62 protein-coding genes are annotated in these 47451 nt (G+C 70.4%); 25 read left to right on the forward strand and 37 right to left on the reverse strand.

What is annotated here, in order from left to right:
- Window positions 1–2410 (forward strand): lamin tail domain-containing protein (locus HSO01S_RS18480; protein ID WP_084361802.1); only part of this gene is annotated, 2410 nt, incomplete at its 5' end.
- Window positions 2411–2617: 207 nt separating this feature from the next.
- Here the strand turns inward: HSO01S_RS18480 and HSO01S_RS17235 are convergent.
- The 5 genes from HSO01S_RS17235 to HSO01S_RS17255 all read right to left on the reverse strand — a co-directional run bounded on the left by HSO01S_RS17235 (window position 2618) and on the right by HSO01S_RS17255 (window position 10798).
- Window positions 2618–3097 carry a MarR family winged helix-turn-helix transcriptional regulator gene (locus HSO01S_RS17235; RefSeq protein ID WP_066043700.1) on the reverse strand — a complete coding sequence of 160 codons (480 nt, stop codon included), beginning with the start codon at window positions 3095–3097 and terminating at the stop codon, window positions 2618–2620.
- Window positions 3098–3286: 189 nt separating this feature from the next.
- On the reverse strand, window positions 3287–7975 hold the full coding sequence (locus tag HSO01S_RS17240) for a S8 family peptidase (RefSeq protein ID WP_066043703.1): 4689 nt from the start codon (window positions 7973–7975) through the stop codon (window positions 3287–3289).
- Window positions 7976–8221: 246 nt separating this feature from the next.
- Window positions 8222–9196: a ferredoxin family protein gene (locus tag HSO01S_RS17245; protein WP_084361804.1), complete on the reverse strand. Its 975-nt coding sequence runs from the start codon at window positions 9194–9196 to the stop codon at window positions 8222–8224.
- Window positions 9197–9239: 43 nt separating this feature from the next.
- Window positions 9240–10544, reverse strand: coding sequence for a cupin domain-containing protein (locus HSO01S_RS17250; RefSeq protein WP_245636053.1), 1305 nt, complete (start codon window positions 10542–10544; stop codon window positions 9240–9242).
- Window positions 10541–10798 carry a BatC protein gene (locus HSO01S_RS17255; RefSeq protein ID WP_066043706.1) on the reverse strand — a complete coding sequence of 86 codons (258 nt, stop codon included), beginning with the start codon at window positions 10796–10798 and terminating at the stop codon, window positions 10541–10543. Before HSO01S_RS17255 ends, HSO01S_RS17250 begins: the two co-directional genes overlap by 4 nt.
- A gap of 187 nt (window positions 10799–10985) precedes the next feature.
- On the opposite strand from HSO01S_RS17255, the gene HSO01S_RS17260 reads away from it, so the two are divergent.
- From HSO01S_RS17260 to HSO01S_RS17270, 3 genes are all read left to right on the forward strand, one after another.
- Window positions 10986–11480 carry a helix-turn-helix domain-containing protein gene (locus HSO01S_RS17260; RefSeq protein WP_066043711.1) on the forward strand — a complete coding sequence of 165 codons (495 nt, stop codon included), beginning with the start codon at window positions 10986–10988 and terminating at the stop codon, window positions 11478–11480.
- 125 nt (window positions 11481–11605) lie between these two features.
- Window positions 11606–12604 carry a hypothetical protein gene (locus HSO01S_RS17265; RefSeq protein WP_066043714.1) on the forward strand — a complete coding sequence of 333 codons (999 nt, stop codon included), beginning with the start codon at window positions 11606–11608 and terminating at the stop codon, window positions 12602–12604.
- A complete protein-coding gene (locus HSO01S_RS17270) occupies window positions 12597–13313 on the forward strand; it encodes a hypothetical protein (protein WP_157079141.1) in 717 nt (238 codons plus the stop codon). Before HSO01S_RS17265 ends, HSO01S_RS17270 begins: the two co-directional genes overlap by 8 nt.
- On the opposite strand, the gene HSO01S_RS17275 is transcribed toward HSO01S_RS17270, so the two are convergent.
- From HSO01S_RS17275 to HSO01S_RS17290, 4 genes are all read right to left on the reverse strand, one after another.
- Window positions 13303–14154 (reverse strand): class I SAM-dependent methyltransferase, encoded by an 852-nt coding sequence (locus HSO01S_RS17275; RefSeq protein ID WP_066043719.1) that lies wholly within the window; start codon window positions 14152–14154, stop codon window positions 13303–13305. The two genes, HSO01S_RS17270 and HSO01S_RS17275, sit on opposite strands and share 11 nt — an antisense overlap.
- Window positions 14151–14975: an ABC transporter ATP-binding protein gene (locus HSO01S_RS17280; RefSeq protein WP_066043722.1), complete on the reverse strand. Its 825-nt coding sequence runs from the start codon at window positions 14973–14975 to the stop codon at window positions 14151–14153. Before HSO01S_RS17280 ends, HSO01S_RS17275 begins: the two co-directional genes overlap by 4 nt.
- Window positions 14972–16009 (reverse strand): ABC transporter substrate-binding protein, encoded by a 1038-nt coding sequence (locus tag HSO01S_RS17285; RefSeq protein ID WP_066043725.1) that lies wholly within the window; start codon window positions 16007–16009, stop codon window positions 14972–14974. The genes HSO01S_RS17280 and HSO01S_RS17285 overlap by 4 nt, the downstream gene beginning before the upstream one ends.
- A gap of 127 nt (window positions 16010–16136) precedes the next feature.
- Complete coding sequence (locus HSO01S_RS17290) at window positions 16137–17201, reverse strand: FecCD family ABC transporter permease (RefSeq protein WP_066043728.1); 1065 nt, start codon at window positions 17199–17201, stop codon at window positions 16137–16139.
- 252 nt (window positions 17202–17453) lie between these two features.
- Between HSO01S_RS17290 and HSO01S_RS17295 the strand changes: the two genes are divergently transcribed.
- From HSO01S_RS17295 to HSO01S_RS19350, 7 genes are all read left to right on the forward strand, one after another.
- Window positions 17454–17909: an Asp23/Gls24 family envelope stress response protein gene (locus HSO01S_RS17295; RefSeq protein WP_066043731.1), complete on the forward strand. Its 456-nt coding sequence runs from the start codon at window positions 17454–17456 to the stop codon at window positions 17907–17909.
- Window positions 17906–18103 (forward strand): DUF2273 domain-containing protein, encoded by a 198-nt coding sequence (locus tag HSO01S_RS17300; RefSeq protein WP_066043734.1) that lies wholly within the window; start codon window positions 17906–17908, stop codon window positions 18101–18103. The genes HSO01S_RS17295 and HSO01S_RS17300 overlap by 4 nt, the downstream gene beginning before the upstream one ends.
- Complete coding sequence (locus HSO01S_RS17305) at window positions 18100–18531, forward strand: Asp23/Gls24 family envelope stress response protein (RefSeq protein ID WP_174523006.1); 432 nt, start codon at window positions 18100–18102, stop codon at window positions 18529–18531. The genes HSO01S_RS17300 and HSO01S_RS17305 overlap by 4 nt, the downstream gene beginning before the upstream one ends.
- On the forward strand, window positions 18528–19205 hold the full coding sequence (locus HSO01S_RS17310) for a DUF6286 domain-containing protein (RefSeq protein WP_066043737.1): 678 nt from the start codon (window positions 18528–18530) through the stop codon (window positions 19203–19205). Before HSO01S_RS17305 ends, HSO01S_RS17310 begins: the two co-directional genes overlap by 4 nt.
- The gene (locus HSO01S_RS18905) at window positions 19202–19807 is read left to right on the forward strand and encodes a hypothetical protein (protein ID WP_066043740.1); all 606 of its coding nucleotides are present in this window, start codon (window positions 19202–19204) and stop codon (window positions 19805–19807) included. Before HSO01S_RS17310 ends, HSO01S_RS18905 begins: the two co-directional genes overlap by 4 nt.
- Before the next feature lie 268 nt (window positions 19808–20075).
- Complete coding sequence (locus HSO01S_RS17320; protein WP_066043743.1) at window positions 20076–20249, forward strand: CsbD family protein; 174 nt, start codon at window positions 20076–20078, stop codon at window positions 20247–20249.
- A gap of 280 nt (window positions 20250–20529) precedes the next feature.
- Complete coding sequence (locus HSO01S_RS19350) at window positions 20530–21570, forward strand: DUF2510 domain-containing protein (RefSeq protein WP_169800005.1); 1041 nt, start codon at window positions 20530–20532, stop codon at window positions 21568–21570.
- A gap of 42 nt (window positions 21571–21612) precedes the next feature.
- On the opposite strand, the gene HSO01S_RS17330 is transcribed toward HSO01S_RS19350, so the two are convergent.
- Window positions 21613–22350, reverse strand: coding sequence for an SDR family NAD(P)-dependent oxidoreductase (locus HSO01S_RS17330; protein WP_066043748.1), 738 nt, complete (start codon window positions 22348–22350; stop codon window positions 21613–21615).
- A gap of 149 nt (window positions 22351–22499) precedes the next feature.
- Here HSO01S_RS17330 and HSO01S_RS17335 point away from each other — a divergent pair, with 149 nt between their 5' ends.
- Window positions 22500–22985 carry a pyridoxamine 5'-phosphate oxidase family protein gene (locus HSO01S_RS17335; RefSeq protein ID WP_066043751.1) on the forward strand — a complete coding sequence of 162 codons (486 nt, stop codon included), beginning with the start codon at window positions 22500–22502 and terminating at the stop codon, window positions 22983–22985.
- 47 nt (window positions 22986–23032) lie between these two features.
- Here HSO01S_RS17335 and HSO01S_RS17340 read toward each other — a convergent pair whose 3' ends face one another.
- From HSO01S_RS17340 to HSO01S_RS17350, 3 genes are all read right to left on the reverse strand, one after another.
- The gene (locus HSO01S_RS17340; RefSeq protein ID WP_084361811.1) at window positions 23033–23476 is read right to left on the reverse strand and encodes a DUF2256 and DUF3253 domain-containing protein; all 444 of its coding nucleotides are present in this window, start codon (window positions 23474–23476) and stop codon (window positions 23033–23035) included.
- 84 nt (window positions 23477–23560) lie between these two features.
- Complete coding sequence (locus HSO01S_RS17345; RefSeq protein WP_157079143.1) at window positions 23561–23944, reverse strand: hypothetical protein; 384 nt, start codon at window positions 23942–23944, stop codon at window positions 23561–23563.
- A complete protein-coding gene (locus HSO01S_RS17350) occupies window positions 23931–24578 on the reverse strand; it encodes a nucleotidyltransferase domain-containing protein (protein ID WP_066043756.1) in 648 nt (215 codons plus the stop codon). The genes HSO01S_RS17345 and HSO01S_RS17350 overlap by 14 nt, the downstream gene beginning before the upstream one ends.
- 87 nt (window positions 24579–24665) lie before the next feature.
- On the opposite strand from HSO01S_RS17350, the gene HSO01S_RS17355 reads away from it, so the two are divergent.
- Complete coding sequence (locus tag HSO01S_RS17355) at window positions 24666–25097, forward strand: magnetosome magnetite crystal formation protein family (protein ID WP_066043758.1); 432 nt, start codon at window positions 24666–24668, stop codon at window positions 25095–25097.
- A gap of 81 nt (window positions 25098–25178) precedes the next feature.
- On the opposite strand, the gene HSO01S_RS17360 is transcribed toward HSO01S_RS17355, so the two are convergent.
- Complete coding sequence (locus HSO01S_RS17360) at window positions 25179–25943, reverse strand: SDR family oxidoreductase (RefSeq protein WP_066043761.1); 765 nt, start codon at window positions 25941–25943, stop codon at window positions 25179–25181.
- A gap of 185 nt (window positions 25944–26128) precedes the next feature.
- On the opposite strand from HSO01S_RS17360, the gene HSO01S_RS17365 reads away from it, so the two are divergent.
- Genes HSO01S_RS17365 through HSO01S_RS17375 form a run of 3 tightly spaced genes read left to right on the forward strand, consistent with a single transcriptional unit; the run spans window position 26129 to window position 27573 of the window.
- Window positions 26129–27022 carry a helix-turn-helix domain-containing protein gene (locus HSO01S_RS17365; protein ID WP_066043763.1) on the forward strand — a complete coding sequence of 298 codons (894 nt, stop codon included), beginning with the start codon at window positions 26129–26131 and terminating at the stop codon, window positions 27020–27022.
- Window positions 27023–27058: 36 nt separating this feature from the next.
- Window positions 27059–27322: a hypothetical protein gene (locus HSO01S_RS17370; protein ID WP_066043766.1), complete on the forward strand. Its 264-nt coding sequence runs from the start codon at window positions 27059–27061 to the stop codon at window positions 27320–27322.
- Window positions 27319–27573, forward strand: a complete 255-nt coding sequence (locus HSO01S_RS17375) for a hypothetical protein (RefSeq protein ID WP_066043769.1) — start codon at window positions 27319–27321, stop codon at window positions 27571–27573. Before HSO01S_RS17370 ends, HSO01S_RS17375 begins: the two co-directional genes overlap by 4 nt.
- 24 nt (window positions 27574–27597) lie before the next feature.
- On the opposite strand, the gene HSO01S_RS17380 is transcribed toward HSO01S_RS17375, so the two are convergent.
- The 3 genes from HSO01S_RS17380 to HSO01S_RS17390 all read right to left on the reverse strand — a co-directional run bounded on the left by HSO01S_RS17380 (window position 27598) and on the right by HSO01S_RS17390 (window position 29008).
- Window positions 27598–27891, reverse strand: a complete 294-nt coding sequence (locus tag HSO01S_RS17380; protein WP_066043772.1) for a DUF4287 domain-containing protein — start codon at window positions 27889–27891, stop codon at window positions 27598–27600.
- A gap of 140 nt (window positions 27892–28031) precedes the next feature.
- The gene (locus HSO01S_RS17385) at window positions 28032–28433 is read right to left on the reverse strand and encodes a hypothetical protein (protein ID WP_066043775.1); all 402 of its coding nucleotides are present in this window, start codon (window positions 28431–28433) and stop codon (window positions 28032–28034) included.
- Window positions 28430–29008, reverse strand: coding sequence for a TetR/AcrR family transcriptional regulator (locus HSO01S_RS17390; RefSeq protein WP_066043778.1), 579 nt, complete (start codon window positions 29006–29008; stop codon window positions 28430–28432). The genes HSO01S_RS17385 and HSO01S_RS17390 overlap by 4 nt, the downstream gene beginning before the upstream one ends.
- 87 nt (window positions 29009–29095) lie before the next feature.
- Here HSO01S_RS17390 and HSO01S_RS17395 point away from each other — a divergent pair, with 87 nt between their 5' ends.
- Window positions 29096–30088, forward strand: coding sequence for a ketopantoate reductase family protein (locus HSO01S_RS17395; protein ID WP_066043780.1), 993 nt, complete (start codon window positions 29096–29098; stop codon window positions 30086–30088).
- Window positions 30089–30124: 36 nt separating this feature from the next.
- On the opposite strand, the gene HSO01S_RS17400 is transcribed toward HSO01S_RS17395, so the two are convergent.
- Window positions 30125–30337: a hypothetical protein gene (locus HSO01S_RS17400; protein WP_066043782.1), complete on the reverse strand. Its 213-nt coding sequence runs from the start codon at window positions 30335–30337 to the stop codon at window positions 30125–30127.
- 86 nt (window positions 30338–30423) lie between these two features.
- Here HSO01S_RS17400 and HSO01S_RS17405 point away from each other — a divergent pair, with 86 nt between their 5' ends.
- Window positions 30424–30906, forward strand: coding sequence for a GNAT family N-acetyltransferase (locus HSO01S_RS17405; protein ID WP_066043786.1), 483 nt, complete (start codon window positions 30424–30426; stop codon window positions 30904–30906).
- Window positions 30907–30925: 19 nt separating this feature from the next.
- Here the strand turns inward: HSO01S_RS17405 and HSO01S_RS17410 are convergent, their stop codons facing one another.
- The 7 genes from HSO01S_RS17410 to HSO01S_RS17440 all read right to left on the reverse strand — a co-directional run bounded on the left by HSO01S_RS17410 (window position 30926) and on the right by HSO01S_RS17440 (window position 35457).
- Window positions 30926–31411, reverse strand: a complete 486-nt coding sequence (locus tag HSO01S_RS17410; protein ID WP_218003834.1) for a bleomycin resistance protein — start codon at window positions 31409–31411, stop codon at window positions 30926–30928.
- Complete coding sequence (locus HSO01S_RS17415) at window positions 31404–31961, reverse strand: GNAT family N-acetyltransferase (RefSeq protein WP_066043790.1); 558 nt, start codon at window positions 31959–31961, stop codon at window positions 31404–31406. The genes HSO01S_RS17410 and HSO01S_RS17415 overlap by 8 nt, the downstream gene beginning before the upstream one ends.
- 66 nt (window positions 31962–32027) lie before the next feature.
- Complete coding sequence (locus tag HSO01S_RS17420; protein ID WP_066043792.1) at window positions 32028–32384, reverse strand: VOC family protein; 357 nt, start codon at window positions 32382–32384, stop codon at window positions 32028–32030.
- Between the two features lie 60 nt (window positions 32385–32444).
- Window positions 32445–33656: a Fic family protein gene (locus HSO01S_RS17425; RefSeq protein WP_066043795.1), complete on the reverse strand. Its 1212-nt coding sequence runs from the start codon at window positions 33654–33656 to the stop codon at window positions 32445–32447.
- Window positions 33657–33728: 72 nt separating this feature from the next.
- Window positions 33729–34250, reverse strand: coding sequence for a hypothetical protein (locus HSO01S_RS17430; RefSeq protein ID WP_066043798.1), 522 nt, complete (start codon window positions 34248–34250; stop codon window positions 33729–33731).
- 54 nt (window positions 34251–34304) lie between these two features.
- Window positions 34305–34682, reverse strand: coding sequence for a hypothetical protein (locus HSO01S_RS17435; RefSeq protein WP_066043800.1), 378 nt, complete (start codon window positions 34680–34682; stop codon window positions 34305–34307).
- A 580-nt stretch (window positions 34683–35262) separates the two neighbouring features.
- Window positions 35263–35457 (reverse strand): hypothetical protein, encoded by a 195-nt coding sequence (locus HSO01S_RS17440; RefSeq protein WP_157079144.1) that lies wholly within the window; start codon window positions 35455–35457, stop codon window positions 35263–35265.
- 146 nt (window positions 35458–35603) lie between these two features.
- On the opposite strand from HSO01S_RS17440, the gene HSO01S_RS17445 reads away from it, so the two are divergent.
- From HSO01S_RS17445 to HSO01S_RS17455, 3 genes are all read left to right on the forward strand, one after another.
- Window positions 35604–36356, forward strand: a complete 753-nt coding sequence (locus HSO01S_RS17445) for a hypothetical protein (RefSeq protein ID WP_157079145.1) — start codon at window positions 35604–35606, stop codon at window positions 36354–36356.
- Between the two features lie 25 nt (window positions 36357–36381).
- Window positions 36382–36645, forward strand: coding sequence for a hypothetical protein (locus HSO01S_RS17450; RefSeq protein ID WP_066043809.1), 264 nt, complete (start codon window positions 36382–36384; stop codon window positions 36643–36645).
- Window positions 36646–36740: 95 nt separating this feature from the next.
- The gene (locus HSO01S_RS17455; protein WP_218003835.1) at window positions 36741–38042 is read left to right on the forward strand and encodes a serine hydrolase domain-containing protein; all 1302 of its coding nucleotides are present in this window, start codon (window positions 36741–36743) and stop codon (window positions 38040–38042) included.
- 120 nt (window positions 38043–38162) lie between these two features.
- Here the strand turns inward: HSO01S_RS17455 and HSO01S_RS17460 are convergent, their stop codons facing one another.
- Genes HSO01S_RS17460 through HSO01S_RS17470 form a run of 3 tightly spaced genes read right to left on the reverse strand, consistent with a single transcriptional unit; the run spans window position 38163 to window position 40296 of the window.
- Window positions 38163–38702 (reverse strand): hypothetical protein, encoded by a 540-nt coding sequence (locus HSO01S_RS17460; protein ID WP_066043814.1) that lies wholly within the window; start codon window positions 38700–38702, stop codon window positions 38163–38165.
- Between the two features lie 49 nt (window positions 38703–38751).
- Window positions 38752–39954: a ribonuclease E inhibitor RraB gene (locus HSO01S_RS17465; RefSeq protein WP_066043817.1), complete on the reverse strand. Its 1203-nt coding sequence runs from the start codon at window positions 39952–39954 to the stop codon at window positions 38752–38754.
- Between the two features lie 39 nt (window positions 39955–39993).
- The gene (locus HSO01S_RS17470; protein WP_066043819.1) at window positions 39994–40296 is read right to left on the reverse strand and encodes a hypothetical protein; all 303 of its coding nucleotides are present in this window, start codon (window positions 40294–40296) and stop codon (window positions 39994–39996) included.
- 102 nt (window positions 40297–40398) lie between these two features.
- Between HSO01S_RS17470 and HSO01S_RS17475 the strand changes: the two genes are divergently transcribed.
- Window positions 40399–40788, forward strand: a complete 390-nt coding sequence (locus tag HSO01S_RS17475; RefSeq protein ID WP_066043821.1) for a hypothetical protein — start codon at window positions 40399–40401, stop codon at window positions 40786–40788.
- A gap of 36 nt (window positions 40789–40824) precedes the next feature.
- On the opposite strand, the gene HSO01S_RS18915 is transcribed toward HSO01S_RS17475, so the two are convergent.
- The 6 genes from HSO01S_RS18915 to HSO01S_RS17505 all read right to left on the reverse strand — a co-directional run bounded on the left by HSO01S_RS18915 (window position 40825) and on the right by HSO01S_RS17505 (window position 43627).
- Window positions 40825–41328, reverse strand: coding sequence for a DUF6882 domain-containing protein (locus HSO01S_RS18915; RefSeq protein ID WP_157079146.1), 504 nt, complete (start codon window positions 41326–41328; stop codon window positions 40825–40827).
- A 62-nt stretch (window positions 41329–41390) separates the two neighbouring features.
- Window positions 41391–41714 (reverse strand): hypothetical protein, encoded by a 324-nt coding sequence (locus HSO01S_RS17485; protein ID WP_174523007.1) that lies wholly within the window; start codon window positions 41712–41714, stop codon window positions 41391–41393.
- A 52-nt stretch (window positions 41715–41766) separates the two neighbouring features.
- On the reverse strand, window positions 41767–42093 hold the full coding sequence (locus HSO01S_RS17490) for a DUF4190 domain-containing protein (protein ID WP_157079147.1): 327 nt from the start codon (window positions 42091–42093) through the stop codon (window positions 41767–41769).
- Window positions 42094–42187: 94 nt separating this feature from the next.
- Window positions 42188–42424, reverse strand: a complete 237-nt coding sequence (locus tag HSO01S_RS17495; protein ID WP_066043832.1) for a hypothetical protein — start codon at window positions 42422–42424, stop codon at window positions 42188–42190.
- Window positions 42425–42731: 307 nt separating this feature from the next.
- Window positions 42732–43169: a barstar family protein gene (locus HSO01S_RS17500; protein WP_084361807.1), complete on the reverse strand. Its 438-nt coding sequence runs from the start codon at window positions 43167–43169 to the stop codon at window positions 42732–42734.
- Complete coding sequence (locus tag HSO01S_RS17505; RefSeq protein WP_066043834.1) at window positions 43169–43627, reverse strand: hypothetical protein; 459 nt, start codon at window positions 43625–43627, stop codon at window positions 43169–43171. Before HSO01S_RS17505 ends, HSO01S_RS17500 begins: the two co-directional genes overlap by 1 nt.
- A 192-nt stretch (window positions 43628–43819) precedes the next feature.
- Here HSO01S_RS17505 and HSO01S_RS18500 point away from each other — a divergent pair, with 192 nt between their 5' ends.
- On the forward strand, window positions 43820–44290 hold the full coding sequence (locus tag HSO01S_RS18500; RefSeq protein WP_084361808.1) for a hemerythrin domain-containing protein: 471 nt from the start codon (window positions 43820–43822) through the stop codon (window positions 44288–44290).
- Window positions 44291–44335: 45 nt separating this feature from the next.
- Here HSO01S_RS18500 and HSO01S_RS17520 read toward each other — a convergent pair whose 3' ends face one another.
- The 3 genes from HSO01S_RS17520 to HSO01S_RS17530 all read right to left on the reverse strand — a co-directional run bounded on the left by HSO01S_RS17520 (window position 44336) and on the right by HSO01S_RS17530 (window position 45674).
- Window positions 44336–44695, reverse strand: a complete 360-nt coding sequence (locus HSO01S_RS17520) for a nuclear transport factor 2 family protein (RefSeq protein ID WP_066043844.1) — start codon at window positions 44693–44695, stop codon at window positions 44336–44338.
- 75 nt (window positions 44696–44770) lie between these two features.
- Entirely contained in the window at window positions 44771–45229 is a 459-nt protein-coding gene (locus HSO01S_RS17525) for a nuclear transport factor 2 family protein (RefSeq protein WP_084361809.1), read from the reverse strand.
- 103 nt (window positions 45230–45332) lie between these two features.
- Window positions 45333–45674, reverse strand: coding sequence for an ArsR/SmtB family transcription factor (locus tag HSO01S_RS17530; protein WP_066043846.1), 342 nt, complete (start codon window positions 45672–45674; stop codon window positions 45333–45335).
- Between the two features lie 96 nt (window positions 45675–45770).
- On the opposite strand from HSO01S_RS17530, the gene HSO01S_RS17535 reads away from it, so the two are divergent.
- Window positions 45771–46415: a type 1 glutamine amidotransferase domain-containing protein gene (locus HSO01S_RS17535; protein ID WP_084361810.1), complete on the forward strand. Its 645-nt coding sequence runs from the start codon at window positions 45771–45773 to the stop codon at window positions 46413–46415.
- Entirely contained in the window at window positions 46408–47358 is a 951-nt protein-coding gene (locus HSO01S_RS17540; protein ID WP_066043849.1) for an SDR family NAD(P)-dependent oxidoreductase, read from the forward strand. Before HSO01S_RS17535 ends, HSO01S_RS17540 begins: the two co-directional genes overlap by 8 nt.
- The last annotated feature ends 93 nt before the right edge of the window (window positions 47359–47451 follow it).

Genomic DNA, 47451 nt, shown 5'->3' on the forward strand with positions numbered 1-47451 from the left:
CACCCCGCCGACCACGCCCCCCACCACCCCGCCGACCACCCCCGCCGCCGTGCGCATCAACGAGGTCGAGTCCTCCGGCGGCACCCCCGGCGACTGGGTCGAGCTCGTGAACCCGACCACCGCATCCGTCGACCTGACCGGCTACGTGCTGAAGGACAACGACGACTCCCACATCTTCACCCTGCCGTCCGGCAGCACGATCGCGGCCGGCGGATACCTCGTCGTCGGCGAGCCCGAGATGACCTTCGGCCTCGGCGGCGCCGACTCGGCCCGCCTCTTCGCGGCCGACGGAACCACCCTCGTCGACTCGTACAGCTGGACCGCCCACGCCAGCACGACCTACGGTCGCTGCCCCGACGCATCCGGAGCCTTCCAGACCACCACCCGGCCCACGAAGGGCACGGCGAACGACTGCAGCTCGCCGGTGCGGATCAACGAGGTCGAGTCCTCCGGCGGCACGCCGGGCGACTGGGTCGAGCTGGTCAACCCGGCGAACGCGATCGCGGATGTGAGCGGGTTCATCCTCAAGGACAACGACGACTCGCACGCCGTCACCCTCGCATCCGGAACCACCATCGCCGCGGGCGGCTACCTCGCTGTCGATGTCGACGTGACCGGCGGCTTCGGCCTCGGCGGCGCCGACAGTGCGCGCCTGTTCGCGGCCGACGGTACGACCCTCGTCGACTCCTACAGCTGGACCGCCCATGCCTGGACCACCTACGGCCGCTGCCCCGACGGCACTGGCGACTTCGTCGCGACGCTCGCGGCGACCAAGGGCGCGGCCAACGACTGCGAGGGCGGGAGCACCGGGCCCGTCGCATCCGTCTGGCCCGGCGGCGCTGCGGTGAGCACGGTGGATGTGGCCGGGTACTTCGGCACCAACATGAGTGGCCTGGTCTACGAGGGCAACGCCGCGGCGACCGGCACCGCAGCCGCTCCTGCTCCCGGAACCCTCTGGGCGGTCAAGAACGGCCCCGGCACCCTCTACGAGCTCGGCTTCGACGGCACGAACTGGGTGCCGTCCTCGGCGCCCGGCTGGTCGGCCGGCAAGATCCTGCACTACGCCGACGGCACGGGCAATGTGGATGCGGAGGGCGTGACGCTCACCGACGCAGGCTCCGCGGGCGGCGTCTTCGTCTCGACCGAGCGTGACAACGACGTGAGCGGCACGAGCCGCCCGTCGATCATCCGTTACGACGCCGCCGGGACCGGGACCGGCACGGCCGCGGGCTCGAGCCTCGACGCCTCGATGGAGTGGAACCTCAAGAACGACCTCCCCGCGGTCGGCGCGAACTCGGGCCTCGAGGGCATCACCTGGGTACCCGACGCCGCGCTGGTCGCGAAGGGCTTCATCGACGAGAGCACCAAGGCGGCGTACGACCCGGCCGTCTACGCGAACCACGGCGGCGGACTGTTCTTCGTCGGCCTCGAGGCGAACGGCACGATCTACGCCTACGCGCTCGACCAGGTCGGCGGTGGCTACCACCGCGTCGCCACGATCCTCAGCGGGTTCGAGAGCGTGATGGAGCTGCAGTACGACCCCGCCACCACCCTCCTCTGGGCCGTCTGCGACGACACCTGCCAGGGTCGAAGCGCGCTGCTCGACGTGGCTCCGGCCGGCAGCACCACCGCCACCCCGGGCCACTTCGCCGTCACCGCGGTGCAGGAGCGCCCGGCCGGGATGCCGAACATCAACAACGAGGGCTTCGCGATCGCGCCGAACGAGTATTGCGTGAACGGTTCGAAGCCCGTCTTCTGGTCGGATGACAACGGCACCGACGGCCACGCCTTCCGCGCCGGCACGCTGGACTGCACCGCGACGCCGACCGACCCGGGCACCCCGCCGACGGATCCCGGAACGCCCCCGACCGACCCCGGTACCCCGACCGCGCCGGGTGGCCCGCCGCCCGCTCTGCCGTCCACGGGGTCGGGCTCGGTCGCGATCGACGAGTCGCTGCTGACGGATGCGACCCGCGGCTCGGTCGCCGCCCCCGGTTCCGCGGTCGTCGGCTCGGCGATCACGGTCACCGTTGGCGCCGGGCACGCGGGTGAGCAGGTCGACGTCTGGCTGCACTCGACGCCCGTGCACCTCGCCCGGACCGTCGTGTCGGCGGCAGGCACGGTCTCGGTCACGATCCCGGCCGACACGGCGCCGGGCGCGCACCGCCTCGTGGTGCTCGCGGCCGACGGCACCCCGCTCGGCTGGACCGACCTCACCGTGACCGCGTCGGCGGCCGCGGGTGCAGCTGGGGCTGGCACGGGGTCTGGCGAGGCCACTGGCTCTGGCGCGGGTGCGGGGGCCGGCGCCCTGGCGTCCACCGGCGCCGAGACCATCGCGCCCCTCTCCCTGGCCCTGCTCCTCCTGGCGGCGGGCGCGACCTTCGTAGCCCTCCGCCGCCGTCGCGCCTGACCCCCGCGTAACCCTGGCCTGACCCCGAAACCCTCGCCCGCCTCGCGCGAGCCGTCACAAACCGCCCTATCCCGCCCCGGGTAGGGCGTTTTCTGACGTCTCGGCGGGGGTGCGGGTGGTGGCGCAAGGGCTCTCGCGTCCTTGGCGGCTCGCCGGGGCGGGGCGGGGTGGGGCGGTTTGTGACGGCTCGCGCGAAGGGGCGCGGGGTTACGGGAGGCGGCGGAGGGAGTTCTCGGGGTCGAGCTTCTGGATGAGGACCGCCATGATGTCGTCGAGTTGGCCGACCTGCTCGTCGGTCAGGAGGTCGATCACGTGCTCGCGCACGGTGCGCAGGTGGCCCGGAGCGCTCTCGACGACCTTCGCCCATCCCGATTCCGTCAGGTGGGCGTTGGTGGCGCGGCGATCGCTCGGGCACGGGACCCGTTCGACGTAGCCACGGGCCTCGAGGCGCGAGACCACGTGCGAGAGCCGGGGGAGGGTGGAGTTCGTCGTGGCAGCCAGGGCCGTCATCCGCAGCACGTGGTCGGGGCTCTCGGAGAGCTTCGCCATCACGAGGTACTCGAAGTGGGTGAGCTGTGCGTCGCGGTGCAACTGGGAGTCGAGCACGGCGGGCAGGAGCTCGACCACCGACTCGAACCGGATCCACGCCCGCAGCTGCTCAGGCGTCAGCCACTCCACCCGATCCATGCCCCAATCCTAAGTCCTTGTCCCGACAACCATTCTGCGCGCCCCGCCCTCGGCTCGACCTCGATTCGCTCTCGGTTCGCACGATCTCGCGGCCGCGCCAAAGGTCCTCGACCCGTCAGTTGTTGCCGCCATCCCACCCGGATAGCGGCAACAACTGACGGATCGAGGACCTTGAGCGGGCGGGAAGGGTCAGCTCTGGCGAATGCGAATGCGAATGCGAATGCGACGGCGGCGGAGGAGGGCGAACCCGAGCCCCAGCGCGATCAGCGCCGCCGCAGCGCCGACCCAGACGACCGCCTGCGAACCGGTCGACGCGAGGTCGCCGTGCGAGCCGGAGCCGGCCGCATCCGAACCCGGAGCGCCCGGCTGCCCCGCCCCGGGGTCACCCGGCGTCCCGGTCCCCGGCTGGCCCGTCCCGGGCGTACCCGGTTCGCCCGTGCCCGGCTCGCCGGTGCCGGGCGTACCCGGCCCCGCGTCGGCCACCGGCTGCAGCATGTCGAGCGTGACCGGCAGCGCCTTCACCCAGCGGATGCCGAGGGCGATCGCGGTGCCGTCGAACGACTCGTAGGTGGCTCGGTTCCAGATCCGCTGCCCCTCAGGTACCCGCAGCGGCACCTCCACGACCGGCCCGACCTCCGTCACGACCTCGTGGCCGAACTTGGCGGTGTAGAAGAACGGGCCCTCGATGTCCGAACCGAAGCCGGCGCGGAAGTCGAAGCCGCCGCTGTACGCCGGGTACCGGTTGCTGAACACGAGCGACAGAGCCTCGTCAGCACTGGGATCGGCGGCTGCGGTAGGACCGGCGGCTGCGGTAGGACCGGCAGCAGCAGAACCGGCCCCTCCCGAAGACGGATCGCTGAAGGTCATCCAGTAGTCCTGTGTGATCACCGGCGCACCCGCACACCGCCCCGCCGCCGTGTTGACGTAGCTCGCCAGTACCTCCCCGTCGTCGCTCAGCAGCTCCACCGAGGTCTTGCCGTTCATGTCGAAGGTCTGCGAGAAGGTCTCGCCGTTGCGCTTCTCGATCGGCATCCCGGCGAACACCACCGGCCCCGAGCAGAGCTTGTAGCGCAGGTCGACGGCCAGGCCGTGCGGCCCCCGGTTGAGGTAGTGCAGGTCGGCCAGGTTCGGATCGGCCGCGTTCTGCGTGATCGAGACGTCGCTCGAGTCGGAGGTCGGCACCACGAAGGTGTACTCCAGGCGCTGCGCGACCGCACCGGCCGGAGGGGTGGCCAGGAGCACCGCCGTGTAGACGCCCGGGCTGAGTCGCACGCCCTCCGAGACAGTCGCTCCGGCGTTCAGCCCCGGATCCATCGCGACCTCGTACGAGCCGGTGTACTCGACTCCGGCCGATCCGCTGACGGTGAGTCCGATCCGGCCGTGTCCCGCGTAGGCCATCTCGATCGCGGCGGTGGCCGCTCCCTCGCTGTCGAACTCGAGCTGCTCGAGTGCCGACAGCAGCACGAGGTCGGTGACGTGCAGGGTCGTGGTGACCGCCGCATCCGCTGTGCTGAGGGTCACGGGATGCTCGCCCACGGGCAGGTCGGCCGCGAGCTGGATGCCCCGCCGTGACGTGCCACCCGGGCCCGCGATGCCGGTGAGCACGCTCGACCCGTCGAGGGTCACCCGGTAGGCCTGGCCCGCGTCGAGCCCCGAGACGTCGACCTCGACGATCGTGCCGGGACGCGCCCAGGCCCGGTCGAACGAGATCGCCGGGTCGCCGGTCGGAGCCGGAGCCGTTCCCGGCACCGTGATCTCGAGGGCGGTGTGGTGGCCCGAGTCGCCGAAGCCGACCTGGCCGTAGTAGCTCGCACCGGCCTCGAGTCCCGACCACGAGACGCCGACGGATGCCGGTTGGCCCAGCGTGGTCTGCAGAGTGGTCGGCGTCACCGTGAGAGCGCCCGCGTTCGTGCTCGTCCCGAGCACGTAGCTCGTGAGGGTGTAGCCGAGGTCGCCTTCGCCCGAGAAGAAGTCGACGTCGAGCACGTAGCGCCCGGCCGGCAGCCCGGCGAAGTCGATCACCTCGTGCGAGCTCGACGTCGCGGCGTCGGCCCAGGGGATGAGCTGCTGCGTCGAGTCCAGCGACGAGAGGTGCAGGTCGAGGTCGGCCGAGGGGTCGGCGCCGTCGAGCACGAAGTGGGCGAGGGTGGTGCCGTCCGGGACGTCGACGACGTGCCGGTCGGATCGCACGGGCTCACCGATGGGAGCGGCGGTGCCGGAGCCGGACATCACCTCGCCCTTGACGAGGCCGGCGTGGCTGATGGCGAACGACTCGGTGGCGCCGACCGAGACCGGGATCTCGAGCGATCCCGAGGCGCCGTCGCCGGTCGCGACTTCGGGCACGTCCAGAGAGACCGGGCGCACCGCGACGGGCAGGGTGACGGTGGATGCGGCGTCGGCGACGTCGTGCCAGATCAGCTGGCCGGTGACGAAACGATCGACCGGCGCATCCGTTCTGGTGAAGGTCACCGAGTACTGCTGCTGCTCGCCTGCGGCCGAGAACGTCAGCGTGCTCGGGGTCACGACCGCGTCGATGCCGTCGAGCGCGGGCGCGGTGACGGCGTAGCTGCCGGGCCGCGTCGCGGTGACGGTGCGGGTGATCGTCTCGGAGCCGGCCAGTCCGCCGATGCTGATCGAGGGCAGGTTGAGCTCGGAGGGGTCGATCGTGTCGACGCCGAGGTCGACGTCGGCCACCGACTCGATGTAGCCGTACCAGTCGGTGGGCCCGTTGAGGTAGAGCATCCCGGGGTCGAAGTAGCGGGTCGGGTCGATCTGCCCGGCTCCCTGCGCGAACGGATCGGTGTTCGGCGCCCCCGAGGCGTCGACGGTGTCGTGGGCGGTGGTCATCATGGCCGACTTGATCTCGCTCGGCGAGGCATCCGGATGCTCGCCCAGGTAGAGCGCGGCGAGCCCGGCCACGTGCGGAGAGGCCATCGACGTGCCCGAGAGCAGCGCGTAGTCGCCGTCGGCGCCCGGCTCGCTCGAGAAGGCGGCGAGGATCGCGACGCCGGGAGCGGCGATGTCCGGCTTCAGCACGTCGCTGCCGTCGGCCAGGATCGGGCCTCGGGAGGAGAATCCGGCGACCTGCGGGGTCACCGGCGACGGCAGGCCGGCCGGGTTGCCGTCTTCGAGCGTGACGGTGGCGCCGGGGACGGCCGCGTAGGTGTGGAGGGTCTCGTAGGCGGCCGCATCCACGTGCACGGTGGGCAGCACGTGGGTGTCGAGGTCGATCGAGCTCGGGGTGGGGTTGACCATGACGACGCCGATGCCGCCCGCGCGGGCGACCTCCTCGGTCTTCGCGGTGCGGTCGACGACCCCGCGGTCGCAGAGCACGATGAGACCCTTGGCCTTGGCGGGGTCGAGGGTGCCCGGGCCGCAGAGGGCGGGGGAGTCGGCGCCGGCCGCCGCGACGGCGGTGGCGTCGACGAAGGAACCCGTGACGGGAGCGTCGGCGGGGACCGTGATGGAGCCGCCGAGGATGCTGCGGCCGTCGCCGAGCTTCACCGTCGCCTCGTAGGAGGGGATGGTGCTGGCGGCGACGGTCGTGATCCAGGGGGCGGCGTTGTCGGCGGTGGAGGCCTTGTCGCCGTCGTTGCCCGCCGAGGCGGCGACGAAGACGCCGACCGCGGCCGCGTTGAGGAAGGCCTCGTCGGTCAGCGAGACGGTGGTCTGCGCGGCGCCGCCGCCGATGGAGTAGTTGATGACGTCGACGCCGTCGGCCACCGCGGCGTCGATCGCCGCGAGCAGGTCACCCGTCTGGCAGCCGTCGTCGTCATGGGTCTCGCCTGACCAGCAGGCCTTGTACATCGCGATCTTGGCCCCGGGGACGACTCCCGAGATGTGGCCGAAGTCGCGGCCGGCCACGGTCGCGTCGACGTCGGCGTCGCCCGCGGCGGTGCTGGAGGTGTGCGAGCCGTGCCCGCTGCCGTCGCGCGGGGAGAGGTAGTCGTGCGCGCCCACCGCGATCGGGTTGAAGCTGTCGACGAAGTAGCGGGCCGTGATCAGCTTGGTCGAGCAGTCGCCGGCGTCGAAGCCGGGGCCGGTCTCGCACTCGCCGCGGAAGGTCTGGCCGTCGGCCTTGTCGAACACGACGGTGTCCCCGTCGCGGTAGGGCTCGGCCCCGGGGGCGGTGCCGAGCGGGTCTCCGGCGAAGGAGGCGTTCTCGGGGCTGATCCCGCTGTCGATCACGCCGACGACGATGCCGTCGCCCGCGGAGGCGGCGCCGCCGGTCTGGGCCCAGACGCCGTCGGCGCCGGAGAGGCCCAGGAAGTCGGTGGACGAGGTGGCCTGCAGGTGCAGCAACTCGTCGGGGACGACGGCGGCGACCCTCGGGTCGGCGGCCAGGGCTTTGGCCTGCGAGCTGCTGAGCACACTCGCGAAGCCGTTGGTGGTGAGGGTGTAGTTCGTGGTGATCGCGGCGTCGACCGAGTCGGCGACGGCCTGCTGCTGACCGGCGAGGTAGCCGGAGTAGTCGGTGACGCGGCGGGACGAGACGTCGAGGTCGTCGCCGTCGACGGGTTGCGTGGCGCCGAGGGTGGCGACTCCGCCGCGGTAGGTGGCGACGGCGGCGTCGCGGAGGGTGACGATGTAGCGGCCGTCGGCGAAGGTGCGGGCGGATGCGGGCGGCTCGGCCGGTGCGGGGGCGTCGGTGGATGCGGCTGTTGCCGGGGTTGCCGGGGTTGCCGAGGTTGCCGAGGTGGCCGGGGTGGTCGCGGCCGTCGCGATGCCGGCCGGGACGGTCGCGGCGAAGGCGGATGGCGCCGACAGGGCTCCGAGCCCGGCCGCGAGGACCAGCGCGGTCGCCGCTGCCCCCAGACGGACGCCGCGACGATCGGTGGAGCGGCGGGGAGGCCGCGGGGTGCCGGAGTGAATGTTCACGGGATTCCTTGTTCGAAGACGTGACGGAGTTCTCGCCTGATCGCGGGCCCCCGGAGTACCCCCATCTTCGGGGGCCACCGTGGCGCTGCCGTGGCCGGAAGCGGTCAACGTCCGCGAGAGGCCACCCCCGGAAACATGATTGTTACGTGGCCCCGCCCCCAGTCCTCGACCCGTCAGTTGTTGTCGCCATCCCGCCCGAATAGCGGCAACAAGTGACGGATCGAGGACAGTCGGGTTGGGGACGGGCTAGCGGCGGCGGATGGAGGCCAGGGACCACTGGCGCACCTGGCCCGGGCGCGTGGTGGTGCAGGTGGAGAGGAGGGCATCGGAGAGCTGCTCCTCGAGGTCGACCACGATCTCGCCGGCCGGCGCCGCCAGGCGCACGGTCCAGCGGGCGGTACCCCCGCCGTCGTGCCACTCCTCGCCGAGCGGGGCGTAGGCATCCAGACCGTCGTCGCCGTACTCGAGCCGCGCGTAGTGCTGCGCCGCCTGCACCGGATGCGTGAGCGAGCTCCGCCCCCGGTAGAACTCCTCGACGACCCGGCCGTCGAGGTAGGCGTCCGCGATCCCCGCGGCATCCCCGTCGTCGACCCGCCCGTAATAGAGGCCGTGCGGGAAGAGCACCATCGTCCCGGCGAAGCGGTCGCCGCCGAGGTGCGAGCACTCCCAGGTCTCGTCGGGGTAGGCCTCCGCGAGCCGGGTCACGACCTGGCGCCCGCGCACCGCGCAGCACTGGTCGTGCCGGGCGTGTGCGCAAACTGCGAAGACGGGCCGATCGGATGCGGTGCCCGCCGAGCCGTCCAGCGGCACCTCGAGCAGGTCCTCCGGTGACGACACCTCGCCCCAGCGGACGGTCTCGTGGCCGGGACGCGAGTCGACGAAGGCCCACTTCCAGCTCGTCTGCTCGGGCCGGCGGCCGGTGCGGCGGATGGCGAGCGGCCGCATCCCCGCCGCTTCGATGCGCGTCACGAGCGCGCGCCCGAGCTCGGCGTCGAAGGGCGGGTCGAGGAACGCCCGCGTGCCCCAGGCCCCGGAGATCTCGACCAGGAACCACTGCAGCCCGCGCGACCCGGTGGCGGCGAGCGGATCCATCCGCTCCCGCGACCGGTCGCTGCACGGCGCCCAGCCGTCACCGACCGGATCGTTGCCGAACCCGCCGGAGGAACCGGGCGCAGGGCGCGACGACGGCGGCTGCCCGGTGGAGGGCAGCGCCCTCGTCATCGGACGGACCGGCCGCGTCGCAGCTCCCGCATCCCGGAGACCATCACGCGGGAACCAGGATCCCCTCGCGCAGCAGCCGTCGGGCGACCACGACCGCACTGGCCGGGTCGAGGCCGGCGAACTCGCTGAGCGCGATATCTCCGCCCTCGTGCAGCTGGCGTACGGCGGCTTCGGCCTCGGCGGGCAGCGAGACGGTCTTCGAGGCGGTCCGGATGCGCACGGTCTCGCCGTCGGGAGAGAGCGAGACGGCGGCGTGCAGCGAGCCGCGCCACCGCACGGTCGACACGGGGCCGAGGGCCGCGATGAAGTCGATCGTGGCGAGCGGCGACACCGGCTCGGGGCGCGTGGCCGAGGCGAATCGCGAGGCGAGGCGCTTCGAGACCGTGACCGCCGCATCCGTCGCAGGCGCAGCATCCGTCGCACCCGCAAGTGCATCCGCACCGGCCCCACCCGAAGCCATCCCCGCGAACGCCTCCTGCAGCGCGGCGAGCGTCTCGTCGACGACGCCCTGCATCGCGGCCGGATCCGAGAAGTCGAGCCCCGCGGGCAAGGACGAGCGTAGTGCGGCGATGTCGCCGAGCGAGCCGATCAGCGCCTGCACGACGTCGGCGCGGGTGTAGGCGGCGACGCCGATCGTGAGGTGCACGCTGGTGCCGCCAAGGGCTTCGGCCGAGTGGATCCACCCGCGCGGAAGATAGAGGGCGTCACCGGGCCTGAAGACGGCGTCGATCACGGGCTCGTGGGTCGCCGCTTCGGCGACGGCGGCACGGTGGTCGCTCCACGGCTGGTCGCGCAGCGGGTCGGGATGCACGGGGGCATGGATGCGCCAGTGCTTCTCGCCCGCGATCTGCAGCACGAACACGTCGTGCACGTCGTAATGGGGGTCGAAACCGCGCGAGGAAGCCGGGGTGATGTACGCGTTCACCTGCACCGGATGCCCGAGGTCGTCGACCAGTCGCCGGGTGAAGTCGATCAGCGGCGGCCAGGTGCGGTGCAGGCCCTGCAGCACGATCGTGGCCCCGCCGGCGAACTCGGCGAGCACCTTCTCGGAGCTCACCTGGTCGCCCACCTCGGCACCGAAACCCCCGGGCGCCGTGTATGACGAGGGGGAGAGCACCGAGCCCTCGTGGGCCATGCGGATGAACGGGGTGCGCAGCCCGCGCTCGCTCACGAGCTCGTCGACCGCGGCCTCGGTCAGCAGGTCACGGAAGCCCTCGGGGAGGGTCGATGCGCGCGACAGCAGGGGCTTCTGCGCCCAGAACTCACGGTCGAACTCGTCCGGATCGACCGAGATGCAACGGGAGAGCGCGGGCCGGGCGACCGACCCGCGCTCGAGTTCGATCGTCACGCCGAGCCGTCAGCCCCGCCGTCGTGGCCACCGGGGTTGGCTCCGCCGTCAGCGGTGCCCTCTCCCTCGTCAGCCGAGCCGTCGGCTCCGCCGTCGTGGCCGTCGGGGTTCGCCCCGCCGTCGGCCGGACCCTCGCCGCCCGCAGCGGAGCCGTCGGCCCCGCCGTCGTGGCCGCCCGGGTTCGCTCCGCCGTCAGCGGTTCCCTCGCCGCCCGCAGCTGCGTCGGTCGTGATGTCGTCGTCGTCGATTGCCATCTGATCTCCTCTCACCGGCGGCATGATGCCGTCGCTCGAAGCGTACGCCCGACCCCTGACACGGCGCATCCTCCCCTTGTCGCATTTCGACCCGGAGGTGGTTGGCGGGGCGCTGTCGGGCGGGTGGCGGGTGACTGGCGGGCTGCTGTCGTGGTCGGTCCCGAATGCGCGCCCTAGCGTTGCATCCATGAACGAGACACGCATCATCACCCTCCGCCGGGAGCGGGGCTGGACCCAGGAGAAGCTCGCGGCCGAGAGCGGCGTCGCCGTGCGCACCGTGCAGCGGCTGGAGAGCGGCCAGGACGCCAGCCTCGAGACCCTCTCGATGGTCGCGAAGGCGCTCGGCGTCACGGTGGGGGAGCTGTTCTCCGCGGTGGAGAGCGACGACTTCCAGGCCGCGGTCGGGGCCCTCGACGACCGGTCGGCCACGCAGCAGCGTCAGCGCGACGGGGCCGTGGCCGGCTACCGCTACCTCTACACCGGGGTGGGGCTCGTCGTCTCCGTCGGCGTCATCGTGCTGATCGGTCTGCAGATCGTGCCCGGGATCGCCATCCTCCTCACCGGTCTCTACTGGGCCGGCGGGGCGCTGCTCGGGCGCTTCCTGCTGGCCTCGGTCATCAATCCGCGGCTCGACGCGAAGTACCCGCTCTCGATCCCCACCCCTTCGCGGCGCGACCGCTGACGGTGTCGGCCGGCCTGGCGCCCGGGATCGGGGAGCGCGATGGGGAGCGGTCCCCATCGCCCCAAGCGAGTAGGCCTGGATAGGGTCGGGCAACGGTTGCGATCGGTAAAGGGGAGTGGGTCGGTATGCGGAAGGCACGCGGTTCGAGGGGCACAGGGCCGGCGACGGCGGCGCGGGGTACCGCCCTCGCGGCCCTCGCGCTGGCCGGCTCGATCCTCCTCAGCGCCTGCACGCCCGAACCGGAACCCGCGCCCGACCCGGTGGACACCTCCAGCGCGGCGCTCCGCGAGCAGCTCCTCCAGATCGAGGGCCTGTCCGACCCGGTGCAGACCCGCGGCGGCCTCGACTACGAGCTGCGGTTCGCGATCGACGATCCGGAGCGCGCCGCGGACGCGACCCGTGAGGCGCTCGATGCGTTCCATGCCTCGGGGGTCTCCGAAGCCCTCACCGAGGACAGTGCCGAGTTCTACGACACCCCGCCGAGATTCCAGCTCAGTATCGTCGAGGTCGGTTCGAAGGGCGCCGGCCCCCATCTCGACCTGCCGATCACCTCCGAGGGCGACACGCCGACCCTGGCCGCAGCCGTCGCCACCTGGAGCCGGATGGACCAGATCGAGGGTGTCGAGCTGCAGACGAGCACCTTCGACACCGCGGCCTTCGAGCTGGCCTACGCGGTCGACTTCGCAGGGCTGCTCGCGGGCGTGCGGCCGACCGCGGTGACCGAGCAGCTGCGCCAGATCCTCACCGACGCCGGGTACGACGCGGCGGCCTCCACGATCAAGGCGGCCATCACGGCGCCCGAGGCGAGCAACACCGTCGGCGGCGAGGAGAAGTACGTGCAGGGCACCCGGTTCGCCCGCGCCTTCCTGCCGCTGAAGGAGGTGGCTGGGCCGAACTTCGCCACGGTGTCGTACCTCATCCCGCCGGGCGGCACGACCGTCGACATCTACGTGCTCCCCAAGCTCGACGCCGATGGCACGCTCCTTCCGCTCGACCTGACCGGCGAGACCGTGCGCACCGCCGGCGAGTCGATCCAGACCGGCGACTTCCACTCCTCCTGGGATCTGCGAGACGTCATCGTGTTCACCCAGGACGGCATGCAGACGTTCCCGACCGATGCCTGACCAGTGGATGGCGGGCCAGCCCGCGCCGCAGCAGCCCGCGCCGCAGCAGCCCTGGCCGCAGCAGCCGACGCCGCAGCAGCCGATGCCTGACCAGTGGATGCCGGCGAACCCGACCCCGCCCCCCTTCCCGCCCCGCGCATCCGCCCGCCTGCCGTTCCCCTCGTGGCCGGTCTGGCTCGTCTTCGCGCTGCTCCTCCTTCCGAGCCTGGCGATGCTCGGCGTCCTCGGCCTCACGAAGGACGGCGCCGCATCGCTGCTCGAGGAGCAACGCGACGCCGTCGACCGTAACCTCGTGCTCACCGGCACGCTGAGCGACGTCGACACCTCGTCGGGGATGCCGAACACCACGAGCTACTACGACGTCGAGGTGCCCGACCCGGCGACCGGCGTCACCGAGACGTTCACCTTCAGCGGCGAGACCCAGTGGGGCTTCCCGCCGTCGTCGGAGTACCCCGAGCACATCGACTTCCTCGTCGTCCTCGACGACCGGCCGCGCCCCGTGAAGCACGGGCCGGTCGGCACGGTCGACCCGGTCACCCACGAGACGCTCCAGGATGCGGAGAACGACTTCGCCACGTCGAGCGCCGTCTGGGTCACCGGCATCGTCGTCTTCTGGGTGTTCACGCTGGGTCTGCCGGCCCTCGCGGTCGTGCTCGCCGTGCGCCGGCACCGCGCGAAGAAGCGCCGAGCGGCTCCCGTCAGGCTCTGACCGGCGCGTTCGGCGTGATCCCGTACAGCACGTGGTCGTCGAGGTACCGCCACACGGTTCCGGTCTCGGTGAACCCGGCGCTCCGCAGGGCTTCGAGGTGGAAGCCCAGCGTCACCTTCGGGGGCGCCTGGTGCAAAGCCTCTCCCCAGACCGACTCGCGGCGGCGCAGCGCCTCGGCGTAGCGCGGGCTCTCGGCCACCGCCTGCCACCACTCGTCCCAGGTGTCGGTGTCGCCCGCGAACGTCGACTCCTGCATCTCGGCGTCGTCGTCGCGTGCGATGCGCGCGAGCGTCGCCTCCTGATGCGTGTCGTACGCGAGGTGATCGCCGTTCAGCAGGATGCCGCCGGGGCGCAGGATGCCGGGCAGCGCCCGGTAGACGTCGACGAGCTCGCCGGGCTGCAGCCAGTGCAGGGCGGTCGACGAGACCACGGCGTCGAAGGGCGCGTCGGCGATGAGCGGATGCTCGGCCCAGTCGGGCCGCGCCAGGTCGACCTCGGCGGTCGTGAGCCGCGGGTCGGCCGAGGCGAGGTCGGCCGCGATCGCCAGCAGCGCCGGATCCTTGTCGGCGACGACCGCCCGGCCCTCGGGCACGGCCGTCAGCACCCGGGCGGCGAGCGATCCGGTGCCTCCGGCGAGGTCGAGGATGCGCGGCTCGTCGACCCCCTCGCAGACGGCGGCGACGACGCGGGCGATGGTGTCGAAGCGCTCGGCGCGGTGGCGGATGTAGCCGGTCTGCTGCGCATCCCAGCGGGCGGCGAGCATCCGGGCGTCGCGGATACGGGTGTCGGCGAGGGTGGCGTCGGCGAGGGTGGTGTCGACGACGGTCGTGGTGTCGTTCATGGGTTCTCCTGAGTGATGGTCTGCGGGGTTCGAATAGAGGGAGTGCGGGCGACGGATGCGGGCCCGGGCAGCGCGAAGTCGAACCGCGACCGCCCGGCCCCATCCACCAGCCGGCGCGTGACCACGTCGTAGACGGGATCGAGCAGCTCGGGCCGCAGCAGGTCGCACTGCGCACCCGCCCCGGCGACCCGCCCGCCGTGCAGCACGATCACGTGGTCGCACACCTGTGCCGCGAGTTCGAGGTCGTGCAGGACGACCACGACGGTCGGGGCGATGCGGCCGAGCAGCGCGACGATCTCGAGCCGGTGCCGGATGTCGAGGTGGTTCGTCGGCTCGTCCAGCAGCACGTGCGAGGCGTTCTGGGCGATCGCCCGGGCGAGGGCGACGCGCTGCAGCTCGCCGCCGGAGAGGGTCGCGAGCCGGTCGAGCGCCCGATGGGTGAGCCCGACGGCGTCGATCGCGCCGGCCACGCGGTCGTCCTGACCCGCGCCACCGGCCCGGAGCGGGCCGTGCTCGGCGAGGCCGCCGAGGGCCACCTCGTCGACGACCCGGAGGGCGGGATCGGGCTCGGCGCGCTGGCCGACCTCGGCGACGCGGCGCGCGATCCACCGCCGAGATCGGGCGCGGATGTCGTGACCGTCGACGCTCACCCGGCCGGCTGCGAGCGGCACGGCGCGGACGAGGGCGCGCAGGAGGGTGGTCTTGCCGCTCCCGTTCGGGCCGACGATCCCGGTCACGGCGCCGGTGGGCGCGGTGATCGAGACGTCGTCCAGCAGAACGCGGCCGCCCAGCCGCACGGTCACGCCATCCGCCGTGATCATCCGAGCGCGCTCAGCAGGCCGCTCAGCTTCGCCGGCCCTTCGACCGACAGGAGGCTGGGCGGGTCGGTGTAGGCGAAGGGGAGGGCGATCACGCGCTGGTCGCGCACCGCCGAGAGGCCGGCCACCCCGGGGGCGCCGAGGAACGAGTCGACCGTGCTCTGGGGGTCGCCGCTGGAATAGAGGAGCACGATCGTCGCCGGGTCGCGCGAGATGATGTCCTCGACGTTCGCGTCGAACACGCGCTCGCCGGAGTCGGCGTAGACGTTCGTGAGACCGGCCGCCGCGAAGACCGGCGTCACCATGCTCGGCCCGCCGTAGGGCGAGAGCACGCTGCCGCCGGACGAGACGTAGAGCGCGGCCGCCGTGCCCCCATCCGGAGCCACCGCGCCGACGGTCGACGTCGCATCGGCCACGACCTGCTCGGCCGTGCCGCTCTCGCCGAGGAGTGCGCCGAGGGTGCGCACCTCGCTCCAGACGCGGTCGAAGGTCGCCGTGCCGCTCAGTTCGGGGCCGGGGTCGGCGCAGTAGGCCGAGGGCGTGTACACCGCGATGCCGCTCGCGGTCAGGGCGGCGCGGTCGACCGCGTTCTCGGGGGCGATCACGAGGTCGGGCTCGGCGCCGAGGATGCTCTCCTGCGAGACGACCGACCCTCCGGTCGCGTTCTTCTCGGTCGAGAGCACGCTCTGTGCCTCGAGCGCGCTGTAGGTCGCATCCGCGTAGAGCCCGGGCTGGAGGGGGGAGGTGACGGCGACGATCCGGTCGACCGCCCCGAGGGCTTCGAGGTTCGGCAGCTCGTCGTTGTTCACGAGCACGATGCGCTGGGCGGGGGAGTCGAGCGTGACCTCGGAGCCGCAGTTCTCGATCGTGACGGGGAAGCCGGCGGCGGCGTCGGCAGCGGCGGAGTCGGCGGCGGCGTCGGTCGGGGCCGAGGCGGGGGCGGTACCGCTGCCTGCCGCGCAGGCGCTGAGGGCGGCCAGCGCGAGGGCCGAGACGGCAAGCGCGGCCGCGGCCCGCCGGGTGGGGTGTCTTCTCATGGTTTTTCTTTCTCTCGGGTGTCGTGTTCTCTGGGGTGTCGTGTTCTCGGGGTGTGGTGTTCTCTCGGGTGCCGTGGGGTTTCGAGGTCTCGTCGGATGGTGCCGGCGTCGGGGTGGGGTTCGAGCCCTACGCCCGCGAGTCCTGCCGCAGCAGCAGAAGAAGGAAGGGCGCGCCGATGACGCCCGTGATCACGCCGACCGGGATCTCCTGCGGCGCGAACGCGGTGCGCGCCACCGTGTCGGCGGCGAGCAGCAGGATCGCGCCGAGCAGCGCGACCACCGGGATCACCGCGCGGTGCCGCCCGCCCACGAGGCGCCGGGCGAGATGGGGCACGACCAGGCCGATGAAGCCCACGCCGCCGACCGCCGCGACCGTCACTCCGACCATGGCCGACACCCCGACCATGAGGCCGATGCGGGTGCGCTCGGGGTCGATGCCCGCCGACCGGGCCGAGTCGTCGCCCGAGGCGAGCGCATCCGTCAGCGGAGCGATGATGACGAGGGCGGCGATGCCGATCACCGCGGCGACGGATGCGGCGGCGAGCGCGAGCGGCTGCACCGTCGCGAGCGACCCCAGCAGCCAGAACAGCACCGACCGGGCGGCCTCGGGGGAGTCGCTCGAGAACACGAGGAAGCTCGTCGCGGCGTTCAGCGCGTAGCCGACGGCGAGACCGGCGAGGACGAGCCGGAACGGGCCCCGCCGGTGGGCGACCCCCGCGAACAGGAGCACGAGGAGCACTGCGCCGATCGCACCGGCCAGCGCCGCGCCCGAGAACAGCAGAGCGCTTCCGCCTCCCGCGACGAGCACGACGAGCGCGACCCCGGTGGAGGCGCCGGAGTTGAGGCCGAGCAGGTAGGGGTCTGCGAGCGAGTTGCGCACGAGCGCCTGCAGCATGACTCCGGCGACCGCGAGCACAGCACCCGCCACGAGCGCCATCGCCACGCGGGGAGCCCGGGTCGCCCAGACGATCTGCTCGGCCGAAGCGGGCCAGTCGCCCTGACCGGTGCCGAGCAGGTGGTCGCCCAGCACTCCGGCGACGGTCGCCGGGTCGATCGGCACCGGCCCGATCGCGAGGGCCGCGAGAGCTGCCAGCCCCGTCGCGGCCAGGAGTGCAGCGACGACGGTCGTGCTGCGGCGTCGGCTCCGGCGAACGGATGCGACGACCTCGGCGGGGGTGGAGCGGACGGTCACGAGGGCCTTCCCGGGTTATTGAGAACGATTCTCAAGTACAGTAACCCATCGAGGTGGCCTCCTTCGACACAGCAGGTCGGAGGGTGTCCGAACTCGGACTACTGAGATCCGGGTCGCCGGGCAAGCGCCCGAATGCCGGGCTCCGAAAACTTTTTGATCCGGGGCGTGACGAATCACCCGTTCGTTGCGTCTCACCTGTAGAAGCACGCACCACCCCGGTGAGAACCGGGCCCTACCCGAAGGAGAACCACCATGGCCACCACTCCCACCACCCCGGCTGTGAAGACCCCCACCCCCCTCACCGCCGCCCCCGGCACGACGACCCAGACCGACCTCGGCAAGACCGTGATCGACGACGGCGTCGTCGCGAAGGTCGCCGGCATCGCGGCCCGCGAGTCGCGAGGCGTGTACGCCCTCGGTGGCGGAGCGGCCCGCGCGTTCGGCGCCATCCGTGAGGCCGTCGCCGGCGCCGACAAGAGCCAGGGCATCAGTGTCGAGGTCGGCGAGACCCAGGTCGCGGTCGACGTGACGCTCGTCGCCGAGTACCCGGCGCCGCTGCAGGACATCGCCGACGGCGTGCGTTCGAACATCATCCGCGCGGTCGAGACGATCGTCGGGCTCGAGGTCACCGAGGTCAACGTGACCGTCAACGACGTGCACCTGCCCTCCGACGACGCCGACCAGGCCGCTGAGGCACGAGTCCAGTGACCGCCTCAGCCACTCGCACCGGCATCCTGATCGGCGCCGTCCTGGCGCTGACCTGGATCGTCATCGGATTCTGGGCGTTCTTCTTCGTCGCGATCGCCATGGCGGTCGGCGCGCTGATCGGCCGAATCGTCGAGGGCAAGCTCGACGTCTCCGCGCTGGTCGGGGCGTTCCGCGGAAAGCGCTCGTCGTCATGACGCCCGCCGCGACCACCGTCGCGGCCCGCCCCGGCACCGCCCGCCCTGCGACCGTCGACCCGGCTACCGGCGGCCCCGCCAGCGGCCGAGAGCGCGGTCGCAACCGCATCACCACGAAGGCCCTGAACCGGGTCGTCGCGGCGGTGACGGCCGATGCGCTCGGTGTGAAGGCATCCCGAGTGGGGGTGGAGCTGGCCGATGAGAACGGAATCCTCGTTCTCACGGTCACCACCCCCATCCGGGTCGTGTCGCTCGGCCGGGTGCGCGACGGAGCGGTGGCGCGCTCCGGCGGTTCCGTCGTCGAGCGGGCCGCCCGGGCGCAGGAGACGATCCGCGACCGCGTCAACGAGATCACGGGCTCGGCCGTCGGCCGGGTCACCGTCCGGCTCTCCGGAGCCGACATCCAGGAAGAGGAGCGGGTGCGATGAGCGAGACCCAGAGCATCGGCGCGAGCCGGAGCGACGGCGCGAGCCAGAGCGTCAGCGCGAGCCAGAGCGTCAGCGCGAGCCAGCCCCCGAGCCTCGACCAGAACCAGAGCATCTACCGCCACATCGGCCGTCGGGAGACCCACTCCCCGCGGTCGCTGCCGGCGATCGTGCTCGCCGTGCTGCTCATCCTCGTGCTGGCGTGGCTCGGCACCGAGATCGTGCTCGCCCTGCTCGGGGCGCCCGCCCTGCTGGTGGCGCCGTTCGACATGTTCACCTCCGCGGTGCACCTCGTCGACGCGCCGGCCGGGATCGTCGCGACCGCGGGCATCCTCGTCGCGGTCATCGGCCTCGCGCTGGTGATCACGGCGATCGCCCCCGGTCGCCGGGCGCGGCACCTGCTGTCGGCCGAGCGCACGGTCGTGGTCGTCGACAACGAGGTGATCGCGTCGGCTCTCGCCCGGCACGCCTCGCTCGCCGGCGGCGTCGATCCGGACAACGCGACCGTCTCGGTCACCCATCGAGCCGCCGAGGTGCGCCTCGTCCCGACGTCGGGCATCCCCGTCGACCGGGCCGCGGTCGACGAGGCGGTCGACGGACAACTCGCCTCGTACGGGCTCCGGCCCGCCGTGCGCCCCCGGGTGCGCGTCACGGAGACAGGAAGGATCGGCGCATGAACAGCACCAATCGAGCCGCCAACCGGCTGTTCGTGCTCGTGATCGGGCTCGTCCTGCTGGCCGTGGGGTCGGTGGCTGCGGCCGCCGTGCTCATCCCCGCCATGCGCGACGGCTGGAAGGACGCCACCGGGCCGGTCACCGACCAGGTCTCGGCCTGGCTGCAGCAGACGCCGCTCGGCGACACCGGGGTGAGCTGGGTCATGCCGGCGCTCCTCGTGCTCGCGGTGATCGCGATCATCCTGTCGATCGTGTTCATCGTGCGCCAGGGTCGTGGCCGCACTGGCGTCGTCGTGACCGAGCCCACCAGCGAGCACGGCACCACCGTGATCGAGTCGGCGCTGGCCGAGCACGCGCTGCAGGATGCGATCGGCGGTCGTGCCGAATTCGTCGCGTCCCACGTGAGCACCTACCGCGTGAAGCGCACCCCGGTGCTGAAGATCTCGGTCACCTGCCGCCGGGGCGTCTCGCCGAAGGATGCCGCGACCATCGTCGAAGACGCCGTGCGCGCCCTCGACGAGCTGCTCGGCCGCCGCATCCCGGCGCTCGTGCAGATCAGCGGCGGCTTCCGCTCCCGCGTCACCTCCACCACCCGCCTGCAGTAGCCCCACCGCCCTCGGGCAGGAAGGAGAACCCCATGCCCAAGCCCCTCGCCTGGATCGTCGTGATCGCGTTCGGCATCACCGCCTACGTGGTCGGCACCCGCACCCAGGCCGCGAAGGACACCGCCAAGCGGATCACCCGCAAGCGGCACTGAGTGGCCCTGGCGCGCGAAACCGGCCCAGCCGGCCCGCCCCAGCCGCCCCCTCGACTCACCGGCATCCGCACCCGCGGACGCCTTCTCACCGCAGTACCCACGAAAGGAAACACATCATGAGCGCAGCAGACAAGATCAAGAACGCGGCCGAAGAGCTCGCCGGCAAGGCGAAGGAAGCGGTCGGAAACGTCACCGACAACGACAAGCTCGTCGCCGAGGGCAAGGCCGACCAGGCCAAGGCCGACGCGAAGAAGGCCGGCGAGAACGTCAAGGACGCCTTCAAGCACTGACGTCGCCTCGCTCGTCGGCGCCGCGCGCGCCGATGACCCGATGTGTGGTCGTCATCCCCACGGTGGCGGCCACACCCCTGTTCCACCCGATCTATCCCGGTCCGGGTGGAGCAGGGAGCCCGCCGCAGCTGCGTTGACCGCAGGCGCGGCGGGCTTTTTCGTTCTCAGGCGGTGCGGATGCGGTGGCCCGCTGCGGCGGGGGTGCTGGCTTCTGCGACCCGGACACGATGCAATGGGGGTGACGGATGACGCGGCGACGCGTCCGAGCGGGGGAGAACTCATGGCGGCAGCGCCGGGCTGGTACGACGCGGGGGTGCCGGGGAGGCTCCGGTGGTGGGACGGAGTGCAGTGGACGGGGCATGAGGTGGATGCGGTCGCCGCGGTGCAGCCGGTGCAGTCGGTGCAGCCTCAGGCAGGTGCGACCCCGCGGGCGGCACAGCCGTACGTTGGCGCGCCAACGCAGCCGGTGCAGCCGTATGCCGTGGTGCCCTCGCAGCAGCAGCAGCAGTGGCAACCGGCGTACGCGGCGCCCGCCTCGCAGAGTCAGCCCATCCACTACCAGGCGCCCCACTACCAGACGCCGACGGGACCGCCGATGGGGTGGTACCCCACGCCCGCCGGGCCGCTCCGGTGGTGGGACGGCTCGAAGTGGACGGGGCTCCGCGTCAAAGACGGCGTGCCCGGCACCGACTGGGCGACCTCCGAGCAGCCGGGCGCGGCCTGGGCGGTCGGCTCGATCTTCGCGGTGCTGGCGCTTCTGCAGTTCGCGCTCGGGCTTCTCACTCCCGGCCCGTTCTTCAGCGGGGGAGGGATGCTCGTGCTCGCGGTGCTGTGGTTCCTGATCGCGGCGCAGTCGAGTGCCGTGCGGCGCATCCCGGCCCCGGTCGGCGACGCCGTCGTGATCGACGCGGTGCTGCCGCTGCCCGGTGTGGCCGAAGGGCCGGGCGCCGGCTGGTACCCGGTGGCGCCGCGCACCTCGCGCTGGTGGACCGGGGTCCGCTGGTCGCAGTACCTCGGCACCGCCTTCGGCGTGCGCCCGACGTTCCACGGGGCGAGGTCCTGGCGCACCTTTAAGGTGATGCTCTGGTCGCTGCTCGGATTCGGCGTGCTGGTGGTGGTCGTCGGCATCGCCCTCATGGTCGCCGGCGGCTCCTCGCGCTCGCCCGACCCGGTGTCGCTGGTGGTCGTCATCGGGGTGTGCCTGGTGGTCGGTGGCGCGATCCTGGCGCTGGTGGCGGGGCTCATGTTCGCGGTCTCCGGCCGCACCCGCCGCCTCCTCCTCCCGCCCGACCACGCTCCCGCGGGTCCGCCCCTGGGCTGACCGGCAGCTGACCGGGACCTGCCCGGCCCCGAGTCCCGATCCTCAGGCGCTCTCCGGGTCGGGCCCGAGTGCCGAGCGCCCGCCGTCGACCGGCAGGACCGCTCCGGAGATGAACCCCGATTCGGGCGACAGCAGAAAGGCGACGGCCTGCGCGACATCGCGAGGCTGCCCCACATGGCCGAGCGGATGCACGGCGGCCATCTGCAGGTCGGCATCCGGATGCTCGCGGCGGTACTCCTCGTACCGTGCCGTCGTGATCGACCCAAGAGCGACGGCGTTCACGCGGATGCCCTGCGGGCCGTGATCGACCGCGGCCGCCCGGGTGAGTCCCTCGATCGCCGCCTTGGCGGTGGCGTAGGGAAGCGCGCCGCGAACGGGTCGCTGCGCCTGGTGCGACGAGACGTTGACGATAGACCCGGGTCGCGAGTGGGCGAGGAAGTGCCTCACCGCGGTCTGGCAGCCGACGAGGGCCAGGTTCAGGTTCTCGGCGATCAACGCGCCGACCTCACCAGGCGGTGCCGTGGCGAGGCTCGCGTCACGGAACACCGCCGCGTTGTTGACCCACCCGCTCAGCGGCGCGTGGGTCTCGGCCAGCTCCGCCGCGGCCAGCGCAGCGTCCCAGTCGCCGGCATCCGCTCTGACGTGGTGCACCCCCGGGTGCGCGTCCTGTTGCGGGCCGGGGTCGAGGTTGACGACCGTGTTCCCGAGTGAGGCGAGGTGCGCGGCGATCGCGCTCCCGACGCCCCCGCTGGCCCCGGTGACGACGAACGACTTCGACATCCTGCCATTCTCCGCTCACCCGCACCGGATGGCCACGGACGATCGTCGCGGCAACCAACCCCGCTATTCGCTGAACGGTCGCGCCCGGCCCCTAGGCGCATCCCGTGCCCCGGCGTAGCGTGAGGCCCCTCACCGACGAACGGAGCACCATGACCGCCACCGAAGACATCGAGACCCTGGCCGACCTGCTGGACGACTTCCCCATCACGATGATCGTGACCCTCGACGACGACGGGAACCCGGTCTCACAGCCCTTCGCCATGCAGCAGCAGCACCACCGCTTCGACGGCGACCTCTGGTTCCTGCTGAGTGTGGAGTCGTCGACGGCGAAGCGGATCGCGACCCACCAGGTGGTCAACCTCGCCTTCAGCTCGAACGACTCCTGGGTCTCGGTCACCGGTCACGCCGAGCTCACCACCGAGCAGAGCTACATCGACGAGATGTGGGACGCGAGTGTCGAGGCATGGTTCCCCGACGGCCGTACCGACCCGAACATCCGGGCCCTCATCGTGCACACCGACTCGGCCGAGTACTGGGACACCCCCGGTTCGACCATCGCCACCGTCTTCAGCCTGGTGAAGTCGAAGGTCACCGGCACCCCGATCGAGATCGACAACGAGAAGATCGAGCTCTGAGTTCTGAGCTCTGATCGCTAGGCGTCCGTCGCGGTGCCCTCGGGCGTCTAGCGTGCCGAGCCCTCGGCGGTGAGGCGGAGGTCGACCCGGCCCCGCGCCGTGGACGGGTCGACCCTCCTCCCGCCCTGCATCCACTCGACCAGCCCCTGGTCGGCGAGGCGTCGCGCCGCGCGCCGCACCTGCTCCCGCTGAGTGGATGCGTCGCCGCCACCGTCGGGCGCCCTGATCTCATCGAGATCGACGGATGCTCCACCCGGCCGCGCGCGCAAGGTCGCGACGATCGTCTCCTCCAGCTCGCGATCGGCCGAGGAGACGCCCCGGCTGCGGCAGGCCGTCGAGCAGTACCTCACGTCATCCCACGACTTCGCCCACTTGGCCCGCCACTCGATCCGCCGCCCGCACGACGCGCACACCTTCGTCGCTCCCGGCCCCGCCGCAGCGCCCGACGCCCCCGCAGCCGATGCCCGGCGGGACTTGCTCGAATGCGCCATCCTCTCAATCAAGCGCCGTTTCATACAGGCCGCAACCGCAGACCGCAACCGCAGACCGCCAGTGCCTGGCCGGATGCTCCTCGCTCAGGCCGCGCGAGCCGCGGCCGCGAGGTGTTGCATCGCCCGCACCGACCGAGCCACATTCGTCGCCGATATGGAATCGTGCCCATAGCCGGCGCGCGTCTTGAGTGACAGGAGCGTCGTGAGATGGCCCGCCGACCCCGAGTCGGCCCGCCGCACATGCTCGATCGCCTCGTGATGGTTGCCGCTCTGCCAGTAGTAGCCGAGGCGGCGGGGGCAGATCACATCCGAGGCCGCGATCCCCGCGTGCACGGCGAGCGTCACGACGGCGTCGCGCAGCTCGTCGTCGTCGGCGAGGGCCAGGATGATCTCGGTCGCCTCGACGAACTGCGCCATCTTCGCGGTGCGCCCGCCGAGCACTCCCGGGTCGCGGTCAATGCGCGGCATGAGCGGACTTCGCCCGCGCGCCGCGGCGCAGTCGGCTCCGGAACGCCGCAGCATCACCGGCCACACCCACCCCGTCGCGAGCGATGTCGGCGAGCACGCGCTGGTCGGCCATCGCCCCCGACACCTCTTCTTCGCCGTACACGAGCGGCCGGACCTCGTTGCCCGTGAGTCGCGAGACCTGCCACGCCAGCGACGCGGCGTCGACCTCGAAACGGTCGTGATCGGCGCGCTTCGGCCGCTCGAGATAGATGTCGATGTCGCTGTCGTCGCGCATGGTGCCGGTCGCCGCCGATCCGAAGACGGCTGCATAGACCGGGGTATCCGCGAAGGTCTCGGTGATGATCGTCGAGATCCGGGCCCACAGTCGGCTCTTCGCATTCACGATTTCGCGGATCGCCGGGGCGAGGATGTGCTCGCCGTTGAAGGAGAAGAGCGTGAGCTTGCCCGCGGGGCTGCCGATCACCGTGCCCTGCGCGGTCAACCGCAGCACGCAGCTGCGCACGCCGGCGTAGGAACTCTCGGTCGACCGCGCGATCTCGGCGATGCTCATCGGTGCATGGGCGCGCACGAGCGAGTCGAGCACGGCGCCGTCGAGCGATCGCGTGATGCCGAGGAACGGTGACTGGACTTGCATTGCGACCTCACACTATTTCAATAGATGTAATGATTTTCCGATACATCTATCGAATTATCAATAGTCGACCTTCGGTAAAGTGGGGGAATGGTGAATGAAGCGCCCCTGCCGTATCAGCCGCCGCCCGCCCCGCCGCTGCCCGTCCGGCCGCCGTCGGGCGCGTTGGCTTGGGGGCTCGGGCTGCTGGGGCTCGTTTTCCTCCCCTTCGTGAACCTGCTCGTGAGCGGGATCGTGATGGTCGCGGTCGGACTGAGCCAGAGCCGGGCCGGAGGGCTCGCTCGAGTGAACGGCCGTCGCGCGGCGAACTGGGGGCTGACCGTGCTCGTCATCCTCGTGCCGTGCATGGCGTTGTGGATCACCGCCCTCACCATCCGCGCCCAGGGGTTCTTCCCGTGGGGGATCTCGGTGATCGTGTGGATCGCGCTCGGGATCGTCAACCTCGTCGCCGCCATCATCGGGATGGTGCAGGCGAACGGCGGTCGCGAGGTGCGCTTCCCGGCCATCCCATTCTTTCGCTGACGCGCAGGCCCAGGCCAGGCGCAGGCGGGGCCGCAGACGCGGCCCGCCCGCCTGATCTGTCGGCCTGGCCCGCCCTTGGGATCAGCGGCCCGGGAGGGTCGCGAGGGACTGGGCGCGAGCGGCGAGGAGGTCGGCGTAGGTGCCGTCGCGCTCGGCCCAGCGGAGGCGCTCGGCCGCCTGGACGACGATCTCGTTCGGCGTCGGGGTCTGGGTGAGCAGGCCGATGACCTCGTCGAGGTAGGCGTCGAGGGGCAGAGCGGCCGGGTTGACCTTCTCCTGCCCGGCGGTGGCGACGGCCGGCGGGACGAGCTCGGTCACCGTGACCCCGGTGCCCGCGAGCTGCGGACGGAGCGCCTCGGTGTACGCGTGCACCCCCGCCTTCGACGCGCCGTAGGACGGCATCAGCGGGAAGGGGAGGAAGCCGATGCCGGAGGAGACGGTGATGATGTCGGCGCCGCCGGAAGCGCCGCCGGAAGCACCGCCCCGCGCGATGAGGTGCGGCGTGAACGCGTCGATCGCCCGGATCGTCCCGACGAGGTTGACGGCGATCGTCGTCTCGGCGGTGGCGAAATGGGCCGGGTCGCGCAGATCCTCCATCAGCAGCACCCCCGACATCGTGACGAGCACGTCGAGGTCGGGGTGCACCTGCAGCACCTCATCCCGGGCGCGATTGACGGATTCGGCGTCGGTGACGTCGATCCGCACGGTCTCGAGGTCGTCGACCTTCGAGGTGTCGCGACCGCCGACGATGACGGTGCTGCCGGCGGCGGCGAAACGGCGCGCGAGGCCCAGGCCGATGCCCGAGGTGCCTCCGATGATGAGAACGGTGCGGTTGCGGATGTCCATGGTTGCCTTTCTGATGGTGGCCGCCGGTCGAGGGCGGCCGGTTCGTGACCGCCGCGGGGTGACCGCCGGTCGTTCGCGGGTTCGAGGCAATGCTCGCGCCGCGCATCCGGTCGGGGGAGTTCCCCCGTGATCCGGGGAGTGGCAGGGCCCCCTCTCGACCCGCGGATGCTCGCTATCGTCGGATCATGGATGCTGCGCCCCCGACGAACACGCTCGGCGAGTACCTGCGCGCCCGGCGTGGGCTGGTCGCGCCCGAGCGAGTGGGGCTGCCGGCCGGGCCGCACCGGCGCGTGGCGGGCCTGCGCCGCGAGGAGGTGGCGCTGCTCGCCGGCATCAGCGCCGACTACTACCTGCGCCTCGAGCGCGGACGCGACAGCAACCCGTCGGTTCAGGTGCTCGAGGCGCTCGCCCGCGTGCTGCAACTGGATGACGTCGAGACCGCCTACCTCGTGAGCCTCACCGCCCCGCGCCCTCGGCCGCGCACCAGCCGGCCCCGCCCCACCGAGCGCGTGCCGGCGCGGCTGCATCACCTGCTCGCCGCCCTCGACGTTCCGGCGTTCATCGAGGGCCGCTACTTCGACGTGCTCGCGTCGAACCCGGCCGCCGTCGCGCTCTCGCCGCGGCTCGTGCCCGGGCAGAACCGCCTGCGGTCGTTGCTGCTCGATCCGGAGGAGCGGGAGTTTCAGGCCGCCTGGGAGGATGCGGTGGTCTCGTTCGTCGCGGCCGCGCGCCAGACCCTCGGTGATGACGTGGGCGATCCGCGGGCCGTCGAACTGATCGGCGAGCTGTCGATCGCGAGCACGCGGTTCCGCACGTTGTGGGCGCGGCACGACATCCGAAAGCTCGAGGGCGGCACGGCGTCGATCAACCATCCCCTGGTCGGCGCGCTGACCCTGCACCGCGAGAAGCTGCCTGTCGGCGACGTCATCCTCGTCGTCTACTACCCCGACGCCGCTAGCGACGCGGCCGAGAAGCTCCGCCTCCTCGGCTCGCTGGGTGCGGGAGCGAGCGCGGGCGCGGATGCGGCTGCGGGTGCAGGTGCCGATGCCCGCGTCGGCGGCGATGGATCGAGGGGATGACGGGCGTCACTAGGATCGACACGTGATGAAAGGATCATGAGCCCTCAGCCGAACTCGCCGCTGCACAACATCGGGCCCAAGGGTCCGATCGGGTCCGTGTTCAACGTCGTCGTCTGCGGCGCCATGGCCGTCTTCGCCGTGGTGGCGGGCGTGCTGCAGCAGCCGGGCTTCTTCCTCCTGGCCATCGTCGCGGCTGGGATGGAATTCCAGTTCGTCCCGACCATGCTCCGCGCCTTCCGCCGTAGGAAAGATGCGCAGTCGACCGAAACCTCCTCCGAAACCAAGGCAGGTCATCCGTGACGCAGTTCATGGACGAGTTCGGCCCCGGCATCGCGTGCGTCTTCGGGCTCGTCGTCGGAATCCTGATGATCGTCTTCCGCCGCAAGTTCTCGCGGCTGTCCTGGGAAATGAACAGCGAAGAGAAGATCGAGCCCGACGCGGTCCCGCCGTTCATCTACTCTCCGGCGTGGGCTGCCTTCATCGGAGGCGGCTTCATCACCTTCGGGCTCATCACCGGCGTGCTGGGCCTGGTCGGCGTGATCGGCCGGTAGCCCCGGGATCTCCGGTCGCCACGGTCAGGTCTGCGGCTTCGTCGCCGCGCCGTCGAGCCAGAGGGTCTCCGACTCGTCGCGGTGGGTGCCGGTGGTTCCGACGTGCTTCTGCGGCGCGGCCGGACCGTTCTTGATCACGTGCACGAGGGCCATCGCGTGGCCGCGCCCGAGCCCGTAGTCATCCGCGAGCCAGGCGACGACCTCGCCGGCCTTGACGCCGGGCCCGTCGAAACCGCGATCCTTCGCCAAGGCGAGCAGCTCGCGCGGCGTGAGCCCGGTCTTCTTCTCGATCGTGTCGAGGTAGGCCTGGAAGGACATCGGCGGTTCTCCTTGCGGGTGAGTGGATGCGCGGTGCTGGTGACCGGATGCGCGTTGCAGGTCAGCGCGCGCGCCTCAGCGATTCAGGTCGCCAGTAAAGTGCACGCCGCCGTTCCGGTCAAGAACCGACGCGGGCCGCGCTACCGCAGATCTTCGAACGAGTCCTCACCGGGCCGCCAGACCATCCACGCCCGATCCGTGAACCCGCTCAACATCGCGATCTCGACGAACACCTCGTCGAGCGTCGGATGCATCCGGATCGCACCCCGCTCGAACCTGAGCACCAGGCCGAGCCCGGTCGCCTCCTGCGTCTCGACGACGGTGCCGGGGATGAGCCCTCGCAACGCATCGGCGTAACCCAGGTCGGGTTCGCGGAAGGTCACGCCATCCAGTGTCACCTCGGGCCACACGTCGCAGCTCAGCACGGGAGCGTCATCCGAGTCGCTGTCGAACCGCAGCTGAACGTAATCCATCACGAACTGCACCGAGAACATCCGGAATCCCACCAGCCGCGACAGCAACTCGTTGGGCACGTAACTCATCGGTCGCCCGTCGATGCGGATGGGGACCTGGATGCCCGCAGGCCCGCGAGCAGCAGCTCGACCGCGCCCCGCGACTCGGACGCCCAGTCGGGCCGGTCGGTCGCCGACCCGATGCCGTGCAGCACGATCATGATCGCCCCCACGTCGATCCCCGGCCGAACGGCGCCGTCGGCGGTCGCCTGCCGGAGGAGCTCGCCGATCGTGCCCTCGAGCTCGACGCCGCCGTCGGCCTGCACCGCCGGATCAACGACGGCCGCGAGCGTGCGCGCCAGCCCGGCATGGCCGACCAGGTACTCGACGAACCCGCGCAGCACCGCGTCGAGGTTCTCGATCGCGGAGTGCTCGGGGTCGCGCGCGTGCTCGACGAGCGTGGCCACCTCGCCCTCGTAGACCGCGGCGGCGAGGGCCTCGCGGGTGGGGAAGTGGCGGTAGAGCGTCCCGACCCCCACGCCGGCGCGGGCCGCGAAGTCGTCGAAGCGCAGCTGCTCGTCCCGGTCGAAGACGTCACGCGCGGCGGCGACGATCGCGTCGCGGTTGCGTCGTGCATCCGCTCGCATCGCTCGGGACTCAGACACGACCGGCGCTCCTCTCGTTGACAAATGGAGACAGTCTCCATATTCTCATAAACGGAGACGGACTCCATCTTAGAGAGGCAGCGCCTGATGCGCATTCTGATGTTCGGCCGCGGAGTCGTCGCGACCATCTACGGCCGTGCGCTGAGCGTGGCGGGGCACGACGTCGAGTTCTACGTGCGCCCCGGTCGCGCGGCCGAGTACGGCGACGAGGTGCAGCTCGACTGGACCGACGGGCGCCGCAAGCCGTTCGGCCGACGCGTTCGCGAGACGTTCGGCACGCGCCTACGCGAATCGCTCGAGCCCACCGACGGCTTCGACCTGGTCGTGCTCAGTGTCGGGCATCACCGGCTCGCCGAGGCGGCCGCGTTCCTGGCGCCGCGGATCGGCGACGCGACGGTGCTCGTCTTCGGCAACATCTGGGAGGAGCCGCTCACCGCCGTGGCGCCGCTTCCGGCCTCGCAGGTGGTGTTCGGCTTCCCGCAGGCCGGCGGCGGCTTCGGGGCCGATGGCGTGCTGCGGGGTGCGATGCTCTCGTCGGTCATCATCGGGGCGACGGATGTTGCGGGCACGACGGGCGCGGCTGGCGCGACAGGCGCCATCCAGACGAGGGATGCCGCCCCGACCCCGCGCGAGCAGGCCGTGCACGCGGCCTTCCGCCAGGCGGGCATCGCGATCCGGCAGGAGAAGGACATGCGCGGCTGGCTGTGGCTGCACTTCATCTCCGACGCCGGCATGTTCAGCCAGGCGCTGCGGAGCGGGTCGATGGCCGCCATGGTCGGAGACCGCCGGGCGTTCCGCGAGGCGTTCCTGACCTCCCGCGAGCTGTTGCCCCTGCTCGAGGCGCGGGGCGTCGACCTGAGCCTCCACCGCAGTGCGGCACTGCCCGTCCGGCGGCCAGGCCTGTTCGCAGCGATGTCCGGTCTGGCGACCGCCCTCGTCCCGATGGCCCGCCGCAGCCTCGAGGCGCACACCGACCCGAACGCGCCCGAGGCGCGAGCCGTGCTCGACGACACCCTGCGCGAGGCCCGCCGCCTCGGCATCCGGGTACCTCGCCTGGAAGCAGCAATGACCATCGTTTGAGCGTCACCTCCACCACCGCCGGGATCCGGGCCTGGGTCAGGGGCGATTCCGTCTCCGTCTCACCATGACGGTCCCGAAGATGAAGCCCACCAGCCCGAGCGTCGCGACGATCCCACCGATGATGAAGCGGTCCAGTCCCGCGTGCCCGGTGATCAGACCGAGCACCACCCACCCCGCGCCCAGGAACAGCCAGGCCGCCCCTGTGCCTCGGAGGCGCTGCCCGGTGATCGTCGTCGGAAATCTCGCCATGCGCGAGACCCTATCCGGAAACCGTCGTCGCGGAGTTGCGGCTCCGCAGCTCTGCGGCTCCGTCGTCGCCGTGGAAGCATGGAGCCATGAGCGATTCCCGGGCCACTGACTTCCGGCCCGCGAGGCCGGCCGACGCCGAGGACATGGCCGAGGTGCAGAACGCGATCTTCCGCGCCGGGCTCCGCGCGAGTCCGGTCGACGTGGAGCTGGTTCGCGAGCGCTACCTCGACCCCTCGTACTCGATCGCGTGCACCGTCGCCGAGCAGGAGGGCCGCGTCGTCGGCTTCCAGTCGCTCAAGCGCGCGTGGCCGGGCAACCCCTACGAGGTGCCGGAGGGCTGGGGCATCATCGGCACGCACATCCGCCCCGACGCCGGCCGCAGCGGCATCGGCCGCCGCCTCTTCGCGATCTCGCTGGCGGCGGCGACGGATGCGGGCCTGCAGCACATCGACGCCAGCATCGGTGCCGACAATGCGCCCGCGCTGGCCTATTACGCGGCGATGGGTTTCATCCCGTACGGCCGTCGGGATGGCGTCATCCCGCACCGCCTCGACCTGCAGCACCCCTGACGCGGTCGTGCGTGATCGGTCAGTGCCGGATGGGGCGGCGGCCGATGGATGACTGGAAACGGATGAGGTAGCCGTCCGGATCCTGCGCGAGGAACTGATGCACCCCCGCCTCCTCGTCCCCGACGGCGTACCACTTGGTCTCGGGCTGCATGAACAGCTCGACACCCGCCGTGCCGAACGCCGCCGCGAGCGCGGCGCTGTCGGGCACGGTGATCTGGAAGTTCACGCCCCGACCCAGCGGCCGCTCGAGCGGGCCGGTGACCCAGTTGCGGCCGACGCCGCCCTGCTCGAGCATGAGGTGGGCCGAGCCGAGCGCGATGTAGGCGAAGCGCTCCTCGGGTCGGGAGTAGCTGACCGCGAAGCCGCAGAGGCCGCGCCAGAACGCGAGGCTGCGATCGAGATCGGCGACGAGGAGTTCCGGCACGAGCGCGGGTTCGGGCACCCGCGTGGGTTCGGGTGCCGGCGTCGGTTCGCGCGAGATCGCGGGTTCGCGGCTGTCAGGCATCCGGCCATGCTTCCACACGCTCCGCCGCAGGGTCGCGGAGTTCCATGCAGACCAGCCCCGGTCGCTCCTCCCACGAGGGCACGATCGCGAACCCGCGTGTCCGGTAGAGCTGGATGGCGCTGCCCCGCCATTTCCACACGGTCAGGCGCACAGGTCGGTCGCCCTCACGCAGCGCCGCATCGAGAAGCGCCGAGCCGACGTGCCGGCCGCGTGCGCTCGGGTTGACCCAGACCCGCTTGATCTCGTGGGCATCCGCGCCGTGCTGAACGACCATCACCCCCGCGGGCGACCCGTTCAGCTCGGCGAGGAGCACCGTCGCGCCCGCGTAGGCCCGCTCGGGATCTTCGACTTCGGCGCGATATCGAGTAGGCAACTCCGTCCGGACGCCCCCATCGCCGTCACCGCAACCACCCTCGTAGTCGCTCAGATTCACGGCCTTCTCGGCCTCCGTCTGCACCAGATACGCACGAACCAACCGGCTGACGATCGCGCTGTCGGGTCCCGGCAGGTCCGCCCGGCGGACAGCGACCAGGCTCGCATCGGTCTTCACGGTTTCATTCTCGCAAGGAGTCCGGAGGTGAAGTCGAGGCTGAGGCTGAGGCTGAGGCTGAGGTGCTCAGCCCGCCGGCTGCCACAGCTCGATCCGGTTGCCCTCCGGATCGGTCACCCACCCGAACGACCCGACGCCCTCCATCACCTGCGTCGCCTCATCCACGTCTCCGCCGGCCCGGCGCACCTGCGCAAGCATCGCCCCGAGATCCCGCACGCGGAAGTTCAGCATCACCTGCTGATCCGGCCGCCCGAAGTAGTCGCTGCCCTCCTCGAAGGCGGCGAACACGGTCGGCCCGGCCTCCTGCTCCCACCCGCCGAACTCATCCGTCGCGAGCCCGAGCACATCTCGATACCAGGCCTGCAACGCCGCAGGATCTGCCGCACGCAAGAAGTGCCCACCGATGCCGAGAATCCGTTCCACGCGGCCATTATGTCCCGTCGCGCCTGCCGGGGCACATGCCTTCGTGCAGACCGAACCGGCTCAGCTGCGCTCGCGACGCCCCGCGCGTTCTGCGAATCGATCGATAGCCGCCAGAACCTCGTCGCTCCGCCAGAACGGCCCCGACCGATGCTCGCTCTTCGACTTCAGGATGCCCGCCTCGGTCAGCGTCTGCAGCGCCGGGTAGACGTTCGGCTGTTTCACACCGAGCGCAGCGGCCGCGGTCGCCGAATCGATTACCGGGCGTTGCGCGATCACGTCGAGCAGCGCCCAGGCGTTGCTCGACCGTCGTACGGTGAGGCGTCCACGCCATCCTTCTTTGATCGCATCGATCTCGGTGATCAGCTCGCGCGAATTCGCCACGGCACGGAGCGACGCCTCGGCGAACGCCAGGACGATGGGGGAGACGTCGCCTTCTCGATAGGCGGTGAGCGCCCGGTGGTACCCCTCGACGTCGGCGAGCAACCCGGCCGACACGGGTACTGCGACGTTGCGCGTCACACCCCGGTGTCGGAGGAGAGCCTGCGCGAACGCGCGCCCGGTTCGACCGTTGCCGTCGGTGAAGGGGTGGATCGTCTCGAACTGCGCGTGAGCGACGGCGGTCGAGGTGAGGGCCGGGACGTCGCGCCGTGCCGAGAACGCGACGACGTCGTCGATGAGCGCTGGGACGCGTTCGAACTGCGGAGCCACGAACTCTGCCCCGATCGGGCTGTTCGACTTCGTCCCGATCCACACAGCTTCGCGGCGCCACTCACCCGGGGTGTGCCGCACCTGGTCGCCCATGAGGACGCGGTGCATTTCGGCGATGGCGGTCGGCGACAGGGCGTCCGAGAGATCGATGGCGGCCTGCATCGCGCGGGTGTTCGCGGCGATCAGCTCGGCGTTGCGACTCGATTTCGATCCGAGCTCGGCGCTGAAGATCGCGCGTGCGCTCGCGGTCAGGTTCTCGATCTGCGACGAGGATGCGGCCTCGGACCGGAGGAGCACGGGAGCGAACCCGGCCACCCGGGTGCCTAGTTCGGCGTCGAACCGGCTCAACTCCTGCACTGCCGCCTCGGCCGCTTCGCCGGCCTCGGTGTCGGGTTCGGGGGTCAGTGAAGCGATCGGCGCAGGAACCGAGGACTTGTACGGTCGGCCGCCGCTTCCGAACTCGGAGTTCACACCCCATCCGGATGCCGGAAGCCACACCTGCGGCTCCCATTCGAGGCGCGGCCAGGCGTCTTGCGTCGCTCCGTGCGGCCCCGAGTTACTCATAATGCCCACCAGCCTACTTTATGACTAACTCAGTTACTCATAATTTTGGCCGCTCAAATTACGAGTAACCGGTCAATCCGACGCCTCCGATTCCGGCGGCGAAGCGGTGCGGGTGGCTTGATGCAGATACCGGTCCATCGTCCGGCGTGCATGCTCCTCGAACCGCGGTGTCAGACCGTTCACGTAGTCGCCGATCACCAAGCCAGTCAGATCGCCCACGATTGTCCCGATGATCGGGCCCGTCTCGATCGATGTGTCGACTCGTCGGAGGGATGCGAAGCCGCCCACTCCTGCTCCCGCGAGTGAATCAAGGAGCCCGGCAGCAACTGCGTTCGTCACCTCCGGATCTTGGACGCCGGAGAACGACAGGGAGATCCGACCGCGGAAGGCCGAGTCCCGATCAACCGCGACATTCTCGACGATCGCCCCCGAGCCGGCTGTCTCGCGATACTCGACCTCGACGTGCAGTCGGGGCCAGCTACCTCCGAAGTTCCTGTCCAGTTCGACACCGAAGAAGGTCGCGTCGACCGACCTTGCGCCCGGCTCGATCTCAAGCAGCCCAGAGATCGATTCCGACTCGAACTCGATTCGCACAGGCCCCCGCATCTGGTCAGACTACTTCTGCGAAGACTCCGACAGGCCCGACGTTCACGCCGGGCCGGTGAGTTCGACGGTCACCGTCGCCGCAGTGAGGCACATCGCGCCGAAATCGCCCTCGAGCGTGAAACTCGTTTCGTCCCACTCGAGCGAGTCGATGTGTCCCCAGTCCTTCGCTCCGGACGCATCCGTCGCCGCTGGTCGGCCCATGTTCCGCCACGTCACGGCTGTGACGCCGGCGAAGCGGATCACGCCTCGCCGAAAGTACGTCCACTCGCCGTCGCGTAGTGGGCGCAGTTCAGGATGCGTGGCAGCGAAACAAAGGTCGACGATGAGTTCGACGACCCCGGGTTTCACCTCTATGCCGAGAACCCAGCTCTCCTCCAGCGCGTAGTCCTTCAGCGTCGGCAGCGTCAGGTAGGTCTCCATGAAGCGAGCCTAGGTCCGTCGAGGCCCGGCGGTCGTGCGGCAGACGACAGGTGTAGGCAGCTCGCGGATAGGATGCAGACGCCCCGTCGCGACCGCACCGACGGGAATGGGGAGGCTTCACCATGAGAGCCAGGTTCCGCGCAGAGACGTTCGAAGCGCGGGTGCTGATGCTGACGTGCGCGTGGAGCGTGGTCTTCGGGCTGGTCAGTTACCTTGCCGCCACGTCGGCTGTCTACGGGGCGGGTTTTCTGATCATCCTCTGGCCGGTGCCCATCCTGATGTCGCTACTGGCCGGGGTCTTGACGGCCTTCGCTGCCGTGGCAGGCCGTGCGGTAGCTCTGCGCGCCCACGCCCGCCAAGGGGTGGCGCACCTGATCTCCGCGGCGGTGGCCGCGCTGGTATCGGCAGCGGCCTTCGGTGGGCAGTGGGCGACCTTATTTCAGGCGAGTCCGCCGATGTGGTCCATCGTCGTCGCCGGGGTGGTCGGCGGGATAGCGATGTTCATCACGGTCCGAAGTCAGGATCGCGTCGGTCCTGGGCCGAGCACGCGCACGGCACCGACACAGGTGCCTGATGCCAGTCAGCGGGAGGCAGGAGCGGGGCGGGAAGACGCATCTGCGCTCGCCGAGTGGGACGGCGAGACGCCCACCCCGAAGGAAGTGGAGCGCGACTCGGGCCGGGGGTCGCACACGGTGCAGTACACGTACTGGTCCAGCACCATCAGCTCGCCGTCAGGGCAGCTCGTGCACCGGAGGTTGAGTTTGATGGCTTCCACCCTGCGGAACATACCCGGCACCCGCGAGAAGAGGAGAAAGTCAGACGAACTCCCGGGTTTCGTGCCCCATGCGCTCACCCGACCCGCCTTCCCGGTCGCATGGCCACCGGGTTGTCAGGATCGGTTCGGCCGGACAGGCTGGGTGAATGACTCGACGACCAGGCCTGACCAGCCATGCCGCGACCGGCCGCACCATCGCCAGGGCGGCGTGCATCCTGAGCGTGGTCGTGGCGATGAGCGGATGTTCGACCACCGGCGGGGCGGGGCCCGATTCCACCGCCGACGACGCGGCGAGCGCCGGCCCGACTCCGAGCGCGACGGCGGGCCCGGCCTCCGGCCAGACCAGCGGCGCGCCCGAGTCCCGCCTCCTCACGGTCGACGACCTGCCGCCGGACGGCTGGGTGGCCGTCCCTGCGCCGACCGCCGCCGATCCCGGTTCCGGCACCCCGGCGTCCGGGGATGGGGCCGTGGATGCGGCGGCCGTCTGCCAGGGCGACTTCCGCAGCGTGCTCAACCTCCCGCCCCAGCCGGCGACGGCCAGCTTCCAGCGTGGTGAGGTCAGTTTCACCGAGCAGATCATCCCCGATGACGACCCCCGGGGCACGATCGACGCCCTCCGGAGCGCTGTCACGAACTGCATCGGAGTCGAGACACCCCTTCCGGGGCAGGACTCCACCGTCTCGTTCGAGCCCCTGCCGAACTTGCCGATCGACGCCAGTGCCTTCGGTGCGGTGACGAAGATCACCGCCGCATCCGGAGTGATCACCCTCGGCTTCGTCGTCTCCGACCTCGGTGACGCCGTCGCCTTCACGCAGCTGACGGCCCCGCAGGGCCAGCCGGTCTCGACCGACGACCTGGTCAGCCTCAGCGATGCGGCCGTCGAGGCGGCGACCTCCTGAGCGAACCCTCCTTCTGAGCCGCGACATGGATGAACGTGAAGACTGGCGCTTCGACCTGGTCGACCCCGGCCGGCCACCTCGTGCGCAGATCCCCGGCGACGAGGTCGAGCGGCTGCGCCTGCTGAGCGACGCACGAGCAACCCAGCCCGAGTCGAACTCCTCGGCCGCCGAGGTGCTCGCGGTGATGGCTGACTGGATGCGCCGCGGTTTCACCTTCGACCAGATCGCGGTGGCGGCCCGGCTCTCCCTCGCGCGCACCCGTGAGCTGCTGGGGCCCCACGGCCCCTGACCGGTCCTTCGGGATCTGCGGCCTCCTCTGCGGGCCGGCGACTGATTCGACCCCGGCACGTATCGGAACGGGACTCGCTTTGGTACCGTCACCGCATGAGGGACATGGCAGTCCGGAGCGGCCGACGCGCAGTCGGTGCGAGCATCCTGCTCACCGCTGCCCTCGTCGTGACGGCATGCACGTCCGCCGGTTCGGCGCTCCCACCGGCCTCCGGGACCCCCGCATCCGCCCCGCCCGCCGCGGCCGCACCCTCTGCCACCCAGCCCGCCGCATCCATCGACCAGGCGCTCGCCGCAGACATCCGCCAGACGATCACCGACCGGATGGCCGAGTGGGGCCTGCGGGCTGTGATCGTGCAGGCGACGAAGGGTGATCAACCGATCATCACAGAGGCATTCGGCGAGTCGATGAGCGGAGTCCCCGCCACCACGGAGATGCACTTCCGCAACGGTGCGGTCGCGATCTCGTACGTCGCGACCGCCCTGCTCACGCTCGTCGACGACGGCACGGTCGCGCTCGACGACCCGCTCGGCACCTGGCTGCCCGACGTGCCGAACGCCGAGAGGGTGACGCTGGGGCAGCTCGCGCAGATGACCGCGGGCTACGCCGACTACGTGCAGGATGCCGGTTTCCTCGCGCAGCTCGAGGCCGATCCGTTCCGTCAGTGGACGCCCGAGCAGCTCGCCGCCTACGGAACCGCCCAGCCCCTGATCTACGAGCCCGGCACGAACTGGAACTACTCGCACACCGACTACGTGCTCCTCGGCCTGGCGCTCGAGAAGATCACGGGCCAGCCGATGGAGGAGCTCCTGCAGCAGCGGGTGCTCGATCCGCTCGGCCTCGAGAACACGCGAGCCGCGAGCACGCCCGAGATCGCCGAGCCGGTGCTGCACGCGTTCACCGCCGAACGCCGCCAGTCGCTCGGCATCCCCGCGGGCACCCCTTTCCTCGAGGATTCGACCTTCTGGAACCCGTCGTGGACCATCACGCGCGGCGCCGTCCAGTACACCGACATCGCCGACCTGACCCGCACCGCCCGCGGCATCGGCACCGGCGAACTCCTCTCGCCAGCCCTGCACGCGCAGCAGCTGAATCTCGACACCCGTGGCCGCTCGTCGACGATCGACGGATGCACGACCTGCTTCCCGCACTCCGAGATCTACACCTACGGCATCGGTGTGGTGATGATGGGCGACTGGATCCTGCAGAACCCGATGTTCAGCGGTACCGCGGCGGTGGAGGCGTACCTGCCTGCCGAGGACGTGACGCTGGCGGTCGTGGTCACCTTCACCGAGGCCGCCTTCGACGACACCGGCTCCGCCCCGAACCGCGCCACCGACCTCTTCCGTGCCCTCGCGGCCGTCGTGTCCCCCGCCCACGCCCCGCCCACCCGCTGACCTGCGCCGTCTGCCCTCATGGGTCCGGTGAATCGTCACGGCCATGTCCCCACTACGCGGCTTGTGGGAATATCCCCACAAGCCGACAAGTGGTCATATGCCCACACCGACGTGCGTCTACTACTCGGATGGGCGGGGGAAGATGAACCACTTGTTCAAGGAGGTGGTGCCGATTTGGGCGAGCCGGCGCTGCTCCGCGATGAAGGGCTCGTCGGCGCCGAGCGGTGGCTGTGAACCAGCGAAAGGCCGCAAGACCTCGAGGGCGTGCTCCACGGTCAGCTCGCCGATCGAGATGAGCTGCACATTCGAGTCATTGCTGGGGCCGTTCCAGCGGATGACGTCACCGAGCAGGTCCAGCGCGTCGGCGGTGTCCAGAACCAGCCAATCCCGGTCCTTCATCGCTCGCCCAGCCCACGTCGGCGGCGCATCGAGTTGCGACGCCCAGGTGTCACGAGTCGAGCATTCCGCCAGTCCCGACCTGATGAGGTGACCGTACACCCAGGATGCGAACCGCCAGCCCGAAACCTGGTCGGTCTCGACTGTGTGGTTGTCCGCGCTCCGGAATGCGCCCGTGACGCTCCACAACGGCGTCTCCTCGACGACCTCGATGACGAGCGCGGAGATCGCTGCGAGCTCGTCTCGCGAAAAGGGTTCGGTCATGGGGATAACCGTAAGCAATGGTCACCCTCCGCAGACGAGACAGCGGCAATCACTCGTCGACCTGCCATCCCTCGTACCGGCCACCATCGACGGTCGCAGCGAGAGTCTCGAGAGACAAGCGTGCTTCGCCCACGTCCGAGCTCTCGAGCGACGTCACATCGCGTTCCGCAATCAATCCCCAGCCGGGCCCCGACGGTCGCGGGCCGGCCCAGCGGAGTTCCCAGCCGTCTCGCACCACTGCGGTCGCGATCGTCTCGGCTCCGAGCTGGTCGTCGCAGGAGAAGAAGACGACCCAGCTGAAGGCCTTGCCGCTGGCCCGGAGCCGTCGAAGTCGGCGGAGCATCCGCTCATCTGCCTCGACGGCACGGGGAGAGGGTGTGCCGGGACGCGACGGCTCGGCGGCTGCGCTCCTCCCGGCCAGATGAGCCCGTGACCCTCGGCTGAGAGGGGTGGCGAGCATCCCCGTCTTCTCGCTGTAGAGGCCGACGACCTTCGAGCGACGACGCTCGGTCACGCCGACCATGACGGCCGCCGCGGGCATGAGAACGGCAGCGATGACGACCAGGACCGACCAGACATCGAGGCGGAGTCCCGCGACCCCGGCGCCGACGACGAGCGCCGGCAGCGCGGCCAGCGTGATCCACCAGCCGATGCATGCCGCCCTGAGTGACCGATACTCTTCGACGCTCACCGGACTGGCCGAACGCCAGACCCGGACGAACGGCCGGAGACGGTTCTTCCTGTCGTACTCGAGCACCGACCACGTCGATCGAAGGAACCGTCCCGCGTCGTCGAGCATGAGCGTGCCCCGCGGGTAGTCTCCGGCGAAGATGACGCGTGCGTGCTCCGGTGCCGGTTCGCGTTCGACGCGCTCGCCGTAGGTGGCCGGCCCGAGATCGGTCTGCGTCTGCGGCTGCGTTTGCGGCGTCTGCTCTGCCGCTTGCGCTGCAACCTGTGACCGAAGTCGCTCGCGGAGGTCATCGAGCCGGGCGTTCAACGCTCGATCACCGAACCCGACTCTCACCTCGGAGAGGCCACGCCGGGCACTCAGCCGAGAGCGGAGCACCCCGTACACCGCCTCGTCGCCGGCCAGCACACGCAGCCGGTCGGCTTCGAGCGCGCGTGCCCACTGCGGCAGCTCGTACTCGCGGAACAGCTCGACGAGTTCACTCAGAATCGTGGCGACGGAGGCGGCGCGCTCGTCTGCTGTGTCAGCCCGCTCCGCAGCGCGCGATTCTTCCCGGGGATGCACGTCAGCGGTCCGTTCGAATCGCCTCGGCGCATGCGCGGGTCACGTGATGTTCCGGGACGGGTAGCCGGCGTTGCTCGTGTAGCCGCCGGCGTGCTTCACCGGCTGGGCCGGCGCGGAAGCCGAAACGACAGCCGCCGTCGACGGCTCGCTCTGGTCGACGGCGGGCGGGTCCAGAACGACCTCGTCCCGGCGCAGGTACTCTCGCCGGGCCTTGAACGCCGAGCGAACGCAGAGGAAGACGGCGAGCGGTGAGACCACGAGCATCATCCAGTTCGACTGACTGACCAGCGGTCCGACGATGAATCCGATCGCCAGGCATCCCTGAGCGATCGCGACCGACATCGAGCGCGTCCAACGCACCGTATTCGACATAAGTAGCCCCCTCTCGCGAGATTAGCGCACGCCGCGACTAGGAGTGTCCCGCCCGCCGATAGGGTCGACCGCATGAGCATGACCTCGGAGCGGGACCTCACAGACCACGAGCGCGCGCTCCTGCTGATGGCGATCGACACGATGTCGACCGGTGCCGAGCAGGCTCGAGCGCAACTCGCGGTGGCGAGCTACGGCGGCCCCGCCCACGAGGGAACGCATCCTTGCCTCGTCCTCGCGTTGCCGGAAGGCGTCGAGCCGATTCCGCGAGGGGCCGAATATCCGCTGACTCTCTACGTGGCGCCGGACGCCTTCACGGTCGGAACCATCGACGTCTTCATCGAGAACGGACTGCTCACCTCCCTCGAATGGTCGGCGACGTCGCTGGTCCATGACGCGCCGGAAGTGACGGAGTTCCCGTCCCTGGACCGCATCTCAGTCAATCCGAACTTCGGCGGCGTCTGAATTGAAGAGAGCGGAGTCTGGCGCTCACCGTGCCGGTCAGTCTCCGGTCTCGTGTACTGGCTCGTCGCCGAAGGTCTGCATGCCGAACCAGACGTACCCGGTTCGCGTCGGCACTCGATAGACGCCGACCATCCCGGTGAGCATGGCTGCGACTGCCGCGAAATCGTCACCGGCGCTTTCGTCTACGGGCAGCTTGCGGTGTGCAAAGACTGGAATGTTCTTCGACCGACCGATCTCGACAGCGTCGGCCGATACGATCACGACTCTTTCCGGAAGTGATCCGTTCGCGCATCCCCACAGCCAGGTGCTGGTCTCTGAGGAGTAGGTGCCGAGCACGTGCGCCGGCCCGGTGATCGCTCGATCACCGAAATGGAAGCTGAGAGTGCCTTCCGCCAGGTCTGCCGACCATCGATCGCTGCGACCGATGTCCCAACGCTCTTGAGCCAGCCGATTCCCATTCGCCACGTACTGGCGGGCCTCGGCGACGAGCTTTCGGGGCAGGAGATCTTTTTCAAGACCCATTCGCCGTTTCCAGAACACGCCTGGACTCTATCCCAGCGTCTCGCCCGCGAATGTCGATGCTCTGCTAGGAGGGCCTGACCTCAGACCTTCCGAAACGTCCCGATCAGGACGGGTACGCCGACGTTGGGGTTCTCGCCGAGGAGGCGTATCAGCGCGCTGGTTCGCGGCACTTCGAAGGCTTCGACCGGTTCAGCGTGGACCTCGGCGAAGAGTTCGAATCGGCGGCCTTCGGCGTGTTCGTGAGCCCAGGCGATTGCTTCAGCCGCGCTGGCCACTTCGGTGAGCACGAAGGCATCGAGACTCCATGCGCGGCCGGACGACGACTGGACCCAGAAGTTCACCCGGTAATTCGGCGCATCGACGGCGAACGCCGGCTCTGCATGGACGGTTCCAGATGCGCGCATGCCGTGAGGCTACAGAGCAAAGCCGACGACACCTATGTTCTCAACCGCTCCGTCAGAACGTGGACATGCGGAAGATGAGGAGGATGACGTACCCGACAGCCCCGAGGCCGGCCAGGATGATGCCGGCGAGCGAGATGCCGAATCCGGGCTTCCGGCCGTCTTCCGTGCGGTGCGACAGCGCGTGCCGGATGCCGATGATTCCGAAGACCACGCCGACAATCGACGGGATGAGGAACAGGTTCAAGAAGAGTGAGACGACGCCCGCGACCAGAGCGACGATCGCAAACGGATACGAGACGTTCGGCCCCGTGTTCCGGAGGGGCTCTGAGCCCGGCCGGTTGATGATCTTCTCGGACTTCGGTTGTTCCCCCATTGTCATGAGGCGACTCTAGGGGACAGGCGGTTCGTATGATTCCCCGGCAGGCGGGTGGACGAGGTCGGACAGGTCAGTGCCCGTATTGCCGGATCCAGCGCTACGGCTTCTTTCCGAGCACATCCCTGACGGTGCTTCGGCTGTCGATGTGCTCCCGCAGCGGCTCAGATAGGTGCCGTGCGACGAACACGATGCTGCGCCGGAGATTTTCGGGATTGCGGTCGTAGATCGACTCGTTGTGGGCGAGGCGGTTGCGGACTTCACGCAGATCCCGGAGCGCATGATGCAGCTTTCCGCGGTCGGCGCCCGGCGCGTACGCCTTGTGCAGCGCGGGCACCCAGAGCGTCTTCTCATGGAGGCCGTCGGTCAGATAGGTCCAGCCCTACTGTCAGCCACTCGATGACCCAAGGCTCGGGAGTGGATGACAATGCGGTTCCGTTCGCCGAGAATTGTGGGAGCGAGAGCCCTTGAGGACCGATGCTGCAGACGCAGTATGTTGCTTGGGCCTGGACTTGGGAGCCCCGGTATCAGTCACCTGACCCGGGGCTTCTTGCTTCAACCGCAGCGCGCACCCAACCCGAAGGCTCTAGCCCCCGATTATAACGAGCATTGCTCAATTCATGATGGCGTCGCTCGGCGTCACGCTACGAGCCCGGAGTTGCGCCAACCTGCGCGAGCGCGAAATCGGGACCGTCGGTGTGAACGAGGCAGGTGAGCCGTCCGCCGTCCGAGAGCGCTTCACGTGATGCGCGCGCGAGTGCGTCGAGGAAGGCCTGCGCCAGGTCTGGGTCGGCGGATGCGAAGAAGTCGTAGTGGCGGAGCACGACCACGAGCCCCGTCGAGGCAGGGTCCCAGCCGTAGTCGTGCGCAACGACATCGCGGAGGCAATCGACAAGCGCGTTCACGTTGCGACCGTAGTAGTCCGGGAAGTCGAACCCGGCCGAGACATCGTCATGGAACGCCCCGCTCTCATTCCAGGCCGACGCGTCGAGTTCGATGACCTGGTAGCCCTCGGCGGAAAGACCGTCGATGGCAGCCGTGAGAGCTTCAGGTCGGTGGAAGAGCGAAACCGGCGAATCCATCAGGCGGCCGGCGGGTTCGACGCCATGTAGTCGCGCATGGGGACGAGGTTCTCGAGGGGCGCGAAGTAGCCCGCCTCGGGGAGGTCGAACGCGATGCCCTTCACGCCGACCGCCGCGAACGTCGCCGCCCACTCGATCGCCGAGGGCAGCGGGATGGCGAGCAGCGTCGACGCCTCCTCGTCCGAGAGGCCGGCACCGAGGGCCGCGGACTTCGCGCGCTCGGCGGTCGTGAAGGCGAAAAGCATCGGGCCTTGAGGGAGTTGCCCGGCGTACGGAGCCGGCTGCTCGAGGGTGCCGCGGGCGATGAAGATCCAGTGTTCGAGCCCGTAGACGGCGCGCCATAGGTTGTCCATCGCCGCGAAGCTCTCGGGCTCCGCCCGAAGCAGGGCAGCCCGCCGGTCGATCTCCGCGACTTCCTCGGCGGAAGGGTCCAGGCGGGGCGTCTCGGGGTTCTCCATACCGTCAACCCTTCCATAGCGACACGAGCGGCAGCATGCGAACGTGGTCGCCGGCGTCGGGATCGCCCTTTGCCCGCGCTGCACCATCGATTATTCTTGATCCAGCGTCGCGTGCCGGTGGCAGACCGTGTCAGGCATGGAGGCGCCGAACCGAAGGAATGTCGATGCTCGCATTGTCACCTTCGTCGTCGCGTGACTGAACGCGACACGAACAGGCTCATCGCCTGGAGCCATGAACTGCGCGGCGTTCACCGACGCATCCGCGAAGCCCTTCGCCTCACTCGCGATGCCGTGCGTCAGGGCGAGCCCGCCGAGGATGCGAGCCGGGATCTGCTCGTCTACTGCCATGGCTTCTGCGCGGCACTCGACGGCCACCATCGCGGAGAGGACCGCTCACTGTTCCCCGCGATCGAGCACGCCCACCCCGACCTCGCACCCGTGTTACGCGCACTCGAACGGGACCATTCGATGATCGGTCACCTTCTCGGGAATCTCCGCGACGCGATCGACCGTGGCGCGACGGCGTCGGAGTTGGGTCGTCATCTGGATGGCGTGGCGGCCATCATGGAGAACCATTTCCGCTATGAAGAGCGACAGCTCCTCGCTGTTCTCGAAAGACTCGAGCTCCACGCGGAGGTTTGCGACGTCCTCGGGCCCCTTTAGCGGAAGCCTGGCCCGGCCCACGGCAGCGCCCAGGCCCCCACAGCCTCACTCCGCCAAGAGCACCGTGTAGACCTTCGCGATGCGGCCGTCGCTGATGAAGCAGGTGTCGAATCCACGCACGACGGGATCCTGGCCCTCGGGCCCGAAGTTCCACGCGAGGTACCCCATGTCGTGATTGACGTAGACGGGACCGGCCGGAGCGAACACGAAGCCGGGCGCCCCCTCGAGGAGCTTGCCCGCCTTCGCGTCGAGCGCGTCATAGCCCTCGACGACCTCGTCGGGATCGAGGAAGACGACGTCCTCGGTGTAGGTGTGCTCGATGGCCGCCCGCCGCAGCGCGGGGTCGCGCTGGCCGAACACCTCGAGCAGGTTGGCGTTCATCAGGTCTTCGGTGCTGTTCGTCATGGAGGTCTCCTTGAGGTGGATGCGAGGATGCGCGGGGCGGGCGGGCGGGGGGTGAAGGCGAGACCAGCGCGAGCGCTACGGCTGCGAAGGCCGCCGGTCGGTCCAGTCGAAGATCAGCTTGCGCTCGGCGATGAGCCAGCTGCCGTCGATCTTGGCGAAGCTGTCGAGGTAGCGGATGGACATGGTCAGCAGCATCCGCTGGTCGTTCTCGCGAAGAAGATGGAACGCCATGCAGTAGCTCTCGGCCGTCGCCGAGACGGGCCCGGTCCGCTCGATGGTCGACTGACCGTTGAGGTACGTCGTGGCGTCGTACTGCGCGATCAGGCCTGCGAAGGTCGTGGCGAGCTCGTCCCGGCCCGACACCGTCTGCACGGGCGCCGTGGCGTTCGGGTCGCCCTCGTAGAGCAGCACCGTTCCGTCGAGGGTGAAGACCGCGGCCTGCTCCTTCGGCTGCCGCCGGTCGGCGAAGTGGGCGTACCGGTCGATGACATCGCGGATGCTCTGGCGCTCGTCGATCCAGTCGTCGGAGCTCATGCGACCCGCCTCTCGGTGAAGGTTCTGTTCACCCGAGAAACTTCCCGCAGATCGCCCCCAACGGGCAACCGTCAATTGACGTACGGCCTCTGCACCGACCCGGCTACGGCATCCGCACCGACCGCGCCGCCACCAGAGTCGCCGCCAGGAACCCCGGGAACCGCTTCTCGAGATCATCGGCCCGCAGCTTCACGGCGTGCTCGCGACCGGTGACGCGGGTCGACGTGATCCCCGCCTCGCGCAGCGTCTTGAAGTGGTACGACAGCGTCGACTTGTGGATGCCCAGGCCGTACTCCTCCGTGCTGCACGGGTGGTACTCCCCGTCGGCCAGACGCTCCACGACGGCGAGTCGGGCGGGGTCGGCCAAAGCCTTGAGCACGGTGACGAACTCGATGGATTCGACGGGCGGGACCGGGAACGCATCCTTCTCGGCGGTGTTTGACATATCTCAAACTATAGCGGATGCTCGGGAATGTTTGATGGATATCGAACGTTTCAAACAGCAATGGGGGACATGTCCCCGAAAGGATGGATCGACACAATGACCACCACCACCGACTTCGCCGTCGCCGACAACCGCGCTGCGATCAGGAAGAGCGGCCTGCCGACAGGCAGGATCGCCATCCTCACCGCCGACCGCGTCGAAGACGTCGAGTTCTTCTACCCGTACTACCGCTTCACCGAGGCCGGCTACGACGTCGACGTGCTGGCGCCCGGCGGCGCCGAGGTCACCGGCTACAAGGGGCTGGCGCTCCGCACCGGCGTGCAGCCGATCGACGGTGCGCGCGCTGCCGACTACGACGCCCTGTTCATCCCGGGCGGGCTCGCGCCGTCCGAGCTCCGCGAGCTTCCCGCCGCGATCGACTTCGTCTCCGACTTCGCCGCGACCGGCCGCCTGATCGGTGCCGTGTGCCACGGACCCCAGGTGCTCATCTCGGCGGGACTCGTCGACGGACGCCGGATGACGTCGTGGAAGGATGTCGCCCCCGAGGTGCGCGCGGCGGGCGCCGAGTACGTCGACGAGCCCGTGGTCGAGGACGGCCAGTTCATCACCGCCCGGAAGCCGGGGGACATGCCGCTCGAGCTGGCGCGGTTCCTCGAGCGGCTCGCCGCAGAGAAGGAACAAAGCACGCAGAAGGCAGACGAGAACGAGAAGACCGAGACCGAAGGAGCCTCGCATGAGTGACCGAGTGACCACCCCGTTCGATGCGAAGGCGACGGCCGACGACGTGCTCGCCGGCGTCGAGCTCACCGGAAAGACCTTCATGGTGACCGGCGGCGCGTCGGGCATCGGGCGGGAGACGACATCCGCCCTCGCCCGCCGCGGTGCCCGCCTCGTCGTCGGAGTACGGAACCCGGATGCCGCGGCCGCGGCCTTCACGTCGCCCACCGAGCGCGGCGCCGGCAGCATCGTCATCCGCCCCCTCGACTTGAGCGACCCGTCGAGCATCGACCGCTTCGTCGCCGACTGGACGGGCGGGCTCGACGGCCTGGTGGCCAACGCGGGGATCATGGCGCTGCCGGGCCGGCAGCTCGACCCGCACGGCTGGGAGCTGCAGCTCGCCACCAACTACCTCGGCCACTTCGCCCTCGCCCGGGGCCTGCGCCCGGCGCTCGCCGAGTCCGGCGGCAGGGTCGTCGCCCTGAGTTCGACCGCCCACCTCCGGGCCGAGGTCGACTTCGACGACCCGCATTACGTCGATCGCCCGTACGACAGGTGGAACGCCTATTCGCAGTCGAAGACCGCCGACGTGCTGCTGGCGGCCGGGATCGCCGACCGCTGGTCGACGGACGGCATCACGGCCAACGCCCTGATGCCCGGCTGGATCACCACCAACCTCCAGCGCCACCTCGACGACGACACCCTCCGCGCGATGGGGGCGATGGATGAGGCCGGCAACCGCATCGAGCAGTCGTTTTTCAAGACCCCGGCGCAGGGTGCGGCCACCTCCGTGCTGCTCGCCGCGTCGCCGCTCGTGGCCGGCGTCACCGGCACGTACTTCGAGGACAACCAGGAGGCCGAGGTCGTCGAGACCGGCGAGGGCCACTCGACCGGTGTCGCCCGCTACGCCCTCGACCCCGAAAACGCCGACCGACTGTGGCGGATGGCCGACCGGGCGCTCGCCTAGCACCCAGCCGGCCCGCCGGCCTGCACGTGGCCGGCAGCGGCGGGCGCGCCAGCGCCAGCGCCAGTGCCAGCCGCCCGGCCGGCCCGCCCGCCC

This window comes from Herbiconiux solani NBRC 106740 (assembly GCF_001571005.1).
GTDB classification, from domain to species: Bacteria; Actinomycetota; Actinomycetes; order Actinomycetales; family Microbacteriaceae; genus Herbiconiux; species Herbiconiux solani.

Coding starts and splice junctions, on each gene's coding strand:
- HSO01S_RS17235 (WP_066043700.1), bottom strand. CDS start 3,097: ATGGATCGGGTGGAGTGGCTGACGCCTGAGCAGCTGCGGGCGTGGATC.
- HSO01S_RS17245 (WP_084361804.1), bottom strand. CDS start 9,196: ATGACGAGGGCGCTGCCCTCCACCGGGCAGCCGCCGTCGTCGCGCCCT.
- HSO01S_RS17255 (WP_066043706.1), bottom strand. CDS start 10,798: ATGGCAATCGACGACGACGACATCACGACCGACGCAGCTGCGGGCGGC.
- HSO01S_RS17260 (WP_066043711.1), top strand. CDS start 10,986: ATGAACGAGACACGCATCATCACCCTCCGCCGGGAGCGGGGCTGGACC.
- HSO01S_RS17265 (WP_066043714.1), top strand. CDS start 11,606: ATGCGGAAGGCACGCGGTTCGAGGGGCACAGGGCCGGCGACGGCGGCG.
- HSO01S_RS17270 (WP_157079141.1), top strand. CDS start 12,597: ATGCCTGACCAGTGGATGGCGGGCCAGCCCGCGCCGCAGCAGCCCGCG.
- HSO01S_RS17275 (WP_066043719.1), bottom strand. CDS start 14,154: ATGAACGACACCACGACCGTCGTCGACACCACCCTCGCCGACGCCACC.
- HSO01S_RS17280 (WP_066043722.1), bottom strand. CDS start 14,975: ATGATCACGGCGGATGGCGTGACCGTGCGGCTGGGCGGCCGCGTTCTG.
- HSO01S_RS17285 (WP_066043725.1), bottom strand. CDS start 16,009: ATGAGAAGACACCCCACCCGGCGGGCCGCGGCCGCGCTTGCCGTCTCG.
- HSO01S_RS17295 (WP_066043731.1), top strand. CDS start 17,454: ATGGCCACCACTCCCACCACCCCGGCTGTGAAGACCCCCACCCCCCTC.
- HSO01S_RS17305 (WP_174523006.1), top strand. CDS start 18,100: ATGACGCCCGCCGCGACCACCGTCGCGGCCCGCCCCGGCACCGCCCGC.
- HSO01S_RS17310 (WP_066043737.1), top strand. CDS start 18,528: ATGAGCGAGACCCAGAGCATCGGCGCGAGCCGGAGCGACGGCGCGAGC.
- HSO01S_RS18905 (WP_066043740.1), top strand. CDS start 19,202: ATGAACAGCACCAATCGAGCCGCCAACCGGCTGTTCGTGCTCGTGATC.
- HSO01S_RS17320 (WP_066043743.1), top strand. CDS start 20,076: ATGAGCGCAGCAGACAAGATCAAGAACGCGGCCGAAGAGCTCGCCGGC.
- HSO01S_RS19350 (WP_169800005.1), top strand. CDS start 20,530: ATGGCGGCAGCGCCGGGCTGGTACGACGCGGGGGTGCCGGGGAGGCTC.
- HSO01S_RS17330 (WP_066043748.1), bottom strand. CDS start 22,350: ATGTCGAAGTCGTTCGTCGTCACCGGGGCCAGCGGGGGCGTCGGGAGC.
- HSO01S_RS17335 (WP_066043751.1), top strand. CDS start 22,500: ATGACCGCCACCGAAGACATCGAGACCCTGGCCGACCTGCTGGACGAC.
- HSO01S_RS17340 (WP_084361811.1), bottom strand. CDS start 23,476: ATGGCGCATTCGAGCAAGTCCCGCCGGGCATCGGCTGCGGGGGCGTCG.
- HSO01S_RS17345 (WP_157079143.1), bottom strand. CDS start 23,944: ATGCCGCGCATTGACCGCGACCCGGGAGTGCTCGGCGGGCGCACCGCG.
- HSO01S_RS17350 (WP_066043756.1), bottom strand. CDS start 24,578: ATGCAAGTCCAGTCACCGTTCCTCGGCATCACGCGATCGCTCGACGGC.
- HSO01S_RS17355 (WP_066043758.1), top strand. CDS start 24,666: ATGGTGAATGAAGCGCCCCTGCCGTATCAGCCGCCGCCCGCCCCGCCG.
- HSO01S_RS17360 (WP_066043761.1), bottom strand. CDS start 25,943: ATGGACATCCGCAACCGCACCGTTCTCATCATCGGAGGCACCTCGGGC.
- HSO01S_RS17365 (WP_066043763.1), top strand. CDS start 26,129: ATGGATGCTGCGCCCCCGACGAACACGCTCGGCGAGTACCTGCGCGCC.
- HSO01S_RS17370 (WP_066043766.1), top strand. CDS start 27,059: ATGAGCCCTCAGCCGAACTCGCCGCTGCACAACATCGGGCCCAAGGGT.
- HSO01S_RS17380 (WP_066043772.1), bottom strand. CDS start 27,891: ATGTCCTTCCAGGCCTACCTCGACACGATCGAGAAGAAGACCGGGCTC.
- HSO01S_RS17385 (WP_066043775.1), bottom strand. CDS start 28,433: ATGAGTTACGTGCCCAACGAGTTGCTGTCGCGGCTGGTGGGATTCCGG.
- HSO01S_RS17395 (WP_066043780.1), top strand. CDS start 29,096: ATGCGCATTCTGATGTTCGGCCGCGGAGTCGTCGCGACCATCTACGGC.
- HSO01S_RS17400 (WP_066043782.1), bottom strand. CDS start 30,337: ATGGCGAGATTTCCGACGACGATCACCGGGCAGCGCCTCCGAGGCACA.
- HSO01S_RS17405 (WP_066043786.1), top strand. CDS start 30,424: ATGAGCGATTCCCGGGCCACTGACTTCCGGCCCGCGAGGCCGGCCGAC.
- HSO01S_RS17410 (WP_218003834.1), bottom strand. CDS start 31,411: ATGCCTGACAGCCGCGAACCCGCGATCTCGCGCGAACCGACGCCGGCA.
- HSO01S_RS17425 (WP_066043795.1), bottom strand. CDS start 33,656: ATGAGTAACTCGGGGCCGCACGGAGCGACGCAAGACGCCTGGCCGCGC.
- HSO01S_RS17435 (WP_066043800.1), bottom strand. CDS start 34,682: ATGGAGACCTACCTGACGCTGCCGACGCTGAAGGACTACGCGCTGGAG.
- HSO01S_RS17445 (WP_157079145.1), top strand. CDS start 35,604: ATGACTCGACGACCAGGCCTGACCAGCCATGCCGCGACCGGCCGCACC.
- HSO01S_RS17450 (WP_066043809.1), top strand. CDS start 36,382: ATGGATGAACGTGAAGACTGGCGCTTCGACCTGGTCGACCCCGGCCGG.
- HSO01S_RS17455 (WP_218003835.1), top strand. CDS start 36,741: ATGAGGGACATGGCAGTCCGGAGCGGCCGACGCGCAGTCGGTGCGAGC.
- HSO01S_RS17460 (WP_066043814.1), bottom strand. CDS start 38,702: ATGACCGAACCCTTTTCGCGAGACGAGCTCGCAGCGATCTCCGCGCTC.
- HSO01S_RS17470 (WP_066043819.1), bottom strand. CDS start 40,296: ATGTCGGTCGCGATCGCTCAGGGATGCCTGGCGATCGGATTCATCGTC.
- HSO01S_RS17475 (WP_066043821.1), top strand. CDS start 40,399: ATGAGCATGACCTCGGAGCGGGACCTCACAGACCACGAGCGCGCGCTC.
- HSO01S_RS17485 (WP_174523007.1), bottom strand. CDS start 41,714: ATGCGCGCATCTGGAACCGTCCATGCAGAGCCGGCGTTCGCCGTCGAT.
- HSO01S_RS17490 (WP_157079147.1), bottom strand. CDS start 42,093: ATGACAATGGGGGAACAACCGAAGTCCGAGAAGATCATCAACCGGCCG.
- HSO01S_RS17500 (WP_084361807.1), bottom strand. CDS start 43,169: ATGGATTCGCCGGTTTCGCTCTTCCACCGACCTGAAGCTCTCACGGCT.
- HSO01S_RS17505 (WP_066043834.1), bottom strand. CDS start 43,627: ATGGAGAACCCCGAGACGCCCCGCCTGGACCCTTCCGCCGAGGAAGTC.
- HSO01S_RS17520 (WP_066043844.1), bottom strand. CDS start 44,695: ATGACGAACAGCACCGAAGACCTGATGAACGCCAACCTGCTCGAGGTG.
- HSO01S_RS17525 (WP_084361809.1), bottom strand. CDS start 45,229: ATGAGCTCCGACGACTGGATCGACGAGCGCCAGAGCATCCGCGATGTC.
- HSO01S_RS17530 (WP_066043846.1), bottom strand. CDS start 45,674: ATGTCAAACACCGCCGAGAAGGATGCGTTCCCGGTCCCGCCCGTCGAA.
- HSO01S_RS17535 (WP_084361810.1), top strand. CDS start 45,771: ATGACCACCACCACCGACTTCGCCGTCGCCGACAACCGCGCTGCGATC.
- HSO01S_RS17540 (WP_066043849.1), top strand. CDS start 46,408: ATGAGTGACCGAGTGACCACCCCGTTCGATGCGAAGGCGACGGCCGAC.